The organism is Pontibacter chitinilyticus (assembly GCF_039748935.1).
GTDB classification, from domain to species: Bacteria; Bacteroidota; Bacteroidia; order Cytophagales; family Hymenobacteraceae; genus Pontibacter; species Pontibacter chitinilyticus.
Genome location: NZ_JBDIZJ010000002.1, coordinates 55,944 through 112,082, shown reverse-complemented (window position 1 = coordinate 112,082; position 56,139 = coordinate 55,944). Strand labels below are relative to the sequence as shown.

At 48.4% G+C, this 56,139-nt stretch carries 59 protein-coding genes, 4 tRNA genes and 1 riboswitch (2 of these 64 running past the window's edge); of the genes, 46 read left to right on the top strand and 17 right to left on the bottom strand.

Going from position 1 to position 56,139, the window contains the following annotated elements; all coding sequences use genetic code 11:
- The 3 genes from uvrB to ABDW72_RS04075 form a co-directional block, all read left to right on the top strand.
- On the top strand, window positions 1-1,511 hold the 3' portion of the coding sequence (gene uvrB, locus ABDW72_RS04085; RefSeq protein ID WP_347157185.1) for an excinuclease ABC subunit UvrB. It extends 517 nt beyond the left edge of the window; the window shows 1,511 of its 2,028 coding nt (coding positions 518-2,028); the start codon falls outside the window, past its left edge; the stop codon is at window positions 1,509-1,511.
- A 168-nt stretch (window positions 1,512-1,679) separates the two neighbouring features.
- A complete protein-coding gene (locus tag ABDW72_RS04080; RefSeq protein ID WP_347157184.1) occupies window positions 1,680-2,201 on the top strand; it encodes a GNAT family N-acetyltransferase in 522 nt (173 codons plus the stop codon).
- A gap of 300 nt (window positions 2,202-2,501) precedes the next feature.
- Window positions 2,502-3,428 (top strand): DUF6624 domain-containing protein, encoded by a 927-nt coding sequence (locus ABDW72_RS04075; RefSeq protein WP_347157183.1) that lies wholly within the window; start codon window positions 2,502-2,504, stop codon window positions 3,426-3,428.
- A gap of 60 nt (window positions 3,429-3,488) precedes the next feature.
- Here ABDW72_RS04075 and ABDW72_RS04070 read toward each other — a convergent pair whose 3' ends face one another.
- On the bottom strand, window positions 3,489-5,753 hold the full coding sequence (locus ABDW72_RS04070) for a B12-binding domain-containing radical SAM protein (protein WP_347157182.1): 2,265 nt from the start codon (window positions 5,751-5,753) through the stop codon (window positions 3,489-3,491).
- Window positions 5,754-5,992: 239 nt separating this feature from the next.
- Between ABDW72_RS04070 and ABDW72_RS04065 the strand changes: the two genes are divergently transcribed.
- On the top strand, window positions 5,993-6,532 hold the full coding sequence (locus ABDW72_RS04065; protein ID WP_347157181.1) for a hypothetical protein: 540 nt from the start codon (window positions 5,993-5,995) through the stop codon (window positions 6,530-6,532).
- A gap of 78 nt (window positions 6,533-6,610) precedes the next feature.
- On the opposite strand, the gene ABDW72_RS04060 is transcribed toward ABDW72_RS04065, so the two are convergent.
- Entirely contained in the window at window positions 6,611-6,838 is a 228-nt protein-coding gene (locus tag ABDW72_RS04060) for a DUF2798 domain-containing protein (protein ID WP_347157180.1), read from the bottom strand.
- Window positions 6,839-7,126: 288 nt separating this feature from the next.
- On the opposite strand from ABDW72_RS04060, the gene ABDW72_RS04055 reads away from it, so the two are divergent.
- Window positions 7,127-7,438: a hypothetical protein gene (locus ABDW72_RS04055; RefSeq protein ID WP_347157179.1), complete on the top strand. Its 312-nt coding sequence runs from the start codon at window positions 7,127-7,129 to the stop codon at window positions 7,436-7,438.
- 76 nt (window positions 7,439-7,514) lie between these two features.
- On the opposite strand, the gene ABDW72_RS04050 is transcribed toward ABDW72_RS04055, so the two are convergent.
- The gene (locus tag ABDW72_RS04050) at window positions 7,515-8,621 is read right to left on the bottom strand and encodes a DUF5074 domain-containing protein (RefSeq protein WP_347157178.1); all 1,107 of its coding nucleotides are present in this window, start codon (window positions 8,619-8,621) and stop codon (window positions 7,515-7,517) included.
- 25 nt (window positions 8,622-8,646) lie between these two features.
- Window positions 8,647-10,560 carry a TonB-dependent receptor gene (locus ABDW72_RS04045; RefSeq protein ID WP_347157177.1) on the bottom strand — a complete coding sequence of 638 codons (1,914 nt, stop codon included), beginning with the start codon at window positions 10,558-10,560 and terminating at the stop codon, window positions 8,647-8,649.
- 102 nt (window positions 10,561-10,662) lie between these two features.
- Window positions 10,663-10,866: riboswitch (cobalamin riboswitch) on the bottom strand.
- 147 nt (window positions 10,867-11,013) lie between these two features.
- Between ABDW72_RS04045 and ABDW72_RS04040 the strand changes: the two genes are divergently transcribed.
- A complete protein-coding gene (locus tag ABDW72_RS04040) occupies window positions 11,014-11,616 on the top strand; it encodes a DNA-3-methyladenine glycosylase (RefSeq protein WP_347157176.1) in 603 nt (200 codons plus the stop codon).
- Window positions 11,617-11,652: 36 nt separating this feature from the next.
- On the opposite strand, the gene ABDW72_RS04035 is transcribed toward ABDW72_RS04040, so the two are convergent.
- The 7 genes from ABDW72_RS04035 to ABDW72_RS04005 all read right to left on the bottom strand — a co-directional run bounded on the left by ABDW72_RS04035 (window position 11,653) and on the right by ABDW72_RS04005 (window position 16,967).
- Complete coding sequence (locus tag ABDW72_RS04035; RefSeq protein WP_347157175.1) at window positions 11,653-12,486, bottom strand: glutaminyl-peptide cyclotransferase; 834 nt, start codon at window positions 12,484-12,486, stop codon at window positions 11,653-11,655.
- A 245-nt stretch (window positions 12,487-12,731) separates the two neighbouring features.
- Window positions 12,732-13,604 (bottom strand): alpha/beta hydrolase, encoded by an 873-nt coding sequence (locus tag ABDW72_RS04030; protein ID WP_347157174.1) that lies wholly within the window; start codon window positions 13,602-13,604, stop codon window positions 12,732-12,734.
- 296 nt (window positions 13,605-13,900) lie between these two features.
- On the bottom strand, window positions 13,901-14,170 hold the full coding sequence (locus ABDW72_RS04025; protein ID WP_347157173.1) for a hypothetical protein: 270 nt from the start codon (window positions 14,168-14,170) through the stop codon (window positions 13,901-13,903).
- Between the two features lie 317 nt (window positions 14,171-14,487).
- Window positions 14,488-14,766 carry a hypothetical protein gene (locus tag ABDW72_RS04020; RefSeq protein ID WP_347157172.1) on the bottom strand — a complete coding sequence of 93 codons (279 nt, stop codon included), beginning with the start codon at window positions 14,764-14,766 and terminating at the stop codon, window positions 14,488-14,490.
- Between the two features lie 249 nt (window positions 14,767-15,015).
- The gene (locus ABDW72_RS04015) at window positions 15,016-15,195 is read right to left on the bottom strand and encodes a hypothetical protein (protein ID WP_347157171.1); all 180 of its coding nucleotides are present in this window, start codon (window positions 15,193-15,195) and stop codon (window positions 15,016-15,018) included.
- 239 nt (window positions 15,196-15,434) lie between these two features.
- Window positions 15,435-15,722, bottom strand: a complete 288-nt coding sequence (locus ABDW72_RS04010; protein ID WP_347157170.1) for a hypothetical protein — start codon at window positions 15,720-15,722, stop codon at window positions 15,435-15,437.
- Window positions 15,723-15,773: 51 nt separating this feature from the next.
- Window positions 15,774-16,967, bottom strand: a complete 1,194-nt coding sequence (locus tag ABDW72_RS04005) for a THUMP-like domain-containing protein (RefSeq protein ID WP_347157169.1) — start codon at window positions 16,965-16,967, stop codon at window positions 15,774-15,776.
- A 152-nt stretch (window positions 16,968-17,119) separates the two neighbouring features.
- Here ABDW72_RS04005 and ABDW72_RS04000 point away from each other — a divergent pair, with 152 nt between their 5' ends.
- Window positions 17,120-17,806, top strand: coding sequence for a DUF4397 domain-containing protein (locus ABDW72_RS04000; protein WP_347157168.1), 687 nt, complete (start codon window positions 17,120-17,122; stop codon window positions 17,804-17,806).
- Between the two features lie 269 nt (window positions 17,807-18,075).
- Window positions 18,076-19,383 (top strand): adenosylhomocysteinase, encoded by a 1,308-nt coding sequence (ahcY, locus tag ABDW72_RS03995; protein WP_347157167.1) that lies wholly within the window; start codon window positions 18,076-18,078, stop codon window positions 19,381-19,383.
- Window positions 19,384-19,487: 104 nt separating this feature from the next.
- Here ahcY and ABDW72_RS03990 read toward each other — a convergent pair whose 3' ends face one another.
- Both ABDW72_RS03990 and ABDW72_RS03985 read right to left on the bottom strand, forming a co-directional pair.
- A complete protein-coding gene (locus ABDW72_RS03990; protein WP_347157166.1) occupies window positions 19,488-20,234 on the bottom strand; it encodes a LytR/AlgR family response regulator transcription factor in 747 nt (248 codons plus the stop codon).
- A 28-nt stretch (window positions 20,235-20,262) separates the two neighbouring features.
- Window positions 20,263-23,259: a two-component regulator propeller domain-containing protein gene (locus ABDW72_RS03985; protein ID WP_347157165.1), complete on the bottom strand. Its 2,997-nt coding sequence runs from the start codon at window positions 23,257-23,259 to the stop codon at window positions 20,263-20,265.
- Between the two features lie 178 nt (window positions 23,260-23,437).
- Here ABDW72_RS03985 and ABDW72_RS03980 point away from each other — a divergent pair, with 178 nt between their 5' ends.
- From ABDW72_RS03980 to nadD, 6 genes are all read left to right on the top strand, one after another.
- On the top strand, window positions 23,438-24,223 hold the full coding sequence (locus ABDW72_RS03980) for a glycosyltransferase family 2 protein (RefSeq protein WP_347157164.1): 786 nt from the start codon (window positions 23,438-23,440) through the stop codon (window positions 24,221-24,223).
- Window positions 24,201-25,220 carry a glycosyltransferase family 9 protein gene (locus tag ABDW72_RS03975; protein WP_347157163.1) on the top strand — a complete coding sequence of 340 codons (1,020 nt, stop codon included), beginning with the start codon at window positions 24,201-24,203 and terminating at the stop codon, window positions 25,218-25,220. Before ABDW72_RS03980 ends, ABDW72_RS03975 begins: the two co-directional genes overlap by 23 nt.
- Window positions 25,221-25,366: 146 nt before the next feature.
- A complete protein-coding gene (locus ABDW72_RS03970) occupies window positions 25,367-25,960 on the top strand; it encodes a sigma-70 family RNA polymerase sigma factor (protein ID WP_347157162.1) in 594 nt (197 codons plus the stop codon).
- A 24-nt stretch (window positions 25,961-25,984) separates the two neighbouring features.
- A complete protein-coding gene (locus ABDW72_RS03965) occupies window positions 25,985-26,269 on the top strand; it encodes an anti-sigma factor family protein (protein ID WP_347157161.1) in 285 nt (94 codons plus the stop codon).
- 6 nt (window positions 26,270-26,275) lie between these two features.
- Window positions 26,276-26,860 carry a guanylate kinase gene (gene gmk, locus ABDW72_RS03960; protein WP_347157160.1) on the top strand — a complete coding sequence of 195 codons (585 nt, stop codon included), beginning with the start codon at window positions 26,276-26,278 and terminating at the stop codon, window positions 26,858-26,860.
- Window positions 26,857-27,429 (top strand): nicotinate (nicotinamide) nucleotide adenylyltransferase, encoded by a 573-nt coding sequence (gene nadD / locus ABDW72_RS03955; protein WP_347157159.1) that lies wholly within the window; start codon window positions 26,857-26,859, stop codon window positions 27,427-27,429. The genes gmk and nadD overlap by 4 nt, the downstream gene beginning before the upstream one ends.
- On the opposite strand, the gene ABDW72_RS03950 is transcribed toward nadD, so the two are convergent.
- From ABDW72_RS03950 to ABDW72_RS03935, 4 genes are all read right to left on the bottom strand, one after another.
- A complete protein-coding gene (locus ABDW72_RS03950) occupies window positions 27,426-28,376 on the bottom strand; it encodes a glycosyltransferase family 2 protein (protein WP_347157158.1) in 951 nt (316 codons plus the stop codon). The two genes, nadD and ABDW72_RS03950, sit on opposite strands and share 4 nt — an antisense overlap.
- Window positions 28,377-28,488: 112 nt before the next feature.
- Window positions 28,489-29,052 carry a ribosome recycling factor gene (gene frr / locus ABDW72_RS03945; RefSeq protein ID WP_347157157.1) on the bottom strand — a complete coding sequence of 188 codons (564 nt, stop codon included), beginning with the start codon at window positions 29,050-29,052 and terminating at the stop codon, window positions 28,489-28,491.
- A 60-nt stretch (window positions 29,053-29,112) separates the two neighbouring features.
- Window positions 29,113-29,898, bottom strand: coding sequence for a UMP kinase (gene pyrH, locus ABDW72_RS03940; RefSeq protein ID WP_347157156.1), 786 nt, complete (start codon window positions 29,896-29,898; stop codon window positions 29,113-29,115).
- 81 nt (window positions 29,899-29,979) lie between these two features.
- Window positions 29,980-30,477, bottom strand: a complete 498-nt coding sequence (locus tag ABDW72_RS03935) for an acyl-CoA carboxylase biotin carboxyl carrier protein subunit (RefSeq protein ID WP_347157155.1) — start codon at window positions 30,475-30,477, stop codon at window positions 29,980-29,982.
- Between the two features lie 88 nt (window positions 30,478-30,565).
- Between ABDW72_RS03935 and ABDW72_RS03930 the strand changes: the two genes are divergently transcribed.
- From ABDW72_RS03930 to rplE, 32 genes are all read left to right on the top strand, one after another.
- Window positions 30,566-33,115, top strand: coding sequence for a M1 family aminopeptidase (locus ABDW72_RS03930; protein ID WP_347157154.1), 2,550 nt, complete (start codon window positions 30,566-30,568; stop codon window positions 33,113-33,115).
- A 162-nt stretch (window positions 33,116-33,277) separates the two neighbouring features.
- Window positions 33,278-33,360 (top strand) — tRNA-Tyr (locus ABDW72_RS03925).
- Window positions 33,361-33,433: 73 nt separating this feature from the next.
- Window positions 33,434-33,506, top strand: a tRNA-Gly gene (locus ABDW72_RS03920).
- A 111-nt stretch (window positions 33,507-33,617) separates the two neighbouring features.
- Window positions 33,618-33,689: transfer RNA gene (locus ABDW72_RS03915), tRNA-Thr, on the top strand.
- Between the two features lie 68 nt (window positions 33,690-33,757).
- Window positions 33,758-34,945, top strand: coding sequence for an elongation factor Tu (gene tuf / locus ABDW72_RS03910; RefSeq protein ID WP_347157153.1), 1,188 nt, complete (start codon window positions 33,758-33,760; stop codon window positions 34,943-34,945).
- A 109-nt stretch (window positions 34,946-35,054) separates the two neighbouring features.
- A tRNA-Trp gene (locus ABDW72_RS03905) sits at window positions 35,055-35,127 on the top strand.
- A gap of 28 nt (window positions 35,128-35,155) precedes the next feature.
- Window positions 35,156-35,347 carry a preprotein translocase subunit SecE gene (gene secE / locus ABDW72_RS03900; protein ID WP_347157152.1) on the top strand — a complete coding sequence of 64 codons (192 nt, stop codon included), beginning with the start codon at window positions 35,156-35,158 and terminating at the stop codon, window positions 35,345-35,347.
- Window positions 35,348-35,355: 8 nt separating this feature from the next.
- Window positions 35,356-35,913 (top strand): transcription termination/antitermination protein NusG, encoded by a 558-nt coding sequence (nusG, locus tag ABDW72_RS03895; RefSeq protein WP_347157151.1) that lies wholly within the window; start codon window positions 35,356-35,358, stop codon window positions 35,911-35,913.
- Between the two features lie 12 nt (window positions 35,914-35,925).
- Window positions 35,926-36,369 carry a 50S ribosomal protein L11 gene (gene rplK / locus ABDW72_RS03890; RefSeq protein WP_347157150.1) on the top strand — a complete coding sequence of 148 codons (444 nt, stop codon included), beginning with the start codon at window positions 35,926-35,928 and terminating at the stop codon, window positions 36,367-36,369.
- A gap of 13 nt (window positions 36,370-36,382) precedes the next feature.
- Window positions 36,383-37,075, top strand: coding sequence for a 50S ribosomal protein L1 (rplA, locus tag ABDW72_RS03885; protein WP_347157149.1), 693 nt, complete (start codon window positions 36,383-36,385; stop codon window positions 37,073-37,075).
- A gap of 4 nt (window positions 37,076-37,079) precedes the next feature.
- Window positions 37,080-37,604, top strand: coding sequence for a 50S ribosomal protein L10 (rplJ, locus tag ABDW72_RS03880; protein WP_347157148.1), 525 nt, complete (start codon window positions 37,080-37,082; stop codon window positions 37,602-37,604).
- A 43-nt stretch (window positions 37,605-37,647) separates the two neighbouring features.
- Entirely contained in the window at window positions 37,648-38,028 is a 381-nt protein-coding gene (gene rplL / locus ABDW72_RS03875) for a 50S ribosomal protein L7/L12 (RefSeq protein WP_347157147.1), read from the top strand.
- A 153-nt stretch (window positions 38,029-38,181) separates the two neighbouring features.
- On the top strand, window positions 38,182-42,060 hold the full coding sequence (gene rpoB / locus ABDW72_RS03870; RefSeq protein WP_347157146.1) for a DNA-directed RNA polymerase subunit beta: 3,879 nt from the start codon (window positions 38,182-38,184) through the stop codon (window positions 42,058-42,060).
- Window positions 42,061-42,160: 100 nt separating this feature from the next.
- Window positions 42,161-46,474, top strand: coding sequence for a DNA-directed RNA polymerase subunit beta' (gene rpoC / locus ABDW72_RS03865; protein WP_347157145.1), 4,314 nt, complete (start codon window positions 42,161-42,163; stop codon window positions 46,472-46,474).
- 3 nt (window positions 46,475-46,477) lie between these two features.
- Entirely contained in the window at window positions 46,478-46,795 is a 318-nt protein-coding gene (locus tag ABDW72_RS03860; RefSeq protein ID WP_347157144.1) for a DUF3467 domain-containing protein, read from the top strand.
- A 104-nt stretch (window positions 46,796-46,899) separates the two neighbouring features.
- The gene (gene rpsL, locus ABDW72_RS03855) at window positions 46,900-47,313 is read left to right on the top strand and encodes a 30S ribosomal protein S12 (protein WP_242923660.1); all 414 of its coding nucleotides are present in this window, start codon (window positions 46,900-46,902) and stop codon (window positions 47,311-47,313) included.
- Between the two features lie 19 nt (window positions 47,314-47,332).
- Window positions 47,333-47,800 carry a 30S ribosomal protein S7 gene (rpsG, locus tag ABDW72_RS03850; protein ID WP_347157143.1) on the top strand — a complete coding sequence of 156 codons (468 nt, stop codon included), beginning with the start codon at window positions 47,333-47,335 and terminating at the stop codon, window positions 47,798-47,800.
- Between the two features lie 2 nt (window positions 47,801-47,802).
- Window positions 47,803-49,905, top strand: a complete 2,103-nt coding sequence (gene fusA, locus ABDW72_RS03845; RefSeq protein ID WP_347157142.1) for an elongation factor G — start codon at window positions 47,803-47,805, stop codon at window positions 49,903-49,905.
- A gap of 9 nt (window positions 49,906-49,914) precedes the next feature.
- A complete protein-coding gene (gene rpsJ / locus ABDW72_RS03840) occupies window positions 49,915-50,220 on the top strand; it encodes a 30S ribosomal protein S10 (protein WP_007654312.1) in 306 nt (101 codons plus the stop codon).
- Window positions 50,221-50,403: 183 nt separating this feature from the next.
- The gene (gene rplC, locus ABDW72_RS03835) at window positions 50,404-51,021 is read left to right on the top strand and encodes a 50S ribosomal protein L3 (RefSeq protein WP_347157141.1); all 618 of its coding nucleotides are present in this window, start codon (window positions 50,404-50,406) and stop codon (window positions 51,019-51,021) included.
- A gap of 1 nt (window position 51,022) precedes the next feature.
- Entirely contained in the window at window positions 51,023-51,652 is a 630-nt protein-coding gene (gene rplD / locus ABDW72_RS03830) for a 50S ribosomal protein L4 (protein ID WP_347157140.1), read from the top strand.
- Window positions 51,652-51,939: a 50S ribosomal protein L23 gene (rplW, locus tag ABDW72_RS03825; RefSeq protein WP_347157139.1), complete on the top strand. Its 288-nt coding sequence runs from the start codon at window positions 51,652-51,654 to the stop codon at window positions 51,937-51,939. Before rplD ends, rplW begins: the two co-directional genes overlap by 1 nt.
- Before the next feature lie 9 nt (window positions 51,940-51,948).
- Window positions 51,949-52,776, top strand: coding sequence for a 50S ribosomal protein L2 (rplB, locus tag ABDW72_RS03820; protein ID WP_347157138.1), 828 nt, complete (start codon window positions 51,949-51,951; stop codon window positions 52,774-52,776).
- Complete coding sequence (gene rpsS / locus ABDW72_RS03815) at window positions 52,777-53,055, top strand: 30S ribosomal protein S19 (protein WP_196265841.1); 279 nt, start codon at window positions 52,777-52,779, stop codon at window positions 53,053-53,055.
- 1 nt (window position 53,056) lies between these two features.
- A complete protein-coding gene (rplV, locus tag ABDW72_RS03810; RefSeq protein WP_347157137.1) occupies window positions 53,057-53,449 on the top strand; it encodes a 50S ribosomal protein L22 in 393 nt (130 codons plus the stop codon).
- 5 nt (window positions 53,450-53,454) lie between these two features.
- Entirely contained in the window at window positions 53,455-54,258 is an 804-nt protein-coding gene (gene rpsC / locus ABDW72_RS03805; protein WP_347157136.1) for a 30S ribosomal protein S3, read from the top strand.
- Window positions 54,259-54,288: 30 nt separating this feature from the next.
- Complete coding sequence (gene rplP, locus ABDW72_RS03800; protein ID WP_347157135.1) at window positions 54,289-54,711, top strand: 50S ribosomal protein L16; 423 nt, start codon at window positions 54,289-54,291, stop codon at window positions 54,709-54,711.
- A gap of 2 nt (window positions 54,712-54,713) precedes the next feature.
- Window positions 54,714-54,914, top strand: a complete 201-nt coding sequence (gene rpmC, locus ABDW72_RS03795) for a 50S ribosomal protein L29 (protein ID WP_347157134.1) — start codon at window positions 54,714-54,716, stop codon at window positions 54,912-54,914.
- Between the two features lie 13 nt (window positions 54,915-54,927).
- The gene (gene rpsQ, locus ABDW72_RS03790) at window positions 54,928-55,185 is read left to right on the top strand and encodes a 30S ribosomal protein S17 (RefSeq protein WP_347157133.1); all 258 of its coding nucleotides are present in this window, start codon (window positions 54,928-54,930) and stop codon (window positions 55,183-55,185) included.
- Between the two features lies 1 nt (window position 55,186).
- Window positions 55,187-55,555 (top strand): 50S ribosomal protein L14, encoded by a 369-nt coding sequence (rplN, locus tag ABDW72_RS03785; RefSeq protein WP_242923647.1) that lies wholly within the window; start codon window positions 55,187-55,189, stop codon window positions 55,553-55,555.
- Window positions 55,556-55,573: 18 nt separating this feature from the next.
- Window positions 55,574-55,897 (top strand): 50S ribosomal protein L24, encoded by a 324-nt coding sequence (gene rplX / locus ABDW72_RS03780; RefSeq protein WP_347157132.1) that lies wholly within the window; start codon window positions 55,574-55,576, stop codon window positions 55,895-55,897.
- A 1-nt stretch (window position 55,898) separates the two neighbouring features.
- A protein-coding gene (rplE, locus tag ABDW72_RS03775; RefSeq protein WP_347157131.1) for a 50S ribosomal protein L5 crosses the window boundary here: on the top strand, window positions 55,899-56,139 show its start. 314 nt of this gene lie beyond the right edge of the window; 241 of the gene's 555 nt are visible here — the first part of the coding sequence; it begins with the start codon at window positions 55,899-55,901; its stop codon lies off the right edge, out of view.

The window sequence follows — 56,139 nt, the reverse complement described above, 5'->3', positions numbered from 1 at the left end:
ATACCTTTGTGCAGATCCTCTATAGCCGCACCGAGGCCGAGTTCACACGTGGAACATTCCGGGTGAAAGGTGATACGGTTGATATATTTCCGGCCTATGCAGACTTTGCTTACCGCCTATACTTCTTCGGCGATGAACTGGAAGCCATTCACCGCATCGACCCGGAATCCGGTAAAAAACTGTCGGATGAGAGCGCCATTACTTTATACCCGGCTAACCTGTTCGTAACCGGCAAAGAGACGCTGAACCAGGCCATTCACGAGATTCAGTACGACATGGTGGCGCAGCACGAGTACTTCCTTAAAGAGGACCGGCCGGCAGAAGCCAAGCGCATCAAGGAGCGAACCGAGTTTGACCTGGAAATGATCCGGGAACTAGGCTACTGCTCCGGCATCGAGAACTACTCCCGCTATTTTGACCGCCGCGCGCCGGGTGCCCGGCCTTTCTGTCTGCTCGATTACTTCCCCGATGATTTCCTGATGGTTATTGACGAGAGCCACGCCACGCTGCCGCAGGTGCGGGCCATGTGGGGCGGCGACCGCTCGCGCAAGGTGGCGCTGGTGGAGTATGGCTTCCGTTTGCCGGCAGCGATGGACAACCGCCCACTCACGTTTAACGAGTTCGAAAGCCTGATGCACCAGGTTGTATTCGTAAGCGCCACACCGGGCGATTATGAGATTCAGAAATCCGAAGGTGTGATTGTGGAGCAGATCATCCGGCCAACCGGCCTGCTGGACCCTGAAATTGAGATAAGGCCAAGCGTCAACCAGGTAGACGACCTGCTGGACGAGATTGACGAGCGCGTGAAAACAGGCGCCCGGGTGCTGGTGACCACGCTTACCAAACGCATGTCGGAAGAGCTAACCAAGTATATGGAGCGCCTCCACATTAAAGTAAAGTACCTGCACTCGGAGGTGAAGACGCTGGACCGCGTGGAAATTCTGCGGGAGCTGCGGCTGGGCGAGATTGACGTGCTGGTGGGCGTAAACCTGCTGCGCGAAGGACTTGACCTGCCCGAAGTTAGCTTGGTGGCCATATTGGATGCGGACAAAGAAGGCTTCCTGCGCGACCAGCGTTCCCTGATCCAGACGATGGGCCGTGCTGCGCGTAACGAAAAAGGCAAAGTGATCATGTATGCCGATCGTATTACCGGCTCCATGCAGCGGGCGATTGATGAAACCAACCGCCGCCGGGCTACGCAGATGGCCTACAACGAAGCCAACGGCATCACGCCACGCACTATTCTTAAATCGAGTGAGGAGGTGTTTGAGCAGACAGCAGTAGCCGATGCTAAAAAGAAAGAGGTAAAAATGTATGCCGGTCCGCAGGACGTATCTATTGCAGCGGAGCCGATCATACAAACCATGAAGCGCGATGAACTGGAGAAGCTCATTAAAAAGACAGAGAAGCAGATGGAAGGGGCAGCCAAAGACCTCGACTTTTTGCAGGCGGCCAAGTATAGAGACGAACTGGCAGACCTGCGCCAGCTGCTCAAGAGCAAGCGCGATTAACCAAAATATAGTTTTGCATAAAGCCTGCCGGCCTACGTATCTGCGTAAGCTGGCAGGCTTTATGCTTTCATGATCAGGTATAAGTATAACTGGTGTTATATTTGTATCAGGCTAGCAGGAGTACGAGTTATTCTTACTGCGCGGCATGCATTCTTATGCTATTCAACCATGATACAACCTTTTACTTTTCGGGCAGGAACACCCGCTGATGCTGCTTTGCTCGCTGATTTAGGCTGGCGCACCTTTGATGAAACGTTTGCCGCCTATAACAGGCCCGAAGATATGGCCGCTTTCCGGCCTACCATGTATACCCCGGAGCTGCAGGCGGCTGAACTCTCCGACCCGAACACAGAATTTATTCTGGCCGAGGTAGCAGGAGAAGCTGTAGCGTACATTAAACTAAGCAAAGAAGCAGCTGCGCCAACTGCAGACGCTAAAAAACCGTTGCAAATATGCCGTTTATACTTGCTGCAGGCTTATACCGGGCAGGGCCTTGGCGATCAGCTCATGCAGTTAACACTGGAGAAAGCCAGGCAAAACGGGCACGACGTGGTGTGGCTTACCGTATGGGAGCAGAATGAACGGGCCAAACGCTTTTATGCCAAGTATGGCTTTAAAGAAGCGGGTGAGTTGGAGTTTATACTTGGCCAGGACGTACAGCGGGATCTATACATGTTGCGGCAAGTATAACTTCTGGCCAGCGCGCCCGGTATACCTGCCCCACTCCGGTAGGAGCAGGGCAGGACCAGGTCATTCATAGTTTTATAAGTAGATTGGTAGGATGAGGGCAAAGCAGTTTTGCTGCTTTACTGATAACAAGATGCCGGAATAAGGCCGAAGGTTGCATGCCTCAGAAAAAATTGTGGTAAAACATGCCTCCGCTTGCCTGTGCTGCAGCATAATGCCTGATCTGGAAACTAAATGTGCTACAATAAGTATGCATTGCCGTATAGTTGCTTATTTTTATAGATAAAATCATACAATTTCCCGATGAAGACTTTCCTGCTCACCCTGGTGTGTCTTAGCTTTTTTGTCGCTGCTTTTGCTCAGACTGCTCAAGATGCTTTTATTAAGTATGAGGCAAAAGAGTATAAAGCCGCTGCCAAGCTCTACGATAAAGCCCTGCAAAGCGGCAAAGGGAACAGTATTGATTACTACAATGCGGCCTGCTGTTGGGCACAGGCCGGCAATAAAAAGAAGTCTTTTGAGCACCTGGAAAAGGCCCTGCAAAGTGGCTGGAAAGACCTGGATTACCTGCAGCACGACTCTGTTTTAGTAAGTCTGCACTCAGACAAGCGCTGGAATGCGCTTGTACAGCAATTACAGGAAAAGTTGCAGCAGGATGAAGCGCATTACAATCAACCCCTAAAAGCCCGCTTAGAAGCTATTTTTGAAACCAACCAACGCTACCTGCACATGATCGATTCGGTGCAAACCAACTATGGCATGGCCTCGGAGCAATGGAAAAAGCTGGAAAGCCGCATCGAGGTAAGAGATAAAGCAAACCTGAAGGAAGTAACCGCCATTCTAGACAACTATGGCTGGCCGGGTAAAAGCCTGGTAGGCGCCAAAGGAAGTATGGCCGCTTTCCTGGTTTTGCAGCATGCCGATGTAAGAACGCAGGAGAAATATGTTCCTTTGATGCGGGCCGCCGCCGAAAAAGGAGAGGCATCTAAAGTGAACCTTGCCTTGCTGGAAGACGCCATTCTGACGGGCAACGGAAAGCCGCAGATCTATGGCAGCCAGGTGCGCCTGAACCCGGCCACACACCTGTACGAACTTTACCCTATCCTCGATGAGCCGCACGTAGATAGCCGACGGTTGCAGATAGGACTGCCGCCACTAAAGGAGTATCTGAAGCGCTTCGGTATACAGTATGAAACACCCAGCCTGGACCGCGGACCGCATAATGAGTAAACAACAGAAAGGCCGGCACCTAAGTATAAGTGCCGGCCTTTCTGTTATGGGTTCTATAGCTTAGAGCAGCAGCAATCCTTTCTCCCGCAACTCAAACCACACCGGCGACGCCAGAAACTCCGAAAAGCTGACATGCGCCTCTGTTGGGAAACTTGCCTCCAGTTGCTTTAGGGTCAGGGTTTCGTCACTTTCCGGCATCAGCTTCGGGAGCATGTCTACCAGCCACTGGCCAATCGTAGCTGTGGTTTTGATCTGGAAATCCTCTGCTTTTTCAAAGAACGTGAGCAGGCAGCGCTCCAGTGTTTCGCCTTTTTTAGCCATCATCGTAAACTCCACCTCCGGCGTATTGCCCAGCCAAAGTAGGCGCACATTCGGGCGGGTGCTGTCGGGGCGGTGAGGCTGGGCAATAGCACTGCCGAGAAGGGTAGGCTTGAGCGTAGTACGCGGAATTTTGAAATCAAACCAGAACGAAAGCGGCTCCTCTAGCCCTACCCCATGCATGTAGTTGTAAATCGCTTTCGCCAGGCCCTCCCCAAATAAGCTGTGGTCGGCGCCCTGCGGGTCGTCATGCCACAGGTCGTTGTTTGCAAAATCTCCTTCTTCCGGCCCTACCTTCACTACGCCATACTTCTCCGGATTTTTACCGATGGGGCTATGAGCCGTCATGCTGAAGCGGTGCCAGTAGCCGGACTGGATAACGTTATTGACGAACAGCTGCCGCACTACTTCCAGTGAATCGATTGTCTCCTGCGCGGTTTCGGTGGGGAAGCCATACATGAGGTAGGCGTGCACCATAATGCCGGCCTGCGTAAAGCTGTCGGTAACGCGGGCTACCTGCGCTATACTTACGCCTTTCTCCATCAGCGCCAGCAGTCGGTCTGAGGCTACCTCCAGACCACCGGAAACAGCAATACAACCTGAGGCAGCCAGCAGGCGGCACAGGTCGGGGGTAAAGGTTTTCTCAAACCGGATGTTGCCCCACCAGCTGATCTTCACGCCCCGGCGGATGAGCTCAATCGCCATATCGCGAAGAGGGGCAGGCGGAGCCGCTTCATCAACAAAGTGGAAACCTGTCTGGCCGGTTTGCGCCACCAGCTGCTCAATACGGTCTACCAGCAGGGCGGCTGGTGCCACGTCGTAGCGGTTGATGTAATCTAAGGTGACATCGCAGAAAGAGCAGCGCTTCCAGTAACAGCCGTGGGCCACGGTCAGCTTATTCCAGCGGCCATCGCTCCAGAGGCGGTGCATGGGGTTGATCACGTCAATCACCGAAAGGTAGTCAGCTAGCGGCAGGTCACTGTAGTCGGGTGTACCTACTTCAGTGTGCGGAATATCGGCATCAGCGCAGGTGTTGATATACTTAACCTCGCCCTCCTGCAGTAAAAACGTACGCTGTAACTGGTCCTGCGGGCGCTTGCCTTCCAGGTGTTCCAGCAGCTTCAGCCACGGGCCTTCGCCATCATCTAACGTCACGTAATCGATGTACTGAAACAGGCGCGGCTCCCGCAGACTACGCAGTTCCGTGTTAGGGTAGCCGCCGCCCATCATGGTTTTGATATGTGGGTAGCGCTGCTTGACAGACTGTGCCAGCCGTAGGCCACCATACAAATTACCCGGAAAGGGAATAGAAAAGCCAACGACGTCCGGTTGCACGGCCTGCAATTGTTCCTCCAGCAGTTCCAGCAGCATCTGATCGATGAGGTTTGGCGCCTGCTGCAAGGCTTCCTCCATCGGGTCGAAGGAAGTAGCGGAAAGGGCCAGCTTTTCGGCATAGCGGCTAAAAGCAAAGTATGGGCAGATCGTTTCCCGAATCAGGTCGCCAAGGTCTTCTAAGTATAAAGTAGCCAGATAACGGGCTCGGTCCGAAATGCCCATACTCCCAAAGGCCCAGTCAATGTCCTCCTCTACCTGGTCGAACCGGGCAGCTTCAGGCAGATAGCGGCTGTAGCTGATTTGCTGCGCCAGCGTGTTGTCTTTGTTTTGCAGAAAGCGGATAACCGGCTCAATGGTATGCAGGTACTCACGCTTGAGCCGCAGCATGCGCAGGCTATTGTCCGACAGCTCATAATTACCCTGCTCAATAGCCGCAAAGATCTGCTGCAGGCCAGCTTTCGAGAACATGCGCAACACCAGGCTAATGCCGAAATCAGCTTGAACAACAGTATATCCCCGCCCCGTCAGAAAGCCTTTGAGGTAGGCAGTGGCCGGGTAAGGTGTGTTGAGTTGCGTGAGTGGCGGCGTTAGCAGCAGTATGGTAGGTTTATGCAAAGTATAGTTTGTTGGTATCTGCCGGGCCAGAGCATCAGCAGATAAGTTATAAAGCATCACGTAAAATAATTTTCTATTTAACAGCTTGTGTAGCAGGCTGGTTCAGGCAGTGCACATAATCTTTATTATACATGCGTAACTTTATATATAACAGAAAAAAAATATTTTTTATAAAGTATTTCATATATCTACGAAAACCTATTATATTTGTCCTGTTCAAATAAATATTTGAATGATTCTAGCAGCGGCAGTTTAATGGTAAGCCTACGCTGCTACAAAATCTTTAGCTCTCTTGTATGAACGCTCGAAAAAATCTGCAGATGGTAGTGACAGTAGTCCTTCTGATTATGGCTGCTGCTTGCTCGATTTTTGAAAAAGACATTCATGTTCCACAATCTTTTTCGATGCGTGTGCATCATACTGACAATGCGCCGCAGACGTTTTCAGTTTTAAAGAATGTAAAAACTTTAAAGAGCGACAACAAGAAAAATGGAGGCGCTATCAGTTCTTTCAAAATCAATGCCATTACGTACGCTGTAAAGGAGTATGAAGGCACTGGCGCATCCGTGATCTCCGGCAACCTGGAGTTTGCTTTACCAGGCTCCGGAAGGTTTTACCCCCTGGCTACTTTCCGCCAGCTGGACCTGAAAGCCATCGCTGCCAGCGGATCGGAGATCGTTTTACCAGTAGTAGACAGTAAAGCACAGCAGCAACTGGCTGCCCTGATGCAGCGCAGTAACTCCATCACTTTTCGGCTAAATGCCACCACTGGCAACAGCCCTATAGCAGCCACCCTGGTGCTGAAAGTTGATTCAGACATGACCGTGGCCCTTTAGCCTCTCTTATACTTTAAACCCTGTTTTTATTTGTAAAAAGGCCTGTGGTATTACCGTAGGCCTTTCTGCTTTGGGGACCTACTTGCCGGCAAAGCGGTTTACCCCATAACTGACGCCTGGTATAATTGCCAGCACAGTAAGGGTGATCATCACGAAAAAAACAAAGAACGCCCGGAAGCAGCCCACCAAAAAGCCTGCGGCAAAACCAAAAGTATAGATTTCCAGCGCCAAGGCCAGCAACAGGCTGATAGCCGCTATAAGCAGCAGCTTACGTTTTAAGGTATGAGACAGAGCAAGTTTCTTCATTGGGAGCGGCAAAGTGCAAAGGTACGCCGGCAAGGGTCAGAATCCGAAATCAAAGCCGCTCTTTTTCTAAAGCCGCTGTCTGCCGCCGAATTGCTCTCACGTTTCCTGCATACAAAAGCAGGTGCTTTAGCCGCTTTCCTCTGTTTCATAACACTACCTGCAATGCAAAATTTAGAAATCTTAAAAGCAGTGCTTTTAACAATCCGATGCTGCCGGACGTACATGTAAGGGTAGTCTGCCCCGCCTATAGTGTGGGTAGCAGCATGTGTAACCAAGAGGAAACAAACAATGATAACAAAAACAATAAAGCAAACGCTGTTAGTACTGGCTTTCGGAGCTATAGCAGGAACCGGGCTCGTATCCTGCGACAAAGGAACCAAGCCAGGAGAGCGAGGGGAAATTAAAGATGCAGGAGAAATGGTGGGGGCAGATGAGACAAACCGCTATGATGATACAACTAACTATGAAGAAAAGTATTACGACAAAGCTGACCATGACGACCACGGCGAGAACAGCGAAAAAGCCTTAGGCGATGGAGCTTATGATGGCAAAGGCACAGGAATGAAGCGGCCGGAAGTAGGCAGCAACGACGGAGAATAAATATAACCACATGCTAAAACAGAACGGCTTACCTATACAGGTAAGCCGTTCTGTTTTATGCCTGGTATGCACCTCTTTATCTGAAAGCAAAGCCGTTGGGCGCAATGCCAACAGCAAAGGAGTCTACCGGGGCGCCGGAAGGGTTAAAGCGCACGACCCAGCCGTTTGAGGTGAAGTCCGGTGCTTTGCCGCCATAGATATACCCGGTTTTAGGGTCTACCCCGAAGCCGTACCAGCCATATTCAATATAATCCCCGCGGTCTATAAGTGGTGTGGTATTAAGGTCGGAGGCATTTACATCCAGCTGGTATACTTTGCGGTTATATACATAGTATAACTTGTCATGATTGCCGTTGCTGCTGAGTTGCGTTGGGGCAGGAGCTTTCTGGCTGAAGGTAAAGGTGCTGGCAACGGTATTTGTCGCCTGGTCGATCCTGGTGAGCGTGCCGGGCTGGCTACCTTCTTCACTCACCGAATAATCCGGGTTATAAGCTTTTTGCCCGCTACTGGCTACCCACAGGTTGTTGTTGCGGTCTGTTGCCAGACTGTTAGGCCCATCATTCACTTCTATAGTAGCCTCTAGTTCATCCGTAGCAGTATTGATGACGGAGATGGTCTTGCCGCCGCTGTTTGCCACGTATACTTTGCCGGCAGCCACTAGCAGCTTCTCGGGGTTTAGGCCTACTTCTATTGTCTTTGTAACGGTAAGGGTATTCAGGTCAACTACGGACACCCGGCCATTGCCACTGTAAGTTACCCACTCGGTTATGTAGCCTTTGTCGTTGTTGAGCGCGGCAAAGTAACGGGGCATCACTAAACCGTTCACTTCTCCCTCGGCTTTAAAAGTATTGGCATTAACCACAACCATTTTCTGGCTGTTGTTCACCACCAGAAAAGCTCTGTCGTCCAGAACGGAAATGCTTTGCAATACATCACCCAACACCAGTGCTGCATTTTGCTTGCTGAAAATGTTATTCTCTACCTGGCCGGTACTGCGGTTGTAATAGCTGACAGAGGCGTTGGAGTTGTTATAAGAGCCTTCGTTAGAAATGAAAACAGCATCCTGGGCATACGCACCCGCCGACGCATCGGCAGAGGCATCGTCGCAGCTGGTAAAGGCAACAGAATTGGTTAAGAATACAACAGCTATAAACAAGCTGCGGAAACGGTGTGAATTTTTCATGCGTTGGATTAGAGTGAGTGTATAATCATGGAATGAGAAAGCGTAAACTAACGGTATACCCGCGCCGCGGCATGGCATGGCGCCCCATGGTCTGATACTCGGTGCCGGTTACGTTATCGGCCCGGAGCGACAGGATAAGGGTATTTTGCTGCAAGGGCAGCTGCTTGCTGAGTGCCAGATCCAGCAGCAGGAAAGCGTTCAGCCAGTCTGTTTCAGAGTTGTTGGTATAGCGCAGCCCGGTGTAGCTGAGGGTACTTTGCAGCAGCCAGTTTTTATAAGCGGCTGTGGCAGCCAGGGTTGCCTTATGCAGCGGGACATACATCAGCTGCCTGCCTTGGCCACTAGCCCCGGCATATGCCACCACCTGCTGCGACGAAGCATACGTGTAGTTACCAGTACCTGACAGTTTGGTGCTTCCGAGTGTTGCTGTTGCGCTGCTGCTGAGTTCCAGGCCTGTTGTCCGTACTTTTTGCAGGTTAAATGGCCGCCAGGTGCCCGCCGCGTCCGGAGACCACTGTATCCAGTCGTCAATCAGCATGTAGTAAGCTGTTGCTTCTGTCTCTACCTGTAGCTTGCCGGTAGTATACACGTGGCGCAGGCCTCCTTCATAATTCCAGCCCTGCTCCGGCTTCAGGTCAGGGTTACCGGCACCCAGCCAAAAGCGGTCGTTCAAGGTAGGTACCCGGTAGCTGCCGGCTGCATTGCCCTTCAGGTAAAGCCGGTTGTTGGCTGAGGCGAGTAGCTCCCAACTGGCACCGAACGCAGGTGCTGGCTGCGGGTCATAGCCTTCTGCTAATTCCTGGCGCAGATTCAGGCTCAGTTGCAAACGCTCCAGTGGGTCATAGCGGAACAACGCGAAGAGGGAAGCTCTGTTCTCGGTTTTTGGGCTGGTATAGCCCGTGTTCTCTGCTACAAAGTGCTGCAGGTTCAGGCCCGAACGCAGGCTCCAGGTGCTGCCCCGCGTATAGGTTTGCTCTGCCTGCACCTGGTACGTTCCAATGTCTGCCACGCTGCTGCTGGCGTTATCGCTGTAGTGCAGGTAGTCTTTAAAGTAGGCAGCTTTTACGTCTGTCTGCCCCCAGAAGCTGGTATGCTTCAGTTCGGCCATCAGGCGCAGGTTCTCGTCCTTTTGCTGGGCATTGTTCTCTGCCGCGCCCATTGCAGGCTGTAGCTGGTAATCGGCCAGCGTATACCAGCTGTGTAAGGCAAGCTGCGTTTTATGGCTAAGGTGCCATGTCAGGTCTTGGGTAAAGCCATACTGCTGCCTTTCAGCATGCTCCTGCCGCCGTTCCGGCACACCCAGGCGCGAGAAGTCGTGGTATTTAAAGTTGTTTTCTGCCATCCACAGATAGGCACTGGCGCCCACCTCCAGTTTATCACTGGCGTACTGCACGCTTCCGCTGCTGAAGTAGCGGCCAAAGCTACCGGCTTCCTGCTGTAGTGCGGCACTAAAACCTGCGCCGGAGTAAGTAGGAGAACTAAGCAGAATGGCCCCGCCAATAGCCCCGCTGCCATACATGGCTGCCGCCGACCCATACTGCACTGCCACATCACCCACACCGCTCAGCGGCAACACAGAAAGATCACTTTGGCCTAAAGTAGGCGAGTTGATGTTAAGGCCATTCCAGAGGACTGCTGTTTGCGAAGCGCTGGTGCCCCTGAAAGAAACAGAAGCTACCCCGCTGGCGCCATAGCTTTTAATGTACAAAGGGGTGCGTGCCTGCAGTGCCTCGGCCAGCGAGGCAGCGTTATAAGTACTCCGGTAGCTGCTGTCGAGCTGGCTTACGCGGCTGCCTACGGCGAATACTTCGGCAGGGCGGCCGAAGATCTCCACGGTTTTGAGCTGGTGCCAGGCAGAATCCTGCTGCGCCACAGCGGGCACGGCAACACTCAGGCAGGCCAGCAGAAGCAGTATGCAGGCTGGTTGATACGTTTTCACATTTCGTTCGCTTTACTCCCGAAGCATGCAATAGGGTAGGGGCAGAAACAGCAAACGCCGGTATAGCGGAGGCCGTGCAGCTTTTTACCCGAAAGCATACGACAATTCAGTGTCGGACTGGCAGGTCTCCTGGCTCTCTTCCGGTAGCCCGCCTTCCCATGCTTATGCTGCACAGTGGCGTTGGTAATGGGCTAACGCTTTATATGAAGATGACAGTTGCGGGAACAGCGCAGGACTCACACCTGCTTCCCTTTTAAGACGCTGACTACGGCAGTAGGCAGCGCCACCAATCTGAAAGCAAAGGTAGACTTTTTTTGAGACTTTAAAGTATGAATTTTGGATAGTGCCCGGCAGAATGCGCAGCAACTTAGTGTCAGAACGCTAACCTGGCAAGTATGAAAGCGTATCTACGGAACAAAACTATCAACGGGAAACACTAAACGAACAATATATTTGAAACTTCAGAAGTCCTTTTATACCCGCTCCGATGTAGTAGAGATCGCCCGGCAACTGCTGGGGAAATATGTTTATACCTGCGTAGATGGCATGCTGACAGGTGGCATGATTGTAGAAACCGAAGCATACGCCGGAGAAAATGACCGCGCCTGCCACGCCCACCTTAACCGCCGCACGCAACGTACCGAAATCATGTACCATGAAGGTGGCGTTGCTTATGTATACCTAGTGTATGGCATCTATTACCTGTTCAACATCATTACCAATGTAAAGGACAAAGCCGATGCTGTGCTGGTGCGGGCTGTTGAGCCGGAAATAGGCGTGGAGGAAATGCTGCTGCGCCGCAACATGGCCAGTATAAAACCGAACCTGACGGCTGGTCCCGGTGTGCTCAGTATGGCACTTGGCATCAACAAAAAGCTATATGGCGCCGACCTGACCGGTAATACGATCTGGCTGGAAGATAAAGGTATCCAGATTCCTGCCGAAAGTATAGTGGCCGGTCCCCGCATCGGGATAGATTATGCCGGCGAAGACGCGCAGCTTCCGTGGCGGTTTTGGGTGAAGGATAACAAGTGGGTGAGCCGGAAGAAATCCTGAAAGCAGACACTGTACCTGCTTCGAACGTTCGTTGGGTTAGTGCTTAAAGTTGATTTCGTAAATATTCGGCCACAACTTGCCAGTTACGTAGATTTTGTCGGCAGCCGCATCGTAAGCAATGCCGTTCAGCTCCAGCGATGAAGGATTTTTGCTGTTGGCATCCTGGTTCAGCGTTGTTAAATCCAGCTTACCGACAACCTGTCCGCTTTTTGGGTCAATCTTCACGATGATGTTAGTGGTGTAGATGTTGGCGTAAATATACCCGTTGATATACTCCAGCTCATTCAGGTTGTTAAGCGGGCCGTTGTTATCGTATACGCCGAGCTCTTTTACCTGTTTAAGCGTTGCCGGGTCGAGGTAGGTCAAATGGCTGGTGCCGTCGCTCATGATCAGGTAGGTGCTGTCTGTGGTTATGCCCCAGCCTTCTTTGCTCGGAAAGGTAAATTCGCGCAGCTTTTTAAACGTATCCAGGTCATACACAAAGCCGGTCTTGGAGGTATAGGTAAGCTGATACAGTTTGCCATCCAGTATAACAATCCCCTCGCCGAAGTATTTGCTTTTATCCAGCTCTACCTTCGTATCGATTTTACCCGTGCTCAAATCCACAATGCCCACCAGCGACCTGGTTTCCGGTTGGTCGGAAGGCGAACCGGTGCTCTCGTACAGTTTACCATCATGCACCAGCAATCCTTCTGTAAAAGAAGTGACATCGTGCGGGTGTGTTGCCGTTACGCCATAGTTAATTACAGCAGGCGCAGGCCCATAGACGCTGCCGTTGGCCGTTTTAGCATCGTTTGAATTGTCGTGTCTGTCGTTGCTACAGCCGATCAGCGTTTGTACTGCCAGCAGCACCAGAAGTAAGGTTCGCATAGTATAGCTTTTCAAAAGAATATAATGTTGATCGCTTCTCATACTTGAAGCAAGTTACGGAGAATATTTTTTAAAGGGATAGCTAAAACTACTGTCTCTCCGCCGGATAACGGCAGTTTATACTTGCTTAATACCTCTTCTCCTGGATTGTGCCTCCCGATGCGTGTAGTACAGCAAGCAGCTTTTATATGCTAGTATTTACAAACCTCTCATCCCAGGGCTCCAGCGCAAGCGTGTTGTTCTTGCTATTCCTTAGCTGGTGTTGGATAAATAAGTCTGAAGGCATCCAGAACCGCTTGATGCATAATGGTAGCGTGGTCTTCTTTGGGTAAATAGTCGAAGACAACATGGACGTTTTTGCTCTTAGCTGTTTTTAGCTTGTCAGCCAGCACATTGGCATCCACCTCCATCACTCTTGGCTCTGCCGTTAAGGTAAGTCCTTCCTTTCCAACACCAATGTATACATCAGTTTGCTGCTTAAACGAATTTTTTAAAACAGCAGGGGCTTGATTCAACAACGAACCATTATCCCACCATAGACTTGGGCTGACGATGATATACTTGTTGAACAAAGCTGGCTTCTTAAATAAAATTTCTGTTGCTAAAAGCCCGCCTAACGATTGCCCTATAATGGTTTTAGAGCTATTGGTTTTGTACTTACCTTCAATAAAAGGTTGTAGCTCATTTCCTAAAAAAGCAATAAACTTATCTGAGTGACCCGTTGTCGGGTACTTTTTTTTATCTTCTGAAATGGTGGTCGGGTATGTGAAGTCTCTTCTTCTGTCTACTGTTGCAATGCCTACTACAATGGACTTCGGAACCTGGTTGATCCATTCAAAACTGTTGAACTGCACCAGTCCTACGATATGAATAAAGTCTTCGTCAGCTGAGCCGTCAAGCAGGTAAATAACGGGGTATTTCACAGTATCGCTTTTGCTATACCCTTCAGGTAAATAGATATTCAACACTCTCTTTTCGGCCAACTCTTTTGATTGGAGCTCTACAATTTCACCAAGTACAAAGGGCTTAACCTTGTCTTGCTGTTTGGTTTTGGCTGTCTGTCCAAAAAGCAGAGTTGTGAAAAAGGCCAGAATAAAGGTCGTAAATAGTCTTTTCATGGTAAGTGGTTGAGGTATGTTGTATTAGGGTTACGGTATCGTGTAAAAGGAGGCGAAGCTGCCGGTTACACCAATTTGGCAATAGTTGTTTAATCAACATAGTAGGAGTTGTCATACTTGTACTCAAACTCTTTCCTCAAATCAACAATTAAAGATAATAGCTGACCATTTTGAGGATTGGCTTTAAGTAACTCCTCAGCTGTTTTAATCTTTTTAGTTGATGTAATTTGCGCTCAAATATTTGCACGGGAGGTGAGCGAACTCAGCTTTGATCGTGTGTTTGTTAGTAGCTTTTATTACAGTAACCTTTTAATTATCTCCACAATAAAGGCCAATTTATTCCAGATTTCAGAGTGTGCTATCTCAAACAGCTGATAAACCACAGTTACTAACCCTGCGAACAAAACAGAATAATAAAAAATTTTCCATCTAGTACCTGTTGGATTAATTTTGCCATTGTAGTATATAATTTTGACTTTTTGCCCCTCACAATAGAGAGGAAAGCTTGCTCCTACTTCTAATCTAAGTTCTTTATCTTGCTTATCTTCTGTCTTAAACTGTACCAATGGAAAGTATAAATAGTTAATAGTACCTCCACTGCTGCTCTATTTCCCCACTATTTTACTCACCGTTCCTTTCGTGTGAAAACCATATTTTGAATAATAGAAATCAAATACAGTAAAGTAAAAACCAGCACTTAAGATTATTATCCCCAGAAATAAGTAAAAAGGCTCCATCTATAAGAGTTGCTAATAAAGTTTTGCAGCTTAGGGTTGAGTGGTTTCAAGCACAATGTTCTGTCTGCAGAGGCAAATTCAATAAGAGTGCTATCCTTAGAATTGATTCATCACATCACCTAACCGAATGGTACTGTGGTGTGCAGCTAATCTTTACAAGTATTAGGTGGACAGTCAGTTTTTAACACCAATCCAGTTTCTTTGTCAATATAGATTGCTGCAATATAGCAACCTCCGTTCGTTGAATAAGCTAAATATAAGTCTGAGAGTTTATTGTCAGACATTGTTATCTCGTAGTCATAACCCTGAAAGTTGATATCAAGTCCTTTTTGCAATATTGTGGTCGCTTGATCTGCCGTCATCCCTATTTTTACATCATGACAGTTACATTCATAAGCTCTTTCAAGTTGACTCTCCTGAATCATCGCTCTAATCCCAAGCCCAGTTGAAACAAGTCCGATACAGGCAAAAATTACTATTACTACTTTACTTAAATGTTTTCATTGGCTGCACATATTCTGCAGCTAAACGTAACCTATTATATTTAGCTTAACAAATATAACAAAGCAGTAACTGGGTTACCGAATATAGTATTTCTATAAAGCATCGAAAATACAGGCACAAAAAAGCCACAACAGATTTCTGTTGTGGCTTTTTTGTTTCGGTTTGATGGGCTACCTATTTTTCTTCGTTTCTCTATCTTCCTCGTTGTCGGTACGGCCTTGTGGCGTCTTGTCTTTCGGAAGCGGTGTATTGGTTACGTCCTGTTCCAGGCTGTTGCCTATGTCCTTTTTATCTGCTTTGCTCGTATCGGTCAGTTCTGACTTCTTCTTATTTTCTTTGTCGTTGTTCATAGTTATTCGGTTTAATTATACATGATCTTGTTAAGCGGCCAAATAAGCTGTTTGCCTTTACCTGCTGATCGGGCATAATCGTATTACTCACCCGCTCCCAATATTGCCTTATAATGCCTGATGCTGACGGCCTATACTTCTATTTGCTAGCTTCATTGGCCGTTAGGCTATCGGTGCAACATGGCTGGGCCAAACTGCCGCTGCTTTTCATACGCAGACGGTAGCAGCTTGTTAAAGAATCAGCTTTTCTTCTGGCCGCTGTTCTTGTGGCTCTGGCTCCCCGCTTTCTTGTGGCCCTCTGAGTCACCATGCCAGCCACGGCCCTGACGGCTGCTGCCACTTGTGTTCAAAGAGCTGTTACTGGAAGGAGCGGTACTGCCTTTTATACTTCCGGGCTTCATGGTACGCGAGGTGTCTTCTACATCGTACGTCATTCTGCTGGGCTTCTGCTGGTTTTTATCCTTGTTGCTTTCCATGATCTGTGCTGTTATAGGTACAACATCGGGCTTGCGTAGCGGCAGGCTCACACTAGGTTGTACGATGTTAGGCAAGGCTTGTTGATAGTAATATGAGCCAGGCTATACTTTATGGCAGAAGAGCACGACAGGTTTCTGGTGCTTGTCAGTGGTAAAGAAAAGATAGGTTTCGCCGCCCTCTTTTATACCTGTCTTCTTCCGTATCTCAGCTACTGTGTCCGGAAAGTTGCGCACCGTAATGTTAGCCTGCTTGCCCGGTAGCAGGCGCAATAGCTCTTTTTTACTATAGCGGCTCACCCCCACACAGCGAAACGTGCGGCCGGGGAAGTATGGCATTAAGGCCTCGGAGGTATAAAGATGGCTGTTGGGGTGTAGCTTGTGCAGGTGCAGTTGCTGGCTCAGATAGCGGTAAGCGCCGGCTTTCAGTATAGCGGCATTCGGCTCATACACATACGTCTGCGGGTCAGCATAGCTAACGTGGGCAGCCTCTTCGGCAGTTTTGGTAAAGGCCAGCTGCTGTGGGGCGGCGTGAGGCAATAGGTTAACGGCAGTTCGCTCCACCTGCCCGAGAGGTCGCGCTTGCGGTTCCAGCAAGTATAGCACTTCTTTTACCTCGTTCTGCACAGCCACCACCCACAGCTTTGTAGCCTGTTGCAGTTGCTCCAGCGCCAGGTCTACATCCAGCATAGGCGATGCCTTGAGGAGAACGGCACGCGCTTTAGAAAATAGCAGGGGCAGCAGGTTCAGCACGTCCGGCTCACAGTCCTGTAGCAGGTGTCGTTTCTCGTTGCTGCCGCCGCGCCGCGCCGGGTCCAGGTATAGCACATCCGCTTTGCCGGTAAACTGGTGCAGGAAGTCTTCGGCCGTGGTGCATATGCTTTGTATGTTTGAGGCTTGCAGCAAGGCAAAATTATACTTGGCGATATCCTGTAAAGCGGCGTTCTGCTCCACATGTACAACCTGTTCAAAATGCTTGGCAAAGTATAAACTATCCACCCCGAAACCGCCGGTGAGGTCTACCAGTAGGGCTCCCTGCACCAGCGACGCCTTAAAAGCGGCTGTTGCCTCTGAGGAACTTTGTTCTACCGAAAGCGCCACAGGGAAAACAACATCCGGGTTAGCAGCCCAGGTAGGAAGCTTGGCCGTTGCTTTCTGACGCGCCTGCAACTGCTGTACCAATTCCACCATTGGCAGGTGCGGGTACCGGCGCGCCTGCAGCATCAGTTGGGCTGCTTCCTGGTGCTGGTGCTCCTGCATAAACTGCTTCTCTTCGGTGGTAAAAATGCGTAAGGCCACGTCTGCTTAATTTATCAGGCAAATATATCCTTTTTAGGGCTTTCCCTCGAAACAAAAAAATGTTTAATGTTTATATGTGATTAGTTAAACAAAATGAATATCAGGTGGTTCTGCCTGTAATAAAGCTTGTTTAATAATTTAATATTAAATCTATGAAAAGCCTGATCAACATCTTCTTACTGGCCGTGCTGCCGGTTGTTCTTTTTACACGTTGCGACGACGACAACGATGATGACATCATGCGTATGGCGCAGGTGATGGTAGTGCATGCCTCTCCTGATGCTCCTGGTGTAGACCTGCTGATTGATAACACCAAAGTAAATTCGGCAGCTTTAACCTACCCTAACAATACGGGCTACCTGGCCGTGGCCGCAGGCACCCGGAATGTCAAGGTGAATGCTGCCGGTACCTCCACTACTGTAATCAATGCTGATGTGCCACTGGCAGAAGACAAAAGCTATACTATTTTCGCGGCAAATACGCTGGCGAACATTGAGCCACTGGTGCTGGAAGACAACCTGGCTTCGCCGGCCAGTGGTAAAGCGCACGTACGTTTTGTCCACCTTTCACCAGATGCCCCGGCTGTTGACATCGCAGTGCAGGGAGGGCCGGTGCTGTTCAGCAACAAAAGCTTTAAATCAGCTACCGATTTTACACCAGTAGATGCGGGCACCTATACTTTGGAAGTGCGCCCGGCTGGCACCGAAGATGTTGTGCTCACCGTGCCGGATGTGCAACTACAAAATGGCAAGATCTATACGATTTTTGCTAAAGGCCTGCTGACACCGCCTGCCGGAAACACCAACACATTGGGCGCCGAGGTGATTGTGAATAAATAAGCTTTAAGGCTTGATACGAGTAAACGAGCAGGCGCCGGAATCCGGGCCTGCTCTTTTGTTATACTGGCGGCATGCGCTGTGGGGTAGTTATACTTGTAAATGGTAGCATGAGTGTTATACTTTGCTATGTATGAGCAGGTTAAAAATTAGGGAAGAAAGGTGTGGCAGGGGCTGATTGTGGGCAGCTGAAGCTTGTAAATGAGGTTGAAATTGCTCATCTGCAACAAATTTTGTATTTTTGTGTTTATATCCGAAAATAACATATAGTAATGGTAGAAACATATTTGAAGTATAAAGTAAAAGATATTTCGCTGGCCGCCTGGGGCCGCAAAGAGATAAAACTGGCAGAAGCAGAGATGCCCGGCTTGATGGCGATTCGTGAGGAGTATGGCCCAAGCCAGCCGCTGGCTGGTGCCCGCATCGCTGGCTGTCTGCACATGACCATCCAAACGGCTGTGCTGATCGAAACGCTGGTAGCCTTAGGCGCAGAAGTGACCTGGTCGTCGTGCAATATCTTCTCTACGCAGGACCATGCGGCTGCTGCCATTGCTGCCGCCGGTATTTCGGTATATGCCTGGAAAGGGATGACTGCTGAAGAGTTTGACTGGTGCATTGAGCAGACATTGTTCTTTGGTGAAGATAGAAAGCCGCTGAACATGATTCTGGATGACGGTGGTGACCTGACCAACATGGTACTGGACAAGTATCCGGAGCTGGCTGCCGGCATTAAAGGCCTTTCAGAAGAGACGACTACCGGCGTGCACCGCCTGTACGAGCGTATGAAGAATGGCACCCTGCCAATGCCAGCCATTAACGTGAACGACTCCGTAACGAAGTCGAAGTTCGATAACAAGTATGGCTGTAAAGAGTCGCTGGTAGATGCGATTCGCCGTGCTACGGACGTGATGATGGCCGGTAAAGTAGCGGTTGTAGCAGGTTATGGTGATGTAGGTAAAGGATCTGCGGCTTCTCTGCGTGGTGCAGGTGCCCGCGTGATCGTTACCGAGATCGACCCGATCTGTGCCCTGCAAGCTGCTATGGACGGTTTTGCGGTAAAAAAGATGGCTGATGCCATTAAAGAAGCCGACATTGTGGTAACTGCTACCGGCAACAAAAACATTATCCGCGAAGAGCACTTCCGCGCGTTGAAAGACAAAGCGATCGTTTGTAACATCGGTCACTTCGACAATGAAATTGATATGGCTTGGCTGAACAAGAACTACGGCCATACCAAAGATGAGATAAAGCCGCAGGTAGACCTCTACAACATCGATGGTAACGACATTATTGTACTGGCAGAAGGCCGCTTGGTAAACCTGGGTTGCGCCACCGGGCATCCGTCGTTTGTTATGTCGAACTCCTTCTCGAACCAAACACTGGCACAGTTGGAGCTCTGGACAAACGCCGATGCTTACGGGAATGAAGTGTACACCCTGCCCAAGCATCTGGATGAGAAAGTAGCCCGCCTGCACCTGGGTAAAATAGGTGCCGAGCTGGATGAGCTCAGCCCTGACCAGGCCCGCTACATTGGGGTAGAAGTAGAAGGCCCTTACAAGCCGGAGTACTACCGATACTAAACCGCAATAGCGTATAAAATAACAAAGCCGATGCAGCACCTGCATCGGCTTTGTTATTTTATGTAAAAGTATGACTTAAAGTATGACCTATAGTATGGGTAGCCTCATATAATATTAAACCGCGACATTAACGTTTTCTTATACGATTTTCCGATCGGGATATCGCCTTTTCCAAACACGACAGAGTTTTCCTCCAGCGCTTCGATCTTATCCAGGTTAGCGATATAGGAGCGATGCACGCGTACAAAATTCTGCGACGGCAGTTTGTGCTCCATATCCTTTAGTGTAGAGCTTACCAGGTATTTCTGATCAGCCGTGACAATAAAAGAGTAGTTGTCGTATGCCTCTACCCACAGAATATCGCTGTAATGCACTTTAATGATGCGGTGCTTTACCTTTACAAAGATGTAGTCAGCGGCTACCTCCTGCTCTTTCACAGCTTGCTGCGCACCGTCTACTTCCTTCCCGTTATTATTGTTATTGTCGTGCTTATACAAAGCAATTTCTATTGCTGAGCGGAGGCTTTTTTCGTCGAAGGGCTTTACCAGAAATCCATCGGGCTCCGTTTTTTTAGCTCTGTCGAGCGTCGCCTTATCGGCATAGGCTGTCAGGTAAATAAAAGGGATGTTAAACTCCTGCCGGATGCGGGAGCCAATCTCTACGCCGTCTGCCTGGCCGCGTAGGTTAATGTCCAATAGTACAAGGTCCGGTTGGGTTTCCCGGATCATGTCGAGGGTGTCTTCGCCAGTATCAATTGCGCATGTTTCGTAGCCAAGTTCTTCCAGGCTTGCTGCAATATCCTCTGCAATAATCACCTCGTCTTCAGAAATGAGAATCTTTGGTTTTGTCATAGCATTAGGTCATACGAGTGTTTTTAAATTATGATGGCAAAACAAAATGCAATATTGATTTTGTGCCATAATCGTTGCTAAAGTGAATATCCCCGTTCAGCTTTTTGCTAAGTGCCATAACAAGCTGTAAGCCAAAAGATTGCTTCTGTGTTGGGAGGAAGTCTTTTGGAAGTCCTTTACCATTATCGCTAACGGTTAAAGTATATTGCTGGTTGTGGTTGCATTGCAGGCAGATGTGCAACAAGCCGCATTGTTCTGCAGGAAACGCATACTTTAACGTATTGGATACGAGTTCGTTTACAATAAGGCCTAAGGTTATGGCCGAATCAATATCTACTTTTATAGTGGGCACCTCCATCTGCAGCACTATTTGCTGCTCGTCTACGCCATACGAAGCATACAGGCTTTCGCAGATGCCTTTAAAGTAATCCTCTAGGTCTATCTGGCCCAGATCGTCATGGCGGTACAAGCGCTCGTGCAGAATAGCCATAGAGCGTACGCGGCTTCGGATGGCCCGCATAACATCTAGCGCCAGCGGGTCGGCCACATGCCGGGCCTGCAGGTTCAGCATGCTGATTACGATCTGCAGGTTATTTTTAACCCGGTGATGAATTTCCTGCAGCAGGGTTTCTTTTTCGCGGTTTTTGCGCTCCAACATCTGCGTACGATGCTGTACTTTCATCTCCAATAAGCTATTCATCTTAACCAAGCTTTGCTCCCGCAGGCGCACCACACTCAGGATAGTGCCGGCTATAACCAGCAGCAACACGCCGATGAACCACTCGCGCCGCCAGATAGGAGGCACAATGGTAAAGGCATAGGTCAGCGGCGAGGGTGTCCAGTAGCCGTCGTTGTTCTGGGCCAGCAGCTCAAAAGTATAGGAGCCGGGGTCCAGGTTAGCATAAGTCGCGTACGACTGCTTTGTTGCCGGAGACCACTGCTCCTCGTAGCCGGCCAGCCTGTATTTATACTTTACTTCGCTTGGGGCCGAAAGGTTAATGCCATGGTAATCAAATGTAATATGATTCTGGCTATACGGCAGCCGCAGATTCTGGGGCAGGTGCGTAACAGAGTCAGGCGGGTACCCTAACTTTTCCCAGTCCGGCGGCTTCAGAAAAAGCAGGATATCTGTTAATTTCAGCTGGGGGTATACCCTGTTACGGCGGTCGAGTTGGGGGATATATTTGGTAAGTCCTTTGGCCGTGCCAAACCACATGGCTCCATCGGCCGTCTGCGTAATGGCATTGTACTCTACCTCTATGCCCCGAAAGCCATCCTGGTTTGTAAACGCACGGTAGCTGAGTTTGCCTGACTGGCGTAAAGGTCTCAGGCGTATCTTCAGCAGGCTTCGGCTGGTGCCTACCCACAGGTTATCCTGGGCATCCACATACAAGCTCCTGACACCTTCGTTGGGTAGGCCGTGGGCTTCGTTCAATAGCTGCGCCTCCCCCGATGTCAGCATAACGATGCCATAGTTGAATGCGCCAAAATAGAGGTTGCCGGCTTTGTCTTCTGCAATAGCGGTTACTTCTTCCATGGGGTAAGATGTTAACTCCTGCGGAGACTGCAGCTGGCCGTTCTCTAACCGGTACACACCAGAAGCTGTTCCAAACCACATCCGGCCCTTGCTGTCGCGCAGAATGCAGTTAATATGCAGCGGATCTTTTACTGCCGGCGCTTTAAACGTGGTAAAAGTTTTATCTGACAGGCGGACGGCACCATTCGCAGTTGCAAACCACAGGTTGCCGGCCGAGTCAGCAGCACATTGGTACACGGTATTGGAGGGAAGACCATCCTCCAGGGTATAATGCTTTGTCACTTTAGGCGTTATCAGCCAGATGCCATTGTTGGTGCATGCCCAAGTCGTATCCGCCCCTGGCACCCACAGGTCATATAGCGTCGTGCCCTCTGGCCAGGCTGGCTTCTGAAGCCATTTGGGCTTGCTTCCCTGCATAAAAGCGGCATAGCCATCGTCTGTACCAAACCAGACGCGCTCCTGCGCATCCTTTGCCAGGGCCGTAATGCGGGGTTCTGCCAGTAGATCAAAGTTAAAGTAATGCACAAACCAAGGTGATTTGTACTGCTGTAGCCCATAGCCGTCGGTGCCGATCCAGATGTTGCCTTCCACGTCTGTTGCCAGGGTGTTGATGTGATTGGTACGAAGTCCGTTGGCCCGCGTAATGTGGGTAAGGCTGTTATCTTGCAGCTTCAGCAGGCCACTGTTAGCCATCCCGATCCACAAATTGCCATAGCCGTCTTCTACAAAGCTGCTCACATTGGCGAATGCTACGGAACCAGGTAGTTTATACGTCTTCAGGCTGCTATCGCTGATGCGGGCAAGCCCCACGGTGGTTCCTACCCATACTATGTCCTGGTGCAGGATCAGGCTGGTGATGTTGTTGCCGGGGAGCGCACTGTTACGAACAGTATAATGGCGGGGCTGTCCGCCCACATGGTAAAGCCCATCAGACTTGCTGCCTACCCATACATCATTGGTTGCTGTAATGAGCAGCGCCGTGTAAGCCTGCGCCGGAAGGCTAAGGTCCTGCATAAATCTATCGCCTACCAGGTAGTACAGCCCTTGTTCCGAAGCTACCCACACGCGCCCCATTTTATCCTCTGCCATGGCATGAATGCCCGTATCCGGCAGGCCATTGCTGCCTCCATAGCGCTTAAAGCCCTGGTTGGTATAGAGGTTAAGGCCATGATCAGAAGTGCCAGCCCAAATCCGCCCTTTGCTGTCCTGTAGCAGGCAGGAGACGTTGTTGCTGCTGAGGCCCTGTTGCTTGGTAAACGTCCGGAAGGTGCTGCCGTCGAAGCGGCTGACGCCGCCGCGGGTAGCCAGCCAGAGCTGCTGCTGGTTGTCCTGCAGAATATCGTTTACCTGCGACTGTGGTAAGCCGTCCTCGAGCGTCCAGTTCCGGAAGTTATACTGCTGTGCCTGCCCCAGAAACGGGCAGATAAGAAGCAGAAGCAGCAGGTAATGCTTCTGCAGCGTGAGCCCTACAAGGCGACAGGTATACATAGTTGCAGTGATGGGTCGTGCTTTATTTATTCCATACGTGAATGAGCAATATAGTTCTTTTATTATCCTTTTTAGAAGAAAAATTTTAAGCCTGCTCCCGGAAAAGCTTCCGGCGCGGTACTTCTGCAGAAAAAAACGATATTTGTACGTGCTTCAAATCCTGGCCACCGCAACAACAATGCAAGTAAACCTTTCTGTCGTGATCATCACCTTCAACGAAGAAGCCAATATCGGGCGTTGCCTGGATTCGGTGCAAGGTGTAGCCGATGAAGTGGTGGTGGTGGACTCTTTCTCGACTGATCAAACAAAGGCGCTTTGCCTGCAGCGGGGCGTAACGTTTTTGGAGCATCCGTTCAGCGGCCACATTGAGCAGAAGAATTATGCCCTTACGCAGGCTGCTTTTGAGTATGTCCTGTCGCTGGATGCCGACGAAGCGTTGACAGATGAGTTAAAAGCAGCGGTGCTTGAGGCTAAAAACAACTGGCAAGCTGATGTATACGGCATGAACCGGCTTACCAGCTATTGCGGGAAATGGATCAGGCACGGCGGGTGGTACCCGGACCGGAAACTACGCTTGTTTGACAGGAGAAAAGTGGCCTGGGGTGGTCAGAACCCACACGACACGATCATACCTGTTAAAGGAGCTGTCATTGCAGGGGTAAAAGGCGATCTGCTGCATTACTCCTATACCAGCATCCGCCAGCACCTCACCCAGATCAATAACTTTACAGATAGCGCCCTGCAGGAGATGATACAACGCGGCAAACGGGTATCCATGCTGGGACTGGTGCTAAAGCCGCCTTTCCGGTTTTTCAGAATGTATTTTTTGCAGCTGGGGCTGCTGGATGGCTTCGAAGGTTTTTGTATTGCGATGCTGTCCTCGTATGCGGTTTTTGCGAAATATGCCAAGCTATACATGTATAATAAGTATAAAGAGCAGGATGAAAACGATTCTGATAAGTAGAACAGATGCCATCGGCGACGTAGTATTGACGCTGCCCATGTGTGGCTGGTTGAAAAAAAAGCTGCCTGGCTGCCGGATCATCTTTCTGGGTGCTACTTATACACAGCCGGTAATTGCCTGCTGCGAACATGTGGATCAGTTTCTGAACAAAGACACACTAAACGCGCTGCCAGAAGAAGAACAGGTCCGCCTGCTGCAGGCACAGCACATAGATGCTGTCATCCATGTGTTTCCGGACAGAACATTTGCCCGGTTGGCTAAAAAGGCAAGTATTCCGCTGCGGGTAGGTACCCGGAACCGTTGGTTTCACTGGCTGACTTGCAATAAGTTGGTCAAGCTGTCGCGGAAGAACTCTCCTTATCATGAAAGCCAGCTAAACATGTTTTTACTCGAAGGGATTGGCATACATGAGTTCCCGCCCTTGGCTGAAGTATACCAGTACACGGGTTTTACTAAGATAGCCCCCTTGCCCGCTTGGCTGCAGCAGGAACTCCAGAAACAGCAGGAACAACAGCTACATGTAATCCTGCACCCTAAATCAAGAGGCAATGGCCGTGAATGGGGGCTGGATAAGTATGCCGCCCTCGCCCGCCGCCTTCAGGAAGCAGGCCACGTTATATTTATTACAGGGTCAGGGGCCGAGCATGAACTGCTGAAAGATTGGTTGAAGGAGCAAGTGCCTTTTGCACGTGATCTGACAGGTAAACTCTCGCTAACAGAGTTCATCAGTTTGGCACACGCCGCCGACGGGCTGGTAGCCAGTGGCACCGGTACGTTGCATATTGCAGCTGCTACAGGCAGCCATGCCTTGGGGCTTTTTCCGCCGGTGCGGCCGGTGCACCCGGGCCGCTGGGCGCCCATTGGTGAAAAAGCTACGTATCTTGTAACTGAAGAAGGGTGTACCAACTGCGCTGATCCGGCACGATGCACCTGCATGGAACAAATAACTGTAGCGCAGGTCTTTGAGCAGGTGCAGGCATGGGCCACCAGCTTATAGGGGTGCTATGGCTCACATTTATGTGCAATTAGTAACTTTTTTGCTGTATTTTTGTATGTGTACCTATGTAGCGGCGGTAATTGGCTCTGATCAGGCGCTGGCCTGGCCATAAAGCAGCCGCTGCCCTGAGAATAAACGAAAACCACATGAGCGAGCAAACAGGTAAACAAATGAGTAAAGAGGAGAAGGATGCACGGTTTGAGGCCGAATTGCTTCCTGTGCTGGACCCTCTGTACAATTTTGCCTACAGGCTCACCTTAGACGAAGACGATGCAAATGACCTGGTTCAGGAGACGTATCTGAAGGCTTACCGCTTTTTTGACTACTTCGAGCAAGGAACTAATGCCAAAGCATGGCTGTTCCGAATCCTGAAGAACTCATTCATTAACGAGTTTCGGAAAAAGAGCAAGCAGCCGGCTAAGGTAGACTACAGCGAGGTAGAGGGGTATTACAACTCCGAAGATGTGGAAGGGGAAGGCGGCGTTGCCACCACCACCGATATGCGCACCGAAAGTGTGCAGGACCTGATCGGGGACGAGGTGGCCAGCGCATTGAATGCCCTTCCTGTTGACTTCAGAACTGTGATTATCCTCTGCGACCTCGAAGGCTTCACCTATGAAGAAATGGCCAAGATCCTGGACATTCCCATTGGTACCGTTCGATCACGACTGCACCGCGCCCGGAATTCTTTGAAAGAGAAGTTGGAGAAATATGCCAAGAGCATGGGTTATAATGGTTAAAGAATTTTAAAGAGATAGCGTAAGATGGAAGCAAAATTTACAGAAGCTCAGGAGCAGCGTGCGTCCGAAACCGAGCACGAGTCTGACTGCGATAAAGTAGTAAAACTATTAGATGCCGTTGTGGACGGCGAAGCTACCCCGGAGGAACAGACCTTTTTTAATATTCATGTTGAAAACTGCGTACCCTGCTTCGAGAACCATCAGAAGCAAAAGCTACTCAAAGGGCTCGTCAGTGGCCATCTCAAACGTATTATCGTGCCCGAACGCCTTTCTCTCGCCATCAAAGCTAAGATTCAAGAAACCGTATAACCCCTGATGCAAGGTAAGATTATCATCTTCTCGGCGCCTTCCGGTGCCGGTAAAACCACTATTGTAAGACATCTGCTCAGCGTTAACCCCGACCTGAGCTTTTCTATATCGGCCTGCACCCGCGACAAGCGTGGCCGCACCGAAGAAAACGGCAAAGACTACTACTTTATCACTCCCGAAGATTTCAAGAAAAAGATCGGCAACGACGAGTTCGTGGAGTGGGAGGAAGTATACGAGGGAGCCTTTTACGGCACGCTCAAATCTGAAATAGAACGCATCTGGCGGAGCGGCAAGCATGTAATACTGGATGTGGATGTAAAAGGCGGACTTAGTATCAAGCACTTTTACAAAGAGCGTGCCTTGGCGGTGTTCGTAAAGCCCCCGTCGATAGATGAACTGGCTAAGCGCCTCACAGCCCGTAACACCGATTCGGCTTCCAGTATCTCCAGCCGCGTATTTAAAGCTAAGTTTGAGTTAGGTTTCGAAGATCAGTTCGATAAGGTGATCGTGAACGATAACCTGGAAAGAGCCTGCGCCGAGGCAGAGAAAATGGTCAACGCATTTCTGAGCACCCAGCCTGCCATCGTATGAAAGTCGGGCTGCTGTTCGGCTCCTTTAATCCCATCCACATCGGGCACCTGATCCTGGCCAACTTTATGGCGACCAACACCGACCTGGATACTGTCTGGTTGGTTGTGTCGCCGCAGAACCCTTTCAAGCCCAGTAATACGCTGCTGCCTGAGTTTGATCGGCTGCAGATGGTTACGCTGGCTATAGAGGATAACCCGAACCTGGGTGTGTCGAGCATTGAGTTTAGTATGCCTAAGCCCAGCTATACTATCGATACGCTTACGTACCTGCAGGAGAAGTATCCCAGCTACGAGTTTGTGCTGATCATGGGAGAGGATAACCTGCCGCTGTTTCCTAAATGGAAAAATGCCGATCGCATCCTGCAGTATCACCAGGTATATGTGTATCCCCGTTCCGGCTCCACTACCACCGAGTTGCCCGAACTGCCTGGCGTCACTTTCGTCAAAGCCCCTGTTCTGGATATCTCCGCCACCTTCATCCGCCAGTGCATCCGGGAGGAGAAAAGTATCAAATACCTGGTGCCTGATGAAGTAGCCGCTTACATCAAAGTGCATAAGCTATATGCCTAGTATAAGCTTATTTTTTGCGTATGCTTCAGCGAATAGCAGAGGGGTGCGCCTCTAAGTATAAAGAAGGCCAGTTTCAGGTACAGTGTACCTTTGTAGAAGCGCTTGAAGTTCTTGAAAAAGTATAGCAGCTTAAAACCTGTATATGCCAGGTAATTGTCATATTTGCGGTGGTAGTATAGCAGCGAGATATAGTTTTCCCGGAGAATGACGTAGTTGCGGTTGGTGCTTTTGCCCATGTGGTGGATGAAGCGGGCCTCGGGAAGCAGGTAACAACTGTATCCTTTATTTTTCATCCGCTTGGCAATGTCCTCTTCCTCACAATAAAGAAAGTAGTTGGTGTCAAAGCCACCAATCTCCGCCAGTTTCTTAAAATCTACAAACATGGAGGCGCCTGTCACCAGCGGCACCTGCAGCGGCTCTGTATACTGCACCTTCTTTTTAGGATAATCTTTTGCAGCAAACGCTCTGACAGCGCCGGAACCTGCCACCTTCAGAGCTATACTTGGTAGATAGCCGAACGAATGATGAAACGACAGATCCGTGTTATACATTTGCCCGCAGCAGATGCCGGCATCCGGGTGCGCCTGCATGAAAGTATAAAGCAGGTGCAGGTTATCGTTCAGCAGCACGCAATCGTTGTTCAGAAAATAGCTGTACTCGGCGCTGGCAAACTGCAGCCCATACATGTTGCCACCCGAAAAGCCAAGGTTAATGATGCTCCGGTGGATGCTCAGGTGCGGCCAGTCCTTTGTTTGCTGCACCAAGTGCTCGTAATCTGCCGGAGCAGAGTTGTTATCCACCACAATAATCTCATACGAAAGGCTAGTGGAGGTCTGGTCAAGGATTGAGCGGACGCAGTCTATAGTATAAGCCGACGAGTTGAAGTTGATGATGATAACGGCTACTTGCTTCATGCGGTATGGAGTAGAAGTATAGGGTGGCTGCATTATAGTTGCACAGAAGCAGGAGGTTGAAAATGCTGGCGCGCACAACTTCTGCTATAAACAAAAGACCTCACAGCAGGTGAGGTCTTTTGTTTCAGTATAAAGCAAACAAAGGTTATACTGTCATGATTTCGGCTTCTTTTTTTGTAAGAAGCTCATCTATTTTAACGATGTAGTTGTCGGTCAGTTTCTGCACTTTACCTTCTGCATCGCGTACGGCGTCTTCGGCAGTGCCTTCTTTCTGCAGCTTGCGCAGTGAGTCGTTTACATCTTTGCGGATGTTGCGAATGCTGATCTTGCCTGCTTCGGTTTCATTCTTCACCTGCTTTACCAGTTCACGGCGGCGTTCTTCAGTCAGGGCCGGGATGTTCAGGCGAACTGCGTCAGCTTCCTGCTGCGGGTTCAGGTTTAGGTCACTGTTTTTGATGGCTTTGTTGATCTCACCTAGCATGTTTTTCTCCCATGGCTTGATTAACAAAGTACGTGCGTCTGGCACAGCAACGTTGGCCACCTGCGAGATAGGCGTAGGAGTGCCGTAATAATCTACCCGAAGGTCCTCCACCATGGCTGGCGATGCTTTGCCGGCACGGATCTTCATTAGTTCGCTGCCCGTATGCTGCACCGCTTTCTGCATCGACTCTTCTGCTTCGCTAAGGTAAAACTGAATTTCTTCCGTCATATCAATTGTAGCTTAATAAGGTTCTGATAAAACTATAAGTATAGGCTTACGGCAAAATTACTAATTTTTGCCGTATTTCTGCTCTGCTTCGGAGGCTTGTATCTGCTCTATCGACTCATTTAACGACTCGGCGATCTCATCCATCGTAACAAGCGTGCCGATTGCCTCGCCCTCTACCAGGCGCTTCAGGTTTCCGGCTGTGTTCATGTCGAATACGATGATAGACAATCCGTTTTCTTTACAAAGTGTAAAGGCAGTCATATCCATCACATTCAGTCCTTTTTCAAATACTTCTTTAAAGGAGATGTTACGGTAGAAAACCGCATTGGGATCTTTCTCCGGGTCAGCGGAGTAGATGCCATCTACGCGGGTGCCTTTCAGTACCACATCCGCTTCGATCTCTATCGCGCGGAGCGAAGCCGCTGAGTCGGTGGTAAAGTATGGGTTCCCGGTGCCAGCCCCGAAAATGACCACACGGCCTTTCTCCAGGTGGCGAACGGCGCGGCGGCGAATATATGGCTCGCATACCTGCTGAATGTTCAGGCCGGAAAGTAAACGGGTATACACGCCCAGTTTTTCCAATGCGCTCTGCAAGGCCATGCTGTTGATCACAGTTGCCAGCATACCCATATAATCTCCCTGCACCCGGTCTAGGCCCACCTGCTCGGCCTGCACGCCCCGGAATATGTTGCCGCCGCCAATCACCACGGCCACTTCCACACCCATGCTTGCTACTTCCTTGATCTCTTTGGCATACTGGATCAGCCTGTTGGAGTCGATGCCATACTGCTGATCTCCCATTAGCGCTTCGCCACTCAGCTTGAGCAAAATTCGTTTGTACTTCACGGTCTCTATCGTATTGGTTATGGTTTCTGTGCACACAAGAAAGCGGCCACCGTGGCAGCCGCTTTTACTTTAACTTCATACTTAAAAAAGGAGCAACACCTGGTTCTTTTCCACGTTTTGCCGCTCCTGCACTTTTATCTCTTTTACCACGCCATCTCCCGGCGATTTAAGTATATTTTCCATTTTCATGGCTTCCAGAATCATGATCGGATCACCTTTTTTAACCTCCTGGCCCGGTTGCACCTTAATACTAAGTATAAGCCCCGGCATGGGAGCCTTTACGTCGTTCACCTTCCGTGCGTTGGCATCACTCATACCCAGCTTGTCGAGCAGCAGGTCGAAGCGGTCTTTAACATGCACTGTTTGTGTGATGCCGTTGATCTTGAAAGTAAATGTTTTGGCGGTATAGTCGGCCGCTACCACTTCTGCCGTATACGATTTGCTATCCTTAATAATATGGTAGGTGTTGGGTCCGATAGGGGAGATGTCCCAGTGGAAGGGAATATCATTAAGAAGTATTTTATCTTTCTGAATATCAACCTGTGCTGTTTCGCCGTTACCGGTTTTTACCTGGAGCATCTTATCGTTTCTGTGGGTTTCGACCTTAAAGTTAAAGGATTTCTCAGAGTATTTTTAGAACTTGACCTCAAAATTAAATCAATCCACCATGAATCATAGGTTTTTGAGTGCCGTTAGCCTGGCGGCAACCCTGGCAGTGGCTACAAGCTGCGGAACCAGCAAAGCAGTTGTAGATACAGCTGCTACCGCGCCCGCCACTGCTACGACAACCAAAGTTGCTGCACCTGCCGATACCGTGCCGGTATGGGCACCCAAGAAGTATAGCTTTAATCCCTCTCGCACTTTAGAGAACGACCTGCTGCATACCACGTTGCGTGTCAGCTTCGACTGGCAGAAGCAGTACCTGAACGGCACCGCCGAGATTACCGCCAAGCCCTGGTTTTACCCGCAGAATACACTTGTGCTGGACGCCAAAGGGATGGACATTCACAGCGTAAGCCTGATGAAAGGCTACGACGCCACCCCCCTCAAGTATGACTACAATGGCCAGAAGCTGATCATCCACCTGGATAAGACCTACACCCGCGACGAGCAGTACATGGTGGAGGTGAACTATACTGCCAAGCCGAATGAACTGCCAGCCGGAGGCAGCGCGGCCATTACCGAGAACAGGGGCTTATACTTCATCAACCCGCTCGGCGACATTCCGAATAAGCCGCAGGAGATCTGGACGCAGGGCGAAACCGAGGCAAACTCCGCCTGGTTTCCAACGACCGATTCACCTAACGAGCGCATGACGCAGGACGTGTACATCACCGTTGATCCGAAGTATACGACGCTCTCTAACGGCGCTTTCGTTTACTCCAAACAGAATGCCGACGGTACTAAAACAGACTACTGGAAACAGGAACTGCCTGCCGCGCCTTACTTAACGATGATGGCCATTGGCCAGTTTGCCGAGGTGAAAGACAAGTGGCGCAACAAGGAAGTTAACTACTATGTGGAGCCGGCCTATAAAAATACTGCCAAAGCTATTTTCGGGCATACACCGGAAATGATGGAGTTCTTCTCCACTAAACTGGGCGTGCCTTACCCGTGGGCCAAGTATGCGCAGGTGGTGGTGCGTGATTTTGTTTCCGGAGCAATGGAAAACACATCGGCAACGGTGCTAATGGAAGACCTGCAACTGAACAAACGCGAGCTGCTGGACAAGAACTGGGATGGTATCATTGCGCACGAGCTGTTCCACCAGTGGTTTGGCGACTATGTAACGACCGAATCCTGGGCCAACTTGCCGCTCAACGAGTCGTTTGCCAACTACTCGGAGTACCTGTGGGCGGAGCACAAGTTTGGCCCCGACGAAGCGGCTTACCTGCAGATGGACGAGATGGGCCAGTACCTGGATGAAGCGGAGACAAAGCGGGAGCCGCTCATTCGCTACTACTATAATGATCGGGAGGATATGTTCGACAGCCACTCCTATGCCAAAGGTGGCCGGGTGCTGAACATGCTCCGCCACCTGGTAGGCGACGATGCCTGGTGGGCTTCGCTCAATTTATACCTAACGCGCAACAAATTTACAGCCGTAGAGGTGGCAGAATTACGCATGGCGTTTGAAGATGTGACCGGCAAAGACCTGATGTGGTTCTTCGACCAGTGGTTCACAAAACCGGGCCACCCGGAGCTGAAAGTGACACACAGTTATCAAAACGGGCAGCTCGCCCTGCATGTAGTGCAACAGCAGGACACCACCTACATGCCGGTTTACCGCCTGCCGCTCAAAGTGGCTGTGTGGGCCAATGGTCAACGCACCGATTACCCGATCGTGATCGACAAAGCGGACCAGACCTTTACGTTTCCGGTGGCTACGCAGCCGCAGCTGGTGCGCTTTGATGCCGAAGACCAATTGTTGGGTATTGTTGACGACGACAAAACACAACAGGAGCTGATCTATGAGTTTTACAACGCAGGGAGCTTTGCAGCCAAAACAGAAGCCATGACGGAGCTGAAGGATAAACTGAGCAACCCGGAAGTATTGAAAATGATGCAGGCCGGCCTGAAAGATCCGTATTGGCGCGTAAGAAGTATGGCCCTCAACAACCTGAGCAACCTGAAAGAAGCGCAGGCTGCTATAATGGAGAACGAGGTGAAGCGCATGGCACAGCAGGACGAAGAAGGAGCGGTACGATCGGACGCTATACTTGCCTTGGCAGGTTGGGGTGGCGAAAAGTACAGACCACTTTTTGAGCAAGCCATGAACGATAGCTCTTACCAAGCAGCAGCAGCCGGCATACTGGCCTATGCCGGCACCGGTGCTCCGGACACAAAAGCCAAGCTGGCCCGCTTTGAGCAGGAGAAAAATGAAGAAATCGTGCTGGCGCTGGCTTCTTATTATGCCGTGCAGGGTGGCCCCGAAAAGTTTGACTGGTTCCTGAAGCAGGTAAAACAGGCTAAAGGCGGCACATTATACTATGTGCTGCAAAGCTTCGGCGCTTACTTAGCCGCTAACAGTCAGGCCAATACGCCGGAAGTAATCGCTTTGCTGGGAGACTTAGCTCAAAATAACAATTTATACTATGTAAGGGGTGCTGCTTACCAAGCGCTTATGGTCATGTCGGAGCGGCCGGAAGTACAGGCTTTGCTGCAGCAACTCAAGCAAAAAGAAACGGATAAGCGGCTGCTGGATATGTATCAGTAGCCTACAAATGAGCGGTAATCAGAAATATTTAAACTTTTTTTCAGAGAATATTTGACAGGAAAGAAAAAGCGGTTAATTTTGCATCTCCTTAGAACGAAACGCGCTGCAAGAGGGCAAAGTTTAAAGGAAAAGTTCTACTGATTTGATGTAAAATTAGCTTTTGGGGAGATTCCAGAGCGGCCAAATGGAACGGACTGTAACTCCGTTAGTGTAAACTTTCGCAGGTTCGAATCCTGCTCTCCCCACAAACCAGTACAAGTATGATTGAATCATTTGTTCGATCATGCGGTTATTCATTCAATCAAATTAGGATAGTAAGCGGGAGTAGCTCAGTTGGTAGAGCGATAGCCTTCCAAGCTATAGGCCGCGAGTTCGACCCTCGTCTCCCGCTCAGTTTTAAGAAGAGATTTATTTTAACTTACGGATTTTTTGGAAGGAATTTCATCTAGGTGGATTTCCTTTTTATTGTAAGTTAAGATTTAGGCGCTTCGGAAATTTAAAAGCCGACGTAGCTCAGGGGTAGAGTACTTCCTTGGTAAGGAAGGGGTCGTGGGTTCAATTCCCATCGTTGGCTCAAAGTCCGTTACGTGTTTTAAGCGCAACATAAACTTAAACGTTTTAACCTTAATTTAATATCATACAATGGCTAAAGAAACATTTGACCGTTCCAAACCGCACGTAAATATCGGTACTATTGGTCACGTTGACCACGGCAAAACTACTCTTACAGCTGCTATCACTACAGTGTTGGCTAAAAAGGGTCTGGCTGCTCTTCGTGACTTCTCTTCAATTGACAACGCTCCTGAAGAAAAAGAAAGAGGTATTACTATCAATACATCGCACGTAGAATACGCAACAGAAAACCGTCATTACGCACACGTTGACTGCCCTGGTCACGCTGACTACGTTAAAAACATGGTTACTGGTGCTGCCCAGATGGACGGCGCTATCCTGGTAGTTGCTGCAACTGACGGCCCAATGCCACAGACACGTGAGCACATCCTGCTTGCCCGTCAGGTAGGTGTACCTCAGCTGGTAGTATTCATGAACAAAGTGGACATGGTAGACGATCCGGAGCTTCTTGAGCTTGTGGAGATGGAAATCCGTGAACTGCTTTCTTTCTACGAATTTGATGGCGATAACATTCCTGTAATCCAGGGTTCTGCTCTTGGTGGTCTGAACGGCGACGAAAAGTGGGTGAAAACAATCGAAGAACTGATGGATGCTGTTGACAACTGGATTCCGCTTCCTGAGCGTCTGGTTGACCTTCCGTTCCTGATGCCAGTAGAAGACGTGTTCTCTATCACTGGTCGTGGTACTGTAGCTACAGGTCGTATCGAGCGTGGTGTGATCAACTCTGGTGAGCAGGTTGAGATCCTGGGTATGGGTGCTGAGAACCTGAAGTCAGTAGTAACAGGTGTAGAAATGTTCCGCAAAATCCTTGACAGAGGAGAAGCTGGTGACAACGTAGGTCTGTTGCTGCGTGGTATAGAGAAAACTGATATCCGTCGTGGTATGGTTATCTGTAAGCCAGGTTCTGTGAAGCCGCACACTAAGTTCAAAGCTGAGGTGTACGTGCTTTCGAAAGAAGAAGGTGGCCGTCACACGCCATTCTTTAACAAGTACCGTCCACAGTTCTACTTCAGAACCACAGACGTGACTGGTGAGATCATGTTACCAGAAGGAGTTGAAATGGTTATGCCAGGTGATAACATCACTATCGAAGTAACCCTGATCAACAAAGTGGCCATGGAGAAAGGCCTTCGTTTCGCGATCCGTGAGGGTGGCAGAACAGTGGGAGCCGGTCAGGTAACTGAAATCCTTGACTAATACAATGTTGCAAACCCGTTCTTTGAAAGTTTTTTCAGGAACGGGTTTGTTTTCATAAAAGTATTACATAAATTTGCACTCCATTCGAAAAAATGGCGTGCATTTTTTTACGGGTGTAGCTCAATTGGTAGAGTAGTGGTCTCCAAAACCATTGGCTGGGAGTTCGAGTCTCTCCACCCGTGCAAGTTAAACTATCTGGTAAAGCGAAGTATGAGCAAGATTAGCAGCTACATAAACGAAACAATCGAGGAAATGAAATCGAAGGTTTCATGGCCAAGTTATTCTGAACTGCAGAACAGCTCTGTGTTGGTATTGATCGGCTCACTAATATTTGCTCTGATCGTGGGGGTGATGGACTTTGCGTTCGATTCCACGCTGACGTGGTTTTACAACCAGTTTTAAGAAGAGCTATGGCTGATTTAAAGTGGTATGTAGTTCGCGCTGTTAGTGGGCAGGAGAAAAAAGCGAAAGCTTACCTGGAAAACGAAATTGTGCGGCAACATCTGGAAGAGTTTGTGCCGCAGGTATTAATTCCGGCGGAGAAAGTATATGAGATGCGTGCCGGTAAGAAGCGTATCAGAGAAAGAAATTTCTTTCCAGGATATGTGCTGGTAAACGCAGACCTCTCGCACGGAGAGGCAGAGCACATTATTATCAGCACGCCGGGTGTAATTGGCTTCCTGGGTTCTAACGAAGGTCAGAACATGAAAAAGCCGGTGCCGCTGCGCCAGTCGGAAGTAAACAGGATTCTGGGTACGGTAGATGAGGCAGAAGAACAGATAGAAGTACTGGATACCCCATTCATTGTAGGTGAAACAGTCAAAGTAATGGATGGACCGTTTAGTGGTTTCTCCGGAACAGTGGAGGAGGTGTTTGAAGAGCGTAAGAAACTGAATGTGATGGTGAAGATATTTGGCCGGAACACACCAGTGGAGCTCAATTACATGCAAGTGGAAAAAGAATCGTAGTAAAAACAAATAATGGCAAAGGAAATAAAAGGTTACCTGAAACTTCAGGTAAAGGGAGGTGCCGCGAACCCATCGCCACCGATTGGACCTGCACTTGGTTCTAAAGGTCTTAACATCATGGAATTCTGCAAGCAGTTTAACGCCAGAACCCAGGATAAGCCCGGTCAAGTGTTACCAGTGTTGATTACAATCTATGCAGATAAGTCCTTCGACTTCGTTATTAAAACGCCTCCTGCTCCAGTATTGTTAATGGATGCTGCTAAAATTAAGGGTGGTTCTAAAGAGCCAAACCGTAACAAAGTAGGTTCAGTTACATGGGATCAGATCAGAGCGATCGCCGAAACGAAAATGCCTGACTTAAATGCTTTCAAAGTGGAGGCTGCTATGAGACAAGTAGCCGGTACTGCAAGAAGCATGGGTATTACAGTATCTGGTAACGCTCCTTGGAACGAATAATAAGCAGAAGGAAATGGCGAAGATTACAAAGAAAAGGAAAGCAGCTTTAGAGAAAGCTGACCTGACCAAAGAGTATGCTTTAGCAGATGCAGCCGGAGTAGTAAAAGACATCACTTTTACAAAGTTTGATGCCTCTGTTGATATCGACGTTCGTCTGGGCGTTGATCCCCGCAAAGCCGACCAAATGGTACGAGGTATAGTTACCCTGCCGCACGGTACTGGTAAAGATATCAAAGTGCTGGCCCTGGTAACTCCTGATAAAGAGCAGGAAGCGCGTGATGCAGGCGCTGATTTTGTTGGCCTGGATGATTACATTCAGAAGATCGAAAAAGGATGGACAGATGTAGACGTGATCATCACGATGCCTGCCGTAATGGCCAAAGTTGGTCGTTTAGGTAGAATTCTGGGACCACGTAACCTGATGCCAAACCCTAAGTCTGGTACTGTTACACAAGATGTAGCCAAAGCTGTAAAAGAAGTGAAAGCCGGTAAGATCGACTTTAAAGTTGACAAGTTCGGTATCATCCACACCAGCGTAGGTAAAGTATCTTTCTCTGCAGAGCAACTGGCGGCTAATGCTGCCGAGGTAATCCAGACGCTGAACCGTCTGAAGCCTTCTTCTGCAAAGGGAACTTACATCAAAAGCATCACATTGTCTAGCACAATGAGCCCAGCTGTAACAGTTGACAAGAATTTAGCTATCTAAGAAAATGACCAGGGAAGAAAAAGAGATAATCGTACGGGACCTGAGCGAGAAGTTAGCTAACACTAACTACTTCTACATCACAGATGCTTCCACCATGTCGGTAGCAGGCATCAACGCCTTCAGAAGGCTGGCATTTGAGCGGGGGATCGAGTACAAAGTATACAAGAACTCACTTATTAAAAAGGCTTTAGATACTTTAGAAGCTGACACAACAGCACTGGATACAGTGTTGAAAGGCGCCTCAGGTATCCTGTTCTCTGCGGAGTCAGGTAACGCGCCGGCCAAACTGATCCAGGACTTCCGGAAAAGGGGCAATGCGCTTCCACTTCTGAAAGGAGCCTTCATCGACGCCGGTATCTACACCGGCGATGAGCAGCTGGATGCCTTAACTAAGGTTAAATCTAAAGCCGAGGTTATCGGTGATGTTATCGCATTGCTTCAGTCTCCTGCTAAGAACGTTGTTTCTGCTCTACAGAGCAGCGGTGGCAAACTGGCTGGTATCCTGAAGACATTATCTGAAAAAGAATAATTTAAAAACGTAATCAATAAGTAACTTTTAATTTCAATAAAAAATGGCAGATTTGAAAGCATTCGCTGAGCAGTTAGTAAACTTAACTGTTAAAGAGGTTAATGAACTAGCTACTATTCTTAAGGATGAGTATGGCATTGAGCCAGCTGCTGCAGCCCCAGTAATGGTAGCTGGTGGCGGAGCTGCTGAAGGAGGAGCTGCTGCAGAAGAACAAACTTCTTTTGACGTGATCCTTAAGTCAGCAGGTGCCTCTAAATTAGCAGTTGTTAAGCTGGTGAAAGAGTTGACAGGCCTTGGCTTGAAAGAAGCAAAAGAACTGGTAGACGGTGCTCCTAAGGCCCTGAAAGAAGGTGTTGCAAAGGATGAAGCAGATTCACTGAAAAAATCATTGGAAGAAGCTGGCGCTGAAGTAGAGGTTAAATAATCTCACGTACCAACATACCGAAAACAGGTAGACCTGGCAAATTCGTCAGGTCTTTTCCTGTTTGTACACGAATTCAAAATTAAATGAATTCTTTTCTGCCCACAGTTGTTTTGGACTCTGTGTGCATTTAACAGATTTTAAACGTAAAATTCCATGGCCTTGGCTAAGAATAAGACGACAGAGCGAATCAATTTTGCCTCTATAAATCCTGTTATCGACTATCCTGACTTCCTTGATGTTCAGCTACAGTCGTTTCAGGATTTCTTTCAGTTGGAGACACCGGCTGAAAGCAGGGCACAGGAAGGGTTGTTCAAGGTATTTGCTGAGAACTTTCCTATCTCCGATTCACGCGAAAACTTCGTACTGGAGTTTATCGATTATCATATTGACCCTCCAAAATACTCTGTGGATGAAAGTATCGACAGAGGCCTAACCTATTCTGTACCACTAAAAGCAAAACTGCGCCTGATCTGTAACGACGAAGACAACGAAGACTTCGAAACAATAGAGCAGGAGGTATTCTTAGGTAACATCCCCTACATGACAGAAAAGGGTTCATTTGTCATCAATGGTGCTGAACGCGTAATTGTGTCGCAGTTACACCGTTCTCCGGGCGTTTTCTTTGCGCAGAGCAAGCACACAAATGGAACAAAGTTATATTCTGCCAGGATTATTCCATTTAAAGGCTCTTGGGTAGAGTTTGCAACGGACGTGAACAACGTTATGTATGCCTACATCGACCGTAAAAAGAAGTTTCCAGTTACTACCCTGCTGCGTGCCATCGGGTATGGCACTGACAAAGATATCTTAGACCTGTTCGGACTATCTGAAGAAATTCCGGCAAACAAGTCTAATCTGAAGAATGCGATTGGCCGTCGTCTGGCCGCACGTGTTTTAAGAACATGGACAGAAGATTTCGTGGATGAAGATACCGGTGAAGTAGTATCAATCGACCGTAACGAAGTAATCCTGGAGCGTGACTCTGAGATTACACCGGAAGATATCGACGTGATCACGGATTCTGGTGTGCAGTCTATTATTCTGCACCGCGAGAATGTGAACATCGCCGACTACGCTATCATCTATAACACGCTTCAGAAAGATAACTCAAACTCTGAACAAGAAGCTGTAGAGCAGATCTACCGCCAGCTGCGTAACACCGAGGCGCCAGACGTAGAGACTGCGCGTGATATTATCCAGAAGTTGTTCTTCTCTGATAAGCGGTATGACCTTGGTGAAGTTGGTCGTTATAGAATCAACAAAAAGCTGGGCTTGGATACAAACTGGGATGCCAAAGTACTCACTAATGAGGACATTGTTCTTATTGTGAAATACCTGATTGGCCTGATTAACTCAAAAGCAGTAGTGGATGATATCGACCACTTGAGCAACAGACGAGTTAGGACAGTAGGCGAGCAGCTGTATGCGCAATTCGGCGTTGGCTTGGCCCGTATGGCCCGCACCATCAAAGAGCGTATGAACGTGCGCGACAACGAAGACTTCAAACCGGTTGACCTAATTAACGCACGTACGTTGTCTTCGGTGATCAACTCGTTCTTCGGCACCAACCAGCTGTCGCAGTTTATGGACCAGACTAACCCGCTGGCAGAAGTAACACACAAGCGTCGTGTGTCTGCTCTAGGGCCAGGTGGTCTTTCCAGAGAGCGTGCCGGTTTTGAGGTGCGTGACGTGCACTATACCCATTATGGCCGTCTGTGTACGATCGAGACACCGGAGGGACCAAACATCGGTCTGATCTCCTCTTTATGCGTGCATGCACGTGTGAATCACATGGGCTTTATCGAAACACCTTACCGTAAGGTGATTGAAGGTAAAGTTGTAGTAGATGGATCGGTAGAATACCTGACAGCGGAGGAAGAAGATACGCACCACATTGCGCAGGCAAATGCTGTAATTGATGAAGGTGGTAACTTTGTTAACCCAACAGTTAAAGGACGTTTCGAAGGTGACTTCCCAGTAGAAGCACCGGAAACCTATACTTATATGGACGTTGCGCCGAACCAGATCGTATCGGTTGCTGCTTCAATGATTCCGTTCCTGGAGCATGATGACGCCAACCGTGCCCTGATGGGTTCGAACATGCAGCGCCAGGCAGTGCCACTACTAAAGGCAGAAGCGCCGATCGTAGGTACTGGCTTAGAAAGAAGAGCAGCCATAGACTCCCGCGCACTGGTTGTTGCCGAAGGCGACGGCGTAATCGACTTTGTGGATGCGAACAAGATCGTTGTAAAGTATGATCTGACAGAAGATGAAAAGCTTATTTCATTTGATGCAGAATACGTGACCTACAAGCTGGTGAAGTTCAGAAGAACAAACCAGGATACTTGTATCAACCTGACACCTATTGTAAAAACAGGCCAGCGGGTAACCAAAGGCGAGCCGCTTTGTGAAGGTTATGCCACCAACCAGGGAGAACTAGCTATTGGCCGTAACATGCAGGTGGCGTTCATGCCTTGGCAAGGGTATAACTTTGAGGATGCGATTGTAATATCTGAGCGAGTGGTGCGAGACGACATTTTCACGTCTATCCACATCGAGGAATTTGAACTGGAAGTGCGCGAAACGAAGCGTGGAGAGGAAGAACTGACTTCTGAAATCCCGAACGTAAGCGAAGAAGCCGTGCGCAACCTGGATGAGAATGGTATTATCCGTATTGGTGCCGAAGTAAAAGAAGGGGATATCCTGATCGGTAAGATCACACCGAAAGGCGAAACCGATCCGACACCGGAGGAGAAACTGCTTCGTGCGATCTTCGGAGATAAGGCTGGCGATGTGAAAGATGCCTCGCTTAAGGCGCCGCCCTCATTAAATGGTGTGGTTATTGAGACGAAGCTGTTCTCACGTCCGAAGAAGGATAAAAACCTGCGGGCCAAGTCGAAGAAAGAAGTTGAAGAACTGAAGACCAAGTATGGCAAAGAGCTGACTGCTATCAAGCATGTGATGGTAGACAAGCTGGTGGGCTTGCTGGAAGGTAAAACCACACAGGGCATACGTCATAAGTTCGGAGATGAAATTCTGACAAAAGGCTCTAAGTTCTCCAGAAAGAACATCGTGGAAGCGCTGTTCCCTGAGAAGAACCCTTACAAGGATGAGAGCAACTATGCGGTGCCGGAAGAGGTGAACATGTTCAAAGACCTGATTCTGGAGAACTGGACCAACGACGACAAGACAAATGGCATGCTGCTGGAGTTAGTGAAGAACTACAACAAGCGCCGTAACATCGTGTCTGCACACTTTAAGCGTGAGCGTTTCACGTTGGAAGTAGGGGACGAGCTTCCAGCTGGTATCGTGCAATTGGCCAAAGTATACATCGCTAAGAAGCGTAAGCTGAAAGTGGGCGATAAGATGGCGGGTCGCCACGGTAACAAAGGGGTAGTAGCACGAATTGTCCGTGATGAGGATATGCCGTTCTTGGAAGATGGAACGCCGATGGACATCGTACTGAACCCACTGGGTGTACCTTCGAGGATGAACATTGGCCAGATCTATGAAACAGTGCTGGGCTGGGCCGGTCTGAAATTAGGTAGAAAGTATGCTACTCCGATTTTTGATGGCGCAACAGAAGAGCAGGTTTCAGCAGAACTGGCGGAAGCAGGCTTGCCACGGTTCGGACGTTCCTACCTGTACGATGGCCTGAGCGGTGAACGCTTCGACCAGCCGATTACAGTAGGTGTAATCTACATGCTGAAACTGGGTCACCTGGTAGATGATAAGATGCACGCCCGTTCTATAGGACCATACTCGTTGATTACGCAGCAGCCATTGGGGGGTAAAGCCCAGTTTGGTGGCCAGCGTTTCGGTGAGATGGAAGTGTGGGCGCTGGAAGCCTTTGGTGCTTCTAACGTACTGCAAGAGATACTTACAGTAAAATCAGATGACGTGATCGGCCGTGCCAAGGCATACGAAGCGATTGTGAAAGGTGATGTGCTGCCAAAGCCGAATATACCGGAATCATTTAACGTATTGATTCACGAACTAAGAGGCCTGGCATTAGAAATTACATTAGAATAAAAGACAAGCAAAGCGCTGCGGTGAAAACCAAAGCGCTTCGCTTCCTTTATGCTGATTTCGCTGTAAGGCATATTCATTGTATCGACATTATTAGAATAATATGGCATTTGCAAAAAATAAAAAGCTAACTCAGGACTTCTCTAAAGTAACGATAAGCTTAGCTTCTCCAGAGTCGATTTTGGAGCGTTCGAACGGAGAGGTCGTAAAGCCTGAGACAATTAATTATAGAACCTATAAGCCTGAAATGGGTGGTTTATTCTGCGAAAGAATATTCGGACCTGTAAAGGACTGGGAATGCCACTGCGGAAAGTATAAAAGAATCAGATACAAGGGCATTATCTGCGACCGTTGCGGCGTAGAGGTGACCGAGAAGAAAGTGCGACGTGAGCGCATGGGCCATATTGAGCTCGTAGTTCCGGTAGCACACATCTGGTACTTCAAATCCCTTCCGAATAAAATAGGTTATCTGCTCGGTTTGCCAACTAAAAAGCTGGACCAGATCATCTACTATGAACGCTATGTAGTAATTCAACCAGGTATTTTGGCAGAAGACGGGGTAAACAACCTGGACTTCTTAACAGAAGACGAGTACCTGGATATGATTGACAAGCTTCCGCGCGAGAACCAGATGTTGGATAACAATGATCCAAACAAGTTCATCGCCAAGATGGGAGCTGAAGCGCTGCAGATGCTGTTGGAGCGCATTAACCTGGATGACCTTTCTTACGAGCTGCGCCATGCAGCGGCACACGAAACATCGCAGCAGCGTAAAGCTGAAGCGTTGAAGCGTCTGCGTGTAGTAGAGGCATTCCGTGATGCGACGACGCGTATCGAGAACAGACCTGAGTGGATGATTATCCGCATGGTGCCTGTTATCCCGCCGGAGCTTCGTCCGCTTGTTCCATTGGATGGCGGCCGTTTCGCTACCTCGGATTTGAACGACCTGTACCGTCGCGTAATCATTCGTAACAATCGCCTCAAGCGCCTGATAGAGATCAAAGCGCCGGAGGTTATACTTCGTAACGAGAAGCGTATGCTGCAGGAAGCGGTAGACTCATTGTTCGACAACTCACGTAAAGTGAATGCTGTTCGTGCAGAAGGCAACCGCGCGCTGAAGTCACTTTCAGACATGCTGAAAGGTAAGCAGGGACGTTTCCGTCAGAACTTGCTTGGTAAGCGTGTAGACTATTCCGGCCGTTCGGTAATTGTGGTTGGTCCTGAACTGAAGCTACACGAGTGCGGTCTGCCAAAGAACATGGCAGCCGAGCTCTTCAAGCCGTTCATCATCCGCAAGCTGATTGAAAGGGGTATTGTAAAAACAGTAAAGTCTGCGAAGAAAATAGTGGATCGTAAGGATCCTGTTGTTTGGGATATTCTGGAGAACGTGCTGAAAGGCCACCCAGTACTCCTTAACCGTGCTCCTACCCTCCACCGATTAGGTATCCAGGCGTTCCAGCCAAAACTGATCGAAGGAAAAGCGATCCAGCTGCACCCATTGGTATGTACGGCATTCAACGCTGACTTTGACGGTGACCAGATGGCGGTGCACGTTCCACTAGGACCTGCTGCTGTTTTGGAAGCCTCTATGCTGATGTTGGCGTCGCACAACATCCTGAACCCTGCGAACGGTGCACCAATTGCGGTACCATCTCAGGACATGGTACTTGGTTTATACTATGTATCGAAAGGAAAGCGCACGACTGAAACAGAGAAGATACCTGGTGAGGGCATGAGCTTCTACTCCGCGGAGGAAGTGATCATCGCTATCAATGAAGGCAGAATCTCCAAGCATGCCTTTATCAAGGTAAGAACAATGGTGCGGAACGAACAAGGTGAACTGGAGCTGAAGCTCATCGAAACAGTTGCCGGACGCGTGCTCTTCAACCAGTTTGTACCGGAAGAAGTAGGCTATATTGATGAACTGCTAACCAAGAAGAAGTTGCAGCAGATCATCTCCCGCGTATTTAAAGAAACAGGTATGGCGCGTACAGCCCACTTCCTGGATGATATTAAAACCCTAGGATTCCAGTCTGCCTACAAAGGTGGTCTGTCCATGGGACTGGGTGATATCTCTATACCTGCAGAGAAAGATATTCTGGTGAACCAGGCCAAAAAAGATGTAGAAGCCGTTTGGCAGAACTACTCTATGGGTCTGATCACAGACAACGAGCGTTACAACCAGGTAATTGATATCTGGACACGTATTAACAATCAAATTACGGAAACGTTGATGCGTCGCCTGGAGAATGATGACCAGGGCTTCAACTCAATCTTCATGATGATGCACTCCGGTGCTCGTGGTTCGAGAGAGCAGATCCGTCAGTTGGGTGGTATGCGAGGTCTGATGGCCAAGCCGCAGAAATCATTGCAAGGTTCTGTGGGTGAAATCATCGAAAACCCAATCCTTTCGAACTTTAAGGAAGGTTTGGACGTGATCGAGTACTTTATCTCTACTCACGGTGCTCGTAAAGGTCTGGCCGATACAGCTCTGAAAACTGCGGATGCCGGTTACCTGACACGTCGTCTGGTAGACGTATCACAAGATGTGATCGTAAACGAAGAAGACTGCGGTACTTTACGAGGTCTGGAAGTAAGTGCGCTGAAAGACAACGAGGATGTAGTAGAGACACTGTCAGAGCGTATTCTGGGTCGCGTAACTGTACACGATGTATACGATCCGTTTAGCAACGAATTGGTGATAGAAGCTGGTTCGGAGATCACTGAAGAAGTGGCTCGTGCAATTGAGAATGCAGCCATTGAAACAGTAGAGATCCGTTCTGTATTGACTTGTGAGTCGAAGCGTGGTATCTGTGCCAAGTGCTACGGCCGTAACCTGGCAACAGGCTTTATGGTGCAGAAAGGCGAGGCTGTTGGTGTAATTGCCGCTCAGTCTATCGGTGAGCCGGGTACACAGCTGACATTGCGTACGTTCCACGTGGGTGGTACTGCTTCCAACATCGCAGTAGATGCGACAATCTTCGCCAAGTTTAATGGCCAGATCGAGTTTGAAGACATCAGAACCATTGACACGGTGAACAATGAAGGCACACCGGTGAAAGTAGTGATGGGCCGCTCCGGAGAGGTGAAGATCATTGATCCGGCTTCCGGCAAGCTGCTTATCAGCAACCACGTGCCATACGGTTCATTCCTGACGATAGATGAAGGGCAGACAGTAGAAAAAGGACAGGCTATTTGTAGCTGGGACCCTTACAATGCTGTTATCCTTTCTGAGTTCGACGGACAGATCAGCTACGAGTCGATCATTGAAGGTATCACCTATCGCGAGGAGTCGGACGAACAGACTGGCTACCGTGAGAAAGTGATCATTGATACAAAAGACAAGACGCAGAACCCTGCCATAATCGTGAATCCGAAGAGTGGTGAGCCAAAAGGTTATAACATTCCAGTAGGAGCCCACTTAACGGTAGAAGATGGTGAGAAGATCAAAGCCGGTCAGATCCTGGTTAAGATTCCGCGTGCAATCGGTAAGACCCGGGACATTACAGGTGGTCTGCCACGTGTGACGGAGCTCTTCGAGGCGCGTAACCCGTCTAACCCGGCAGTAGTGTCCGAGATTGACGGTGTGGTAACCTATGGCAGCGTGAAGCGTGGTAACCGCGAAATCTTCATTGAGTCGAAAGACGGCGTGAAGAAGAAGTATATGGTGCCGCTTTCCAAGCACATCCTGGTGCAGGATAACGACTTTATCCGTGCCGGTATGCCATTGTCGGATGGAGCTATCACGCCAACCGATATCCTGAACATTCAGGGTCCGGGTGCTGTGCAGGAGTACCTGGTAAATGAGATTCAGGAAGTATACCGTCTGCAGGGTGTGAAGATCAACGACAAACACATTGAGGTGGTTGTTCGCCAGATGATGCAGAAAGTAGTGGTGGTAGATCCGGGTGATACCAGCTTCCTGGAGAACCAGGTGGTGGATAAGATCACCTTTATGGAAGAGAACGACCGCATCATCGACATGAAAGTAGTAGAAGAAAGCGGAGAGTCTGTTAACCTGAAGCCGGGCCAGATTGTAACGGCTAGAAGACTGCGGGATGAGAACTCCAGCCTAAAGCGCCGTGACATGCAACTGGTGACCGTGCGCGATGCACAGCCATCTGTTTCCCGTCCGACATTGCAGGGTATCACACAGGCGTCCTTGGGTACGCAAAGCTTTATCTCAGCCGCTTCCTTCCAGGAAACAACCAAGGTGTTGAGTGAGGCTGCTATCAAAGGTAAGGCGGACGAACTGCTTGGTCTGAAAGAGAACGTAATTGTAGGACATCTAATCCCGGCAGGTACAGGTCTGAGAGATTACCAGAACCTGATCGTTGGAAACCAGGAAGAGTATGATTCACTGGTGGAGTCAAAAAAGGCGACTACCAAGAGACAGCAAGAGCTGCAAAGCAAATAAGGTATGGCAGACGAAGTGCAGAAACAGAATCAGATTAACATTGAGTTAACGGAGGAGATTGCCGAAGGCGAATACGCCAACCTGGCTATGATCGCACACTCCAGCGGCGAATTTGTAATTGATTTTATTCGTTTGATGCCAGGCCTGCCCAAAGCAAAAGTCAAATCAAGAATTGTTATCACGCCAGAGCACGCCAAACGTTTATTGGCGGCTCTGGCCGATAACATCACTAAATTTGAGGCTAGTTTTGGGGAAATAAAGCAGGCACAGGAAGCTCCTTCCTTTCCGATGAACTTTGGAGGGACAGTGGGAGAAGCCTAAGGTGCTAAGAATTAATGAATTAAAATTTTGAATTTGCAAAGTCAATTTTATACCTTTGCAAACCAAAATCAAAAGTGGAAAAATCTATAATTAACAGCTAGTAAATGCCTACTATACAGCAATTAGTAAGAAAGGGTAGAGAGAAACTGACGTCAAAGTCGAAGTCTCCTGCTCTTGACTCATGCCCACAGCGACGTGGTGTATGCACGCGCGTATACACGACTACGCCAAAGAAGCCAAACTCTGCCATGCGTAAAGTAGCCAGGGTTCGTCTGACAAATGGTAAAGAAGTTAACGCCTATATTCCGGGTGAAGGACACAACCTGCAGGAGCACTCTATTGTGCTGATCAGAGGTGGCCGGGTAAAAGACCTGCCAGGAGTTCGTTACCACATCGTACGTGGTGCGCTGGATACAGCCGGTGTAAGTGGCCGTCTTCAGTCTCGCTCTAAGTATGGCGCGAAACGACCTAAGCCAGGACAACCGGCAGCGGCTGCAGGCAAAGGTAAAAAGAAATAATACATAGCATTTTAATACAATGAGAAAAGCAAAGCCGAAAAGTAGAATACTCCTCCCAGATCCAAAATATAAAGAGACCCTGGTAACACGTTTCGTTAACTACATGATGGAAGACGGAAAGAAAAGTGTTGCTTATGGTATCTTCTACGAAGCTGTAGAAATAGTAGAGCAAAGAACAAAAGAAAACGGTCTGGAAACCTGGAAGAAGGCATTGAATAACATCATGCCAAGTGTAGAGGTTAAAAGCCGCAGGGTAGGGGGTGCTACGTTCCAAGTGCCGACTGAGGTTAGACCAGACCGCAGAGTATCTCTGGGTATTAAGTGGATGATTTCTTACGCGCGTAAGCGTGGTGAGAAAACAATGAGAGACAGGTTAGCTGGCGAAATTATGGCAGCAGCCAAAGGAGAAGGTGCTGCCGTGAAGAAAAAAGACGACACGCACAGAATGGCTGAGGCAAACAAGGCCTTCTCACACTTTAGATTCTAGTAATGGCAAGAGACTTAAAATATACAAGAAACATAGGGATAGCAGCGCACATCGATGCCGGTAAAACTACCACTACCGAGCGTATTCTATACTATGCAGGCGTAAGCCACAAAATTGGGGAGGTGCATGATGGTGCCGCCACGATGGACTGGATGGAGCAGGAGCAGGAAAGAGGTATTACCATTACATCTGCTGCAACAACTGTAAGCTGGAACTATAGAGGCCAGCCGTACCACATTAACATCATTGACACACCTGGACACGTGGACTTTACCGTTGAGGTAAACCGTTCATTGCGTGTACTGGATGGGCTGGTGTTCCTGTTCAGTGCTGTAGATGGCGTAGAGCCGCAGTCAGAAACAAACTGGCGCCTGGCAGACAACTATAAAGTTGCCCGTATCGGTTTCGTGAACAAAATGGACCGCTCTGGTGCTGACTTCCTGGCTGTTTGTAAGCAGGTAAAAGAAATGTTGGGCAGCAACGCAGTAGCACTGCAGTTGCCAATTGGTGGAGAGGATAACTTCCGTGGCGTAGTAGACCTGGTAAACAACCGTGGTATCATCTGGAACGAAGAAGATAAAGGGATGACCTTTACAGAAATTCCAATTCCGGACGACATGGTAGAAGAAGCAGCAGAATACAGAGAGAAACTGTTGGAAGCTGTGGCCGAGTACGACGAGACCCTGATGGAAAAATACTTCGAAGATCCAGATTCGATCTCAGAAGATGAAATCATCGCCGCGCTTCGTGCTGCAACCATTGACATGGCAATCGTTCCAATGCTTTGCGGTTCTTCGTTTAAGAACAAAGGCGTTCAAACCATGCTGGACTATGTGATGGCACTTTGCCCGTCACCGCTGGATAAAGAGAGCATCAAAGGTATCAACCCAGATACAGGTGCAGAAATTGCACGTAAGCCAAGCGAAAGCGAGCCGTTTGCTGGCCTAGCCTTCAAAATTGCGACAGACCCTTATGTAGGTCGCCTTTGCTTCGTAAGAGCTTATTCAGGTGTACTGGAATCAGGTTCTTATGTATACAATACCCGCTCTAATAACAAAGAGCGTATCTCCCGTATCTTCCAGATGCACGCTAATAAGCAAAACCAGATTGAAAGACTGGGTGCTGGTGATATTGGTGCTGTAGTAGGTTTCAAGGACATCAAAACAGGTGATACCCTTTGTGATCAGAACGCGAAAATCGTTCTGGAATCAATGGATTTCCCTGAACCAGTAATTGGCTATGCTATTGAGCCTAAGACGCAGGCGGACTCTGATAAAATGGGTATGGCTATAGCCAAGCTTGTGGAAGAAGATCCAACGCTGCAGGTAAATACAGATGAAGAAACAGGTCAGACCATTCTGAGAGGAATGGGCGAACTGCACTTGGAGATCATCATCGACCGTATGAAGCGCGAGTTTAAGGTTGAGCTGAACCAGGGTGCACCACAGGTAGCTTACAAAGAAACAATCACCAAAACAGTTGAGCACCGTGAGGTATTCAAGAAGCAGTCTGGTGGTCGTGGTAAGTTTGCCGACATCGTGTTTACCATGGGACCTCGCGAAGATGGCAAGCAAGGCCTTGAATTCGAGAACGCCATTGTAGGTGGTGTAATTCCAAGAGAATTCATTCCAGCTGTTCAGAAAGGTTTCGAAGAAGCTATGAAGAACGGTATTCTGGCAGGCTTCCCGATCGACTCTATGAAGGTGCGTCTGTTCCACGGCTCTTTCCACGATGTAGACTCCGACTCGCTTTCATTTGAACTGGCCGCACGCCAAGGTTTCAAAGAGGCTGGAAAGCAGTGTGCACCGAAGTTGCTTGAACCGATCATGGCAGTAGACGTGGTAACTCCAGATGAGTATACCGGTCCTGTAACAGGTGACCTAAACCGAAGAAGAGGTATCATGAAAGGTATGGATACTAAAGGAACGGCAACAGTAGTAAAGGCTGATGTTCCTTTGTCAGAGCTGTTCGGTTATGTAACGGATCTTCGTACCATTACATCTGGCCGCGCAACTGCTTCGTTGACTTTCTCACATTATGAGCAAGTACCTCAGAACTTGGCCGATGGTATCATCGCAAAAATTAAAGGAACTACAGCTAAATAGTAGTATATAATGAATCAGAAAATCAGAATAAAGTTAAAGTCTTACGACCACAATCTGGTAGATAAGTCATCTGAGAAGATCGTGAAGGCTGTAAAAGCTACTGGTGCCATCGTAAGCGGCCCCATTCCGCTTCCAACCGAGAAGGATAAATTTACTGTGCTGCGCTCGCCACACGTAAATAAAAAATCTCGTGAGCAGTTCCAGTTATGCACTTACAAGCGGTTGGTTGATATCTATTCTACCAGCTCTAAAACAGTAGATGCGCTGATGAAGCTGGAGCTTCCTAGCGGCGTGGATGTAGAAATCAAAGTTTGATAAAGCATCTTCAATAAAAAAGGAGGATCAGAAATGGTCCTCCTTTTTTATTTAGTACAACCTTGATAATAAATATTTTAGAGAAAGGTTGCGATAAAAAACTAAATTTCATTAACTTTGCACTCCCTTAGCAAAAGCTGAGGGGTGATAAATTATTGTATCCATCTATTAATAACAAGTTGAATGCCTGGAATTATCGGTAAAAAAATCGGAATGACAAGCCTCTTCACAGCAGATGGTAAATACACTCCTGTTACGCTTATCCAAGCTGGCCCGTGTGTAGTTACTCAGGTGAAGACAGTCGAAACTGATGGCTATGCAGCTGTGCAGCTTGGCTATGGCGAGAAGAAGCTTAAAAGAACGACAAAAGCAGAAGCTGGTCATTTTCAGAAAGCGAACACATCTCCAAAGAAAAAAGTAGCAGAATTTGATGTGGAAGGGGTTTCTTTTAACCTCGGCGACACAGTTGATGCGAATATCTTTGTTGAAGGAGAGTTTATAGATGTTGTAGGAACATCTAAAGGTAAGGGTTTCCAAGGTGTTGTAAAGCGTCACAACTTTGCAGGTGTTGGTGGCCAGACACACGGACAGCACAACCGAGCCAGACACCCTGGTTCAATTGGTGCCTGCTCCTGGCCATCACGCGTGTTTAAAGGCATGCGTATGGCTGGTAGAATGGGCGGTAACAGGGTGAAGATTCAAAACCTGACTGTGGTACGCATTGTGGCAGACAAAAACCTATTAGTAGTTAGTGGCTCTGTACCAGGTGCCAAAAATTCTTACGTGTTAATTGAGAAATAAAATGGAGCTTTCTGTATTCAATATCAAAGGTGAAGATACAGGTAGAAAGGTAACCCTTTCAGATGCGATCTTTGGTGCAGAGCCGAACGAGCATGCCATGTATCTTGACGTAAAGCAGTACCTGGCTAACCAGAGACAAGGTACGCACAAGGCAAAAGAAAGAAATGAGGTTGCCGGATCAACTAAAAAGATCAAGAAGCAAAAAGGTACTGGCGGCGCCCGTGCAGGTAGCTTAAAATCACCTGTGTTTGTGGGTGGTGGCCGTGTATTTGGTCCAAAGCCAAGAAACTATAGCTTTAAGCTGAACAAAAAGACAAAGGTAGTTGCCCGTCTTTCTGCACTTGCTTTGCTGGCCCGCGATAACCGGGTAGCACTTGTTGAGTCTTTCACACTTGATACACCTAAGACGAAAGAGTTCAAAGGCATTTTGAACAACTTGCAGTCTACTGGCAAGACCCTGATGGTGCTGCCAGAGGTAAACAAAAACGTGGTGCTTTCTGGAAGAAACCTTCCGAAACTGAAGATTACGACTGCCTCGGACCTTAATACCTATGACCTGCTTAACACACAAAAACTACTGTTGGTTGAGGAGTCAGTTAATGTTTTAGAAAACCTCTATAGCGCAAAATAATGAACGTACTTAAGAAACCACTGGTAACAGAGAAGTATGCTGCCATGAACGAGGTTGGAAAGTATACTTTTGAGGTGGAGAGAAAAGCCAACAAAGTAGAAATCAAAAAGGCAGTTGAAAAGATGTATGGCGTTACTGTTGAAAAAGTAGCCACCATGCGCACCAACGGCAAAGTAAAGACAAAGTACACCAAATCTGGTGCTGTGTCTGGCCGGACAACTCCTGTGAAAAAGGCAATCGTAACCCTGAAAGAGGGTGATGTAATAGACTTTTATAGCGGCATATAATTAAGTAAAATGGCTTTAAAAAAGTTAAGACCAATAACACCAGGTCAAAGATTTAGAGTAGCCCCTGCTTTTGATGAAGTAACGACTTCTACTCCTGAGAAATCTTTGTTGGCACCTATTAAAAAATCTGGTGGACGTAATGATTCCGGGAAAATGACAATGCGCTATATTGGCGGTGGTCATAAGAAGAAGTACAGAATTATTGACTTCAAAAGAACAAAGCATGGTGTTCCGGCAACCGTGAAGACAATCGAGTATGATCCGAACAGGACTGCGCGAATTGCCTTGGTATACTACGCTGATGGCGAGAAGAGCTATATTATTGCTCCGGCTGGCCTGCAGGTAGGGACAGTGATCACCTCAGGTCCGGGCATAGCTCCGGAAGTAGGCAACTGTTTACCATTGTCTGAAATTCCTCTAGGTACTATCATTCACAACATTGAGCTGCAGCCAAATAGCGGCGCTGTACTGGCACGTAGTGCTGGTTCTTATGCGCAGTTAGTTGCCCGTGAAGGCCGCTATGCTACCATCAAGTTGCCTTCTGGTGAGCTTCGTATGGTGCTGGTGAACTGCTACGCTACTGTTGGTACCGTTTCGAATGGCGACCACATGAACGTAAACCTTGGCAAAGCCGGACGTAACAGATGGTTAGGCAAGCGTCCACGCGTACGTGGTGTTGCCATGAACCCTGTCGATCACCCTATGGGTGGTGGTGAAGGTAAGTCTTCGGGCGGTCACCCACGTTCACGTAAGGGCTTGTATGCGAAAGGTCTGAAAACCCGCAACAAGAATAAGTATTCTGAACAGCTTATAGTTAATAGAGGAAAGAAGAAATAAATGGCTAGATCATTAAAAAAAGGGCCTTATATTGACTATAGGCTCGAGAAGAAAGTAGATGCGATGAACGAGTCTGGTAAAAAGACTGTTATCAAGACCTGGTCTCGCAGATCCATGATTTCCCCGGATTTCGTGGGCCACACATTTGCAGTACACAATGGCAATAAATTTATTCCGGTGTATGTAACGGAGAACATGGTAGGCCATAAACTTGGCGAATTCGCTCCTACCAGGAACTTCAGAGGTCACATTGCTAAAAAAGATAAAGGCAAGCGTTAAAATGGAAGCAATAGCAAAACTGAATAACGTGCCTACCTCTCCTCGCAAGATGAGACTGGTAGCAGGTTTGATACGTGGCAAAAGCGTATCACGAGCACTCGGATTATTGAAGTTCGAGGCCAACTCTGGTGCCGCTAAGCTTGAGAAGCTTCTTTTATCAGCTTTAGCAAACTGGCAGCAGGTGAATGAGGAAGGCAGAATAGAAGATGCCAACTTATACATCAAAGAGATTTTTGTTGATGAAGGAAAAATGCTGAAGCGTCTTCGTCCAGCTCCTCAGGGTCGCGGTCACCGCATCAGGAAGAGATCAAATCATGTGACGTTAGTAATCGACAGCATGACGGAAGAGCAACTCGAGCAGCAATCAAAGAAATCTAAAAAAGCCAAAAAGTAAGAAGTATGGGACAGAAAGTTAATCCAATCGGGTTTAGACTCGGCATTGTTAAGGGTTGGGATTCTAACTGGTATGGCGGCAAAGATTTCGCTGAAAAGCTGATTGAAGACGAGAAGATCAGAAAATATATCCTGGCGCGTATCCCGAAAGGGGGCATTTCTAAAATCATTATTGAGAGAACGCTTAAGCGTATCACCATCACTATCAATACAGCCCGTCCGGGCGTTGTAATTGGTAAAGGCGGAGCGGAAGTTGACAAGATCAAGGAAGAGCTGAAGAAGCTGACCAACAAAGATGTGCAGATTAACATCTTTGAGATCAAACGTCCGGAGCTGGATGCGAAACTGGTAGGTGAATCTATCGCGCAGCAGCTGGCAGCCCGTATCTCTTTCCGTCGTGCCATGAAGCAGGCTATCGCTTCTGCACTGCGTGTAGGTGCTGAAGGTATCAAAGTACAGGTTTCAGGTCGACTTGGCGGTGCTGAAATGGCTCGTACAGAGCACTACAAAGAAGGCAGAACACCGCTTCATACGTTACGTGCTGATATCGACTATGCCTTATCTGAAGCGCAGACCGTGTATGGTAAGTTAGGTATTAAAGTATGGATCTTTAAAGGCGAAGTATACGGCAGGAAAGATCTTACTCCTAACGCCGGACTGGAAAGCGGCAAAGGACCTGGTGCATCATCAGGTGGTGGTAATGACAGACGTGCGGGTGGTGGTAATGACCGCCGCGGTGGCAACCGAAATAAGAAATCGGATGGTGCTGGTGGTGGTGGCCCACGACGCAATAGCAAGCCACGTCAATAATTGTTTGATAACATTATTAGATTTTAGAAAATGTTACAGCCGAAAAGGACAAAATATAGAAAAATGCAAAAAGGCCGCGTGACTGGTCTGGCTCATAGAGGCAGCACCATTTCATTTGGTTCATTTGCAATAAAGTCGCTCGAAGCATCGTGGATCACCAGCCGCCAGATTGAGGCCGCTCGTATCGCCATGACAAGAGCTATGAAAAGGGAGGGTCAAGTATGGATTCGCATATTCCCTGACAAGCCTATCACGAAGAAGCCTGCAGAGGTGCGTATGGGTAAAGGTAAAGGTTCTCCGGAGTATTGGGTAGCCGTGGTAAAGCCAGGTACCATCATGTTTGAGTCAGATGGGGTTTCTTTGGAAGTTGCCAAGGAGTCACTGAGACTAGCTGCGCAAAAGCTTCCTGTAAAATCAAAGTTTGTAGTACGTAGAGATTACGTTGAGAAATAATCATGAAAAATTCAGAAATTAAAGCTTTGTCAGCAGAAGAGCTGGCAGAGAAGCTGAACACTGAGCGCTCCAGCATGCAGACCCTGCGTTTTGCACATGCCATATCTCCGTTGGAGAACCCAATGAAGCTTCGTGAGACGAAGCGTCTGATTGCCCGCCTGAATACGGAAGTGCGTCGTCGTGAAATTGAAGCTAACTCTTAAGACTTATTAGATCATGGAAGAGAGAAATCTAAGAAAAGAAAGAAGTGGTAAGGTTGTTAGCAACAAGATGGACAAATCTATCACAGTATTAGTAGAGAGTAAAATGAAGCACCCGATGTACGGGAAGTTCGTGAACAAATCTACTAAGTTCATGGCGCATGACGAAAAGAACGAATGTAACATCGGTGATGTTGTACGCATTCAGGAAACCCGTCCACTGAGCAAGAATAAGAACTGGCGTTTAGTTGAAATAATAGAGAGGGCTAAATAAAATGATACAGCAGGAATCAAGACTAACTGTAGCAGATAACAGCGGAGCCAAAGAAGTGCTTTGCATCCGTGTGTTAGGCGGAACCGGAAAAAAATACGCCTCTATAGGAGACCGTATTGTAGTAACTGTAAAGTCTGCCCTTTCATCAGGAAACGTTAAAAAAGGAACTGTTTCAAAGGCTGTTGTTGTAAGAACTAAGAAAGAAATCAGAAGAAAAGATGGCTCGTACATCCGTTTCGATGATAATGCTGCTGTTCTGCTCAACGCAAATAATGAGCCGCGTGGTACCCGTATCTTCGGACCAGTTGCCCGCGAACTTCGTGAAAAGCAATTCATGAAAATTGTTTCGTTAGCGCCTGAAGTTCTATAATCCCTAATTCAGATCAAGATGAATAAGAAAAAACTTCACGTAAAAACTGGCGATACGGTAAAAGTAATTGCCGGTGACGAACGCGGTAAGACAGGCCGCATTACTGCTGTTAATGCTGAAAAGCAACGAGTAACTATAGAAGGCTTAAACCTTGTAACAAAGCACAACAAACCAAGTGCTAAGAATCCACAGGGTGGCATCGAAAAAGTAGAAGCTCCTATCCATGCCAGCAATGTAATGTTAGTAGACCCTAAATCAGGTGAAACAACAAAAGCTGCCCGCAGAACCAACAGCGAAGGTAAATCAGAGCGTTATTCTAAAAAGACAGGAGAGGTAATCTAAGATGGCTACTGCAAGATTTAAAGAAAAATATCAGAACGAGGTTGTACCTGCCCTGAAAGAGAAGTTCCAATACAAGAACATTATGCAGGTGCCTAAAATCACTAAGATCTCTATCAACAGAGGTATTGGTGCTGCTGTGGCTGACAAAAAGCTGGTGGATGTAGGTGTTGATGAACTGACAACCATTACAGGACAAAAAGCTGTTCCGACAATTGCCAAAAAATCGGTTTCAAACTTCAAAC

What these genes read in the sequence shown, in the direction of transcription:
- fusA (WP_347157142.1), top strand. Translation starts at nt 47,803, where the DNA reads ATGGCAAGAGACTTAAAATATACAAGAAACATAGGGATAGCAGCGCAC.
- rpoB (WP_347157146.1), top strand. Translation starts at nt 38,182, where the DNA reads ATGGCCTTGGCTAAGAATAAGACGACAGAGCGAATCAATTTTGCCTCT.
- rplA (WP_347157149.1), top strand. Translation starts at nt 36,383, where the DNA reads ATGGCGAAGATTACAAAGAAAAGGAAAGCAGCTTTAGAGAAAGCTGAC.
- rplV (WP_347157137.1), top strand. Translation starts at nt 53,057, where the DNA reads ATGGAAGCAATAGCAAAACTGAATAACGTGCCTACCTCTCCTCGCAAG.
- rpsJ (WP_007654312.1), top strand. Translation starts at nt 49,915, where the DNA reads ATGAATCAGAAAATCAGAATAAAGTTAAAGTCTTACGACCACAATCTG.
- rplJ (WP_347157148.1), top strand. Translation starts at nt 37,080, where the DNA reads ATGACCAGGGAAGAAAAAGAGATAATCGTACGGGACCTGAGCGAGAAG.
- ABDW72_RS04070 (WP_347157182.1), bottom strand. Translation starts at nt 5,753, where the DNA reads ATGCTTTATAACTTATCTGCTGATGCTCTGGCCCGGCAGATACCAACA.
- ABDW72_RS03935 (WP_347157155.1), bottom strand. Translation starts at nt 30,477, where the DNA reads ATGCTCCAGGTAAAAACCGGTAACGGCGAAACAGCACAGGTTGATATT.
- rpsL (WP_242923660.1), top strand. Translation starts at nt 46,900, where the DNA reads ATGCCTACTATACAGCAATTAGTAAGAAAGGGTAGAGAGAAACTGACG.
- ABDW72_RS03970 (WP_347157162.1), top strand. Translation starts at nt 25,367, where the DNA reads ATGAGCGAGCAAACAGGTAAACAAATGAGTAAAGAGGAGAAGGATGCA.
- ABDW72_RS03860 (WP_347157144.1), top strand. Translation starts at nt 46,478, where the DNA reads ATGGCAGACGAAGTGCAGAAACAGAATCAGATTAACATTGAGTTAACG.
- ABDW72_RS04080 (WP_347157184.1), top strand. Translation starts at nt 1,680, where the DNA reads ATGATACAACCTTTTACTTTTCGGGCAGGAACACCCGCTGATGCTGCT.
- ABDW72_RS04055 (WP_347157179.1), top strand. Translation starts at nt 7,127, where the DNA reads ATGATAACAAAAACAATAAAGCAAACGCTGTTAGTACTGGCTTTCGGA.
- ahcY (WP_347157167.1), top strand. Translation starts at nt 18,076, where the DNA reads ATGGTAGAAACATATTTGAAGTATAAAGTAAAAGATATTTCGCTGGCC.
- ABDW72_RS04065 (WP_347157181.1), top strand. Translation starts at nt 5,993, where the DNA reads ATGAACGCTCGAAAAAATCTGCAGATGGTAGTGACAGTAGTCCTTCTG.
- ABDW72_RS04030 (WP_347157174.1), bottom strand. Translation starts at nt 13,604, where the DNA reads ATGAAAAGACTATTTACGACCTTTATTCTGGCCTTTTTCACAACTCTG.
- ABDW72_RS04015 (WP_347157171.1), bottom strand. Translation starts at nt 15,195, where the DNA reads ATGAACAACGACAAAGAAAATAAGAAGAAGTCAGAACTGACCGATACG.
- rplW (WP_347157139.1), top strand. Translation starts at nt 51,652, where the DNA reads ATGAACGTACTTAAGAAACCACTGGTAACAGAGAAGTATGCTGCCATG.
- ABDW72_RS03975 (WP_347157163.1), top strand. Translation starts at nt 24,201, where the DNA reads ATGAAAACGATTCTGATAAGTAGAACAGATGCCATCGGCGACGTAGTA.
- rpsC (WP_347157136.1), top strand. Translation starts at nt 53,455, where the DNA reads ATGGGACAGAAAGTTAATCCAATCGGGTTTAGACTCGGCATTGTTAAG.
- ABDW72_RS04000 (WP_347157168.1), top strand. Translation starts at nt 17,120, where the DNA reads ATGAAAAGCCTGATCAACATCTTCTTACTGGCCGTGCTGCCGGTTGTT.
- rpsQ (WP_347157133.1), top strand. Translation starts at nt 54,928, where the DNA reads ATGGAAGAGAGAAATCTAAGAAAAGAAAGAAGTGGTAAGGTTGTTAGC.
- rpoC (WP_347157145.1), top strand. Translation starts at nt 42,161, where the DNA reads ATGGCATTTGCAAAAAATAAAAAGCTAACTCAGGACTTCTCTAAAGTA.
- rplB (WP_347157138.1), top strand. Translation starts at nt 51,949, where the DNA reads ATGGCTTTAAAAAAGTTAAGACCAATAACACCAGGTCAAAGATTTAGA.
- rplC (WP_347157141.1), top strand. Translation starts at nt 50,404, where the DNA reads ATGCCTGGAATTATCGGTAAAAAAATCGGAATGACAAGCCTCTTCACA.
- ABDW72_RS03980 (WP_347157164.1), top strand. Translation starts at nt 23,438, where the DNA reads ATGCAAGTAAACCTTTCTGTCGTGATCATCACCTTCAACGAAGAAGCC.
- ABDW72_RS04050 (WP_347157178.1), bottom strand. Translation starts at nt 8,621, where the DNA reads ATGAAAAATTCACACCGTTTCCGCAGCTTGTTTATAGCTGTTGTATTC.
- ABDW72_RS03930 (WP_347157154.1), top strand. Translation starts at nt 30,566, where the DNA reads ATGAATCATAGGTTTTTGAGTGCCGTTAGCCTGGCGGCAACCCTGGCA.
- tuf (WP_347157153.1), top strand. Translation starts at nt 33,758, where the DNA reads ATGGCTAAAGAAACATTTGACCGTTCCAAACCGCACGTAAATATCGGT.
- rpmC (WP_347157134.1), top strand. Translation starts at nt 54,714, where the DNA reads ATGAAAAATTCAGAAATTAAAGCTTTGTCAGCAGAAGAGCTGGCAGAG.
- rplK (WP_347157150.1), top strand. Translation starts at nt 35,926, where the DNA reads ATGGCAAAGGAAATAAAAGGTTACCTGAAACTTCAGGTAAAGGGAGGT.
- nusG (WP_347157151.1), top strand. Translation starts at nt 35,356, where the DNA reads ATGGCTGATTTAAAGTGGTATGTAGTTCGCGCTGTTAGTGGGCAGGAG.
- ABDW72_RS04075 (WP_347157183.1), top strand. Translation starts at nt 2,502, where the DNA reads ATGAAGACTTTCCTGCTCACCCTGGTGTGTCTTAGCTTTTTTGTCGCT.
- nadD (WP_347157159.1), top strand. Translation starts at nt 26,857, where the DNA reads ATGAAAGTCGGGCTGCTGTTCGGCTCCTTTAATCCCATCCACATCGGG.
- ABDW72_RS03950 (WP_347157158.1), bottom strand. Translation starts at nt 28,376, where the DNA reads ATGCAGCCACCCTATACTTCTACTCCATACCGCATGAAGCAAGTAGCC.
- rpsS (WP_196265841.1), top strand. Translation starts at nt 52,777, where the DNA reads ATGGCTAGATCATTAAAAAAAGGGCCTTATATTGACTATAGGCTCGAG.
- secE (WP_347157152.1), top strand. Translation starts at nt 35,156, where the DNA reads ATGAGCAAGATTAGCAGCTACATAAACGAAACAATCGAGGAAATGAAA.
- gmk (WP_347157160.1), top strand. Translation starts at nt 26,276, where the DNA reads ATGCAAGGTAAGATTATCATCTTCTCGGCGCCTTCCGGTGCCGGTAAA.
- ABDW72_RS04020 (WP_347157172.1), bottom strand. Translation starts at nt 14,766, where the DNA reads ATGATTCAGGAGAGTCAACTTGAAAGAGCTTATGAATGTAACTGTCAT.
- rplP (WP_347157135.1), top strand. Translation starts at nt 54,289, where the DNA reads ATGTTACAGCCGAAAAGGACAAAATATAGAAAAATGCAAAAAGGCCGC.
- rpsG (WP_347157143.1), top strand. Translation starts at nt 47,333, where the DNA reads ATGAGAAAAGCAAAGCCGAAAAGTAGAATACTCCTCCCAGATCCAAAA.
- rplX (WP_347157132.1), top strand. Translation starts at nt 55,574, where the DNA reads ATGAATAAGAAAAAACTTCACGTAAAAACTGGCGATACGGTAAAAGTA.
- rplD (WP_347157140.1), top strand. Translation starts at nt 51,023, where the DNA reads ATGGAGCTTTCTGTATTCAATATCAAAGGTGAAGATACAGGTAGAAAG.
- ABDW72_RS03985 (WP_347157165.1), bottom strand. Translation starts at nt 23,259, where the DNA reads ATGTATACCTGTCGCCTTGTAGGGCTCACGCTGCAGAAGCATTACCTG.
- ABDW72_RS04035 (WP_347157175.1), bottom strand. Translation starts at nt 12,486, where the DNA reads ATGCGAACCTTACTTCTGGTGCTGCTGGCAGTACAAACGCTGATCGGC.
- frr (WP_347157157.1), bottom strand. Translation starts at nt 29,052, where the DNA reads ATGACGGAAGAAATTCAGTTTTACCTTAGCGAAGCAGAAGAGTCGATG.
- ABDW72_RS03990 (WP_347157166.1), bottom strand. Translation starts at nt 20,234, where the DNA reads ATGACAAAACCAAAGATTCTCATTTCTGAAGACGAGGTGATTATTGCA.
- rplN (WP_242923647.1), top strand. Translation starts at nt 55,187, where the DNA reads ATGATACAGCAGGAATCAAGACTAACTGTAGCAGATAACAGCGGAGCC.
- rplL (WP_347157147.1), top strand. Translation starts at nt 37,648, where the DNA reads ATGGCAGATTTGAAAGCATTCGCTGAGCAGTTAGTAAACTTAACTGTT.
- ABDW72_RS04060 (WP_347157180.1), bottom strand. Translation starts at nt 6,838, where the DNA reads ATGAAGAAACTTGCTCTGTCTCATACCTTAAAACGTAAGCTGCTGCTT.
- ABDW72_RS03965 (WP_347157161.1), top strand. Translation starts at nt 25,985, where the DNA reads ATGGAAGCAAAATTTACAGAAGCTCAGGAGCAGCGTGCGTCCGAAACC.